Origin of the sequence: Burkholderia sp. Bp8998 (genome assembly GCF_003854235.1) — a bacterium.
Taxonomy (GTDB): domain Bacteria; phylum Pseudomonadota; class Gammaproteobacteria; order Burkholderiales; family Burkholderiaceae; genus Burkholderia.
Genome location: NZ_QTQF01000007.1, coordinates 1 through 56,799 on the forward strand (window position 1 = coordinate 1; position 56,799 = coordinate 56,799).

The following is a 56,799-nucleotide window of genomic DNA, read 5'->3' on the forward strand; positions in this document are numbered from 1 at the left end:
GCCAAGCGCGATGCGAAGCGCGGGCTGGCGTCGCTGTGCATCGGCGGCGGGATGGGTGTCGCGCTCGCGGTCGAACGTCCGTAACCGGTCGTCCGTCACTGCCAAACCAATCCGGGCGCCGGCCGATTGCGGCTTCGGCCGACGTCACGTGAAGTCAGAGGGGCCTCTGGCGGCTCTCGAAACCAAAAAAATGGAGTGAGATTTATGTCTCAGCGAATTGCGTACGTAACGGGCGGGATGGGCGGCATCGGCACCAGCATTTGCCAGCGTCTGTCGAAGGACGGCTTCAAGGTGGTCGCGGGTTGCGGCCCGAACTCGCCGCGCCGGGTGAAATGGATCGAGGACCAGAAGGCGCTCGGCTACGATTTCATCGCGTCGGAAGGCAACGTCGGCGACTGGGACTCGACCAAGGCAGCGTTCGACAAGGTCAAGGCCGAAGTGGGCGAGATCGACGTGCTGGTCAACAACGCGGGCATCACGCGCGACGTCGTGTTCCGCAAGATGACGCATGAAGACTGGACGGCCGTGATCGACACCAACCTGACGAGCCTGTTCAACGTGACGAAGCAGGTGATCGACGGGATGGTCGAACGCGGCTGGGGCCGGATCATCAACATTTCGTCGGTGAACGGCCAGAAGGGCCAATTCGGCCAGACGAACTACTCGACCGCGAAGGCCGGCATCCACGGTTTCACGATGTCGCTCGCGCAGGAAGTCGCCACGAAGGGCGTGACGGTCAACACCGTGTCGCCCGGCTACATCGGCACCGACATGGTGAAGGCGATCCGTCCGGACGTGCTCGAGAAGATCGTCGCGACGATCCCGGTGCGCCGTCTCGGCGGGCCGGAGGAGATCGGCTCGATCGTCGCGTGGCTCGCGTCGAACGATTCCGGCTTCGCGACGGGCGCCGATTTCTCGCTGAACGGCGGCCTGCACATGGGCTGAACGTCCGGGCTGCGCGGGCCGGCCCGGTCGCGCAGCCTGGCGTTTCCGAAGGCCCCCGCCTCCCGGATCCGGGAGGCGGGGATTTGTCACTTGCGCTACGCTGCACTCAAAGGCGTTACATGACTACTACAAAGAAAACGGCCGAGCGGCTCATCAAGAAGTACCCGAACCGCCGGCTCTACGATACCGAGACGAGCACGTACATCACGCTGACCGACGTCAAGCAGCTCGTGCTGGAACAGGAGGACTTCAAGGTCGTCGATGCGAAATCCAACGAAGACCTGACGCGCAGCATCCTGCTGCAGATCATCCTCGAGGAAGAGAGCGGCGGCGTGCCGATGTTCTCGTCGTCGATGCTGTCGCAGATCATCCGTTTCTACGGTCATGCGATGCAGGGCATGATGGGCACGTACCTGGAAAAGAACATCCAGGCGTTCATCGACATCCAGAACAAGCTCGCGGATCAATCGAAGAACCTCTACGAAGGCAACGCGATGAATCCGGAAGTCTGGTCGCAGTTCATGAACATGCAGGCGCCGATGATGCAAGGAATGATGACGAGCTACATCGAGCAGTCGAAGAACATGTTCGTGCAGATGCAGGAGCAGATGCAGAGCCAGGCGAAGTCGATGTTCAGCACGTTCCCGTTCAAGCAACCCGGCACGCCGGAGCCGGAAAAGAAGTAACGCCGGCGCGTGCGCGGCAGGCCGGCCGCGGCGGCGCCCGCCGCCGGACGGTCGGCGCCGCGACGTGCGGGGGCGGGCGGTCGCCGTTGCGTCACGCCGCGCAACGACGCGTCGTCGTAAAGCCGACGCGGTTCGCCGGCCTTGCTCAAGTGCTCAAGGTGCCGGATCGAAATCCTGATGATCGTCCGCCGGAGGAAGGTCGAGCACGAGCTTCACCGCGCAATAGTTCGCCTTCAGCGAAAACACGCGGCCGATCACGAGAAACGTCTGCCGCGAATTCTCGAGCTCGACGAAGTCGCCGGGTTGCGGCACGTGCGCGCCCTGGTCATAGGAAAAGCTGGTGCTGGTCTGCTCGCCGATGGTTTCGGCCGCGTGCTCGGTGAATTCGATCGTGATGTGGGTGGTCATGCGAACCCCGTTGGGAAAGTGAAGAGAGCGGATGCTGCGATTTTCGCATAGCGGCGGGGTGGGGCCGGCGCGATTGTTGGGCGTTGGCCGGGGTGATCGGGGCCGTCGGTTCATCACTGTCGGCGCGAAAGGGTTGGATCAACCGCCCGTGGCGGCTCGATGCGCCCGTGCGCACAGCATATTGGGGGAGCCATCCGCGGCACGTCGGCCGCCGGTTTTGCCTCGCTGACCCATAAATAGCTGTAAACTCACGCTTTTGCCGCCACGCCCCCACATTCCAGATGTCCCAGTCCCCCAAAGTAGGCTTCGTATCCCTCGGGTGCCCGAAGGCCCTCGTCGATTCCGAACAAATCATCACCCAGTTGCGCGCCGAAGGTTATGAAATCTCCGGCACCTACGACGGTGCCGACCTCGTCGTCGTCAACACCTGCGGCTTCATCGACGAAGCCGTGCAGGAAAGCCTCGACGCGATCGGCGAAGCGCTGACCGAGAACGGCAAGGTGATCGTCACCGGCTGCCTCGGCGCGAAGTCGAGCGCGAGCGGCTCGAACCTCATCGAGGAAGTCCACCCGAAGGTGCTCGCCGTCACCGGCCCGCACGCGGTGGGCGAAGTGATGCAGGCCGTGCATTCGCACCTGCCGAAGCCGCACGACCCGTTCACCGATCTCGTGCCGGCCGCGGGCATCAAGCTCACGCCGCGCCACTACGCGTACCTGAAGATCTCCGAAGGCTGCAACCACCGCTGCACGTTCTGCATCATCCCGTCGATGCGCGGCGATCTCGTGTCGCGTCCGGTCGCTGAAGTGATGCTCGAGGCGGAGAACCTGTTCAAGTCGGGCGTGAAGGAACTGCTCGTGATCTCGCAGGACACGAGCGCGTACGGCGTCGACGTGAAGTACCGCACGGGCTTCTGGAACGGCAAGCCGATCAAGACGCGCATGACCGACCTGGTCGCCGCGCTCGGCGAACTCGCCGCGCAGTACGGCGCATGGGTGCGCCTGCACTACGTGTATCCGTATCCGAGCGTCGACGAAGTCATTCCGCTGATGGCCGAAGGCCCGTTCAAGGGGCATGTGCTGCCGTATCTCGACGTGCCGTTCCAGCACGCGCATCCGGAAGTGCTGAAGCGCATGAAGCGCCCGGCCAACGCCGAGAAGGTGCTCGAGCGCGTGCAGAAGTGGCGCGAGATCTGCCCGGACCTGACGATCCGCAGCACGTTCATCGCCGGCTTCCCCGGCGAGACGGAAGAGCAGTTCGAGACGCTGCTCGACTTCATCCGCGAGGCGGAACTCGATCGCGTCGGCTGCTTTGCGTATTCGCCGGTCGAAGGCGCGACCGCGAACGACCTGGACGGCGCGCTGCCGGACGACGTTCGCGAGGAACGCCGTGCGCGCTTCATGGAAGTCGCCGAGGAAGTGTCGGCGCAGCGCATCCAGCGCAAGGTCGGCAAGACCCTCAAGGTGCTGATCGACGAAGTCAGCGACGAAGGCGGTATCGGCCGCACGGCGGCGGATGCGCCGGAGATCGACGGCGTCGTCTATGTCGAGCCGGCGACGAAGGCGTCGAAGCGCTACAAGGTCGGCGATTTCGTATCGGTGAAGATCACGGGCGCGGACGGCCACGACCTGTGGGGCGAGGTCTAAGCGATGACCGCCGCATTTCCACAGATCCTCGCGCTCGGCGAGGCGATGATCGAATTCAACCAGTCGCAGCCGGGCCGTCCGGAATTCCTGCAGGGCTTCGGCGGCGACACGTCGAACTTCTGCATCGCCGCGGCGCGCCAGGGTGCGTCGACGGGCTTCGTGTCGGCGATCGGCGACGATCCGTTCGGCCGCTTGCTGGCCGACATGTGGGCGGCGGAGCACGTCGATACGACGTACGTGCGGATCGACCGCGCGGCGCCGACCGGCGTGTATTTCGTCACGCACGGCGCTGACGGCCACCAGTTCGACTATCTGCGCGCGGGTTCCGCGGCGAGCCGCTACGCGGTGGCCGACCTGCCGCTCGATGCGCTGGCCGCGGCGAAGGCCGTGCACCTGTCGGGCATCAGCCTCGCGATCAGCACCAGCGCGTGCGACGCCGCGTTCGCGGCGATCGACCACGCGCGCAGCAACGGCGCGCAGGTCAGCTTCGACACGAACCTGCGCCTGAAGCTGTGGCCGCTGCCGCGCGCCCGCGCGGTGATGCGCGAAGCGCTGCGCCAGACGGATATCTGCCTGCCGAGCTGGGATGACGTCACGGCGCTCACGGGCGCGAACGATCGCGACGCGATCGTCGATGCGATGCTCGAACACGGGCCGCAGGTCGTCGCGCTGAAGCTCGGCAAGGAAGGCGCGTACGTTGCAACCCCGAACGAACGGCGCGTGGTGCCGGGCTTCGCGGTCGAGGCCGTCGACGCGACGGGTGCGGGCGACTGCTTTGGCGGTGCGTTCGTGGCGCGGATCGTCGCGGGCGACGATCCATTCGCGGCAGCGCGCTATGCGAACGCGGCGGCGGCGCTGTCGACGACGGGCTACGGCGCGGTCGCGCCGATTCCGCACCGCGAGGCGGTGGAACGCCTGATGCAGGGCTGACACGGATCGCGCACGCCGGTCACGCGACGTACCCATTCACACACCCGGATGATGGGCGACATGAACGGGAGCGAGTGGCATGCGTACCGCATGGGTGCTTTCGCACTGGTGGTCGCTGTGGACCCGTGACGATCTGCAATGGCGACGAGCAGCCTGTCACCGCGATTTTCGAGCGAATCTGAAGCAAGGAGCAACACAAGGTGGGTCGATATTCGGAATGGCAACGGGCGCTGGTGATTGCCGGCGTGCTGGCGGCGGGCCTCGCGATGCCGGGCGTGGTCGCGGCCCAGGCCGCGGCGCCGGGCACGCAGCAGGATGAAGCGGTGCCCGCCCGGCCGCTGCGGCCGAACCCGGAATTCGCCCGCCTGCCGCGCTACGAGGGCATGCTCGGCGATCGGCCGATCGTCGTGCATCTCGGGCCGAAGACGGACGAGGAGGGCGTGCATGGCGAATACCAGTTCACGGACACGGGCGAGGTGGTCCTGCTCGCTGGCGATCGCGACGGCGACACGCTCGAAATCGAGGAGTCGAACGACGGCACGAACATCACGGGCGTGTGGATCGGCCGCTTCGACGCGACGGGCGACCTGAAGGCCGACCGGATGAACTCGGATGAATCGGATCCGCAGCCCGTCGCGCTGCGTCTGGTGCCAGGCAAGCGCGCGGCGCTGCAGGTACGCGACGGCCGCGCACAGGAAATCGAGACGGTCGGCGGCATCGTCAATCTTCGCACCGACGACTAAGGATGCGCTGGCTCGGTGCATGCGGCGCGCATTGTACCGGGCCAACCGCGCCGATTTTGGCTAATCTAGCCACATATTCCGCAACCGAACCGCCTTTTTCCCGGCCTCCTGCCCTATGACTGCATCCACTCCGAAGCGCGCACTCCAGACCCGCATCGTTCAACCCGACGACGTCATTCCGGAGGGCTTCCGTTCGTTCGTACCGCCGGTCGCGCGTGCATCGACGGTCGTGTTCCCCGATCTCGCGACGATGCGCGCGCTGGTGTGGCACAACGACAACCAGTGGCGCTACGGTCTGCATGCGACCCCGACGTCGCTCGCGCTCGCGCAGCGGCTCGCCGAGATCGAGGGCGGCACGCACGCGCTGCTGCAGCCGTCGGGCCTCTCGGCGATCACGAACGTCTATTTCGGGCTCGTGAAGGCGGGCGACGACGTGCTGATCCCGCACAACATCTACGGGCCGAACGCCGATTTCGGCAACTGGCTCGCGAAGGATTTCGGCATCACCGCGCGCTTCTACGATCCGCTCGTCGGCGCCGGCATCGCCGAGCTGATCCAGCCGAATACGCGGCTGATCTGGATCGAGGCGCCGGGTTCGGTGACGATGGAAGTGCCCGACGTGCGCGCGATCACGACGGTCGCGCAGGCGCGCGGCATCGTCACCGCGATCGACAATACGTATTCGGCCGGGCTCGCGTTCAAGCCGTTCGAGCATGGCGTCGACATCTCGGTGCAGGCGCTGACCAAGTATCAGTCGGGCGGCAGCGACGTGCTGATGGGGGCGACGATCACCGCGAATGCCGAACTGCACGCACAACTGAAGCTCGCGCGGATGCGCTGCGGGATCGGTGTGTCGGTCGACGATTGCTCGCTCGTGCTGCGCAGCCTGTCGAGCATGCAGGTGCGCTTCGATGCGCACAGCAAGAGCGCGCTCGCGCTCGCGCAATGGCTGAAGGCGCGGCCGGAGATCGCTGCCGTGCTGCATCCGCAGCTGCCGGACTGCCCGGGGCACGCGTCGTTCATGCGCGACTTCACCGGCGCGGGCGGGCTGTTCTCGGTGGTGTTCGACGAACGCTACGGTGCGGAGCGGATCGATCGTTTCGTCGAGGCGCTCGAGCTGTTCGCGATCGGCTGGAGCTGGGGCGGCGCGTGCAGCCTGGCGATGCCTTACGACGTGGCGTCGATGCGGGCGGACTGGCCGCATCGCGGCACGCTGGTGCGCTTCTACGTCGGTCTCGAAGACGAAGCCGACCTGCGCGCGGACATCGAGCGTGCGATGCAGGCCACGCTCGGCTGATCACCGCACCCGAGCAAAAAACGAAACGCCGGCGCGATGCAACATCGCGCCGGCGTTTTTCATGGGCGGCATGCGCCGATCAGAATAGCCGCAGCAGCCCGTCGAGGCCGACGTGGTCGAATGCGACGGTGGCCGCATCGCGCACGACGGGCTTCGCGTGGAACGCGACCGACAGCCCGGCCTCGGCCATCATCTTCAGGTCGTTCGACCCATCGCCCATCGCGATCGCGCGGTTCGGCTCGACGCCGAGCGATGCGCAGGTATCGCGCAGCATGCGCGCCTTCACGTCCGCGTTGACGATCTCGCCGAGCACCTTGCCGGTCAGCTTGCCGTCGACGATCTCGAGCGTGTTCGCGTGCGCATAGTCGAGGCCGAGGCGCGCCTTCAGGCGCTCGGTGAAGAACGTGAAGCCGCCCGACACGAGCAGCGTCTTCAGGCCCGCTGCCTTCACGCCGGCGAGCATCGTCTCCGCGCCCGGCGACAGCTGCAGCCGTTCCTCGTACACGCGCTCGAGCGCCTGCGCGTCGAGCCCCGCGAGCAGCGCGACGCGGCGCGTGAGGCTTTCGTTGAAGTCGCGAATCTCGCCGCGCATCGATGCTTCGGTGATCTCCGCGACCTGCGTCTTCAGCCCGCAGAAATCGGCGATCTCGTCGATGCATTCGATGGTGATCAGCGTCGAATCCATGTCCATTACGACGAGCCCGAACTCGCCGAGCGTACGGCCGGCTTCGACGAAGCCGAAGTCGAGCGCATGGGTGCCGCAGTACGCGTCGATGTCGAGACGCTGCGCGGGGTTCGCGTTTTCGATGCGCAGCGCGTGATCGTCGGTCTGCACGATGCGGGTGCCGCGCGACAGCGCGAGCAGCGGTTTGTGATGCGCGTCCGACAACGGCGCGAGACTCTGGATGACGAGGTTGTGGGTCATGACGGAATGTTTGGAAGCGAATGAAACGCGTGCACGGCCGGCGTGCGGCCGCCTGCGAACGCGGGCCCCGTCCGGCGTCGGGCCGCTGCGTCGCGAACGCGTCATTGTAGCCGGTTGGTATCCGGTCGCGACCGGATCGCCGCGGACACCCGGCCGGCGCCGCTCACGGGATCGCGTTCATCGCCCGTCCTCGCGATCCCAGTACGGCGGATCGCCGAAGTGTTCGGCCAGGAACGCGATGAACGCGAGCGTCTTCAGCGGCACGTGCGCGCGGCTCGGATAGACGGCCCAGATCGCGACGTCGTTCGCGAACGGGTAGTCGTCGAGCACGGTGACGAGCGCGCCGCTCGCGAGCAGCGGGCCGACGTCCCAGGTCGACTTGATCGCGATGCCGAAGCCGTCGACGAGCGCTTCGCGGATCGCCTCGCCGTTGCTCGCGACGAGCCGGCCGCCAACCCGCACGGTGAGCGGGCCTTGCGGCGTGACGAACGACCAGTCGCGCTGGTCGCCAAGGATCACGCATTCGTGTTGCGCGAGGTCGGCCGGATGGCGCGGCGTGCCGCGCTCGGCGAGATACGCGGGCGAGCAGCACAGCACGCGCCGGTTCGCGGCGAGCTTGCGCGCGACCAGCGTTGAATCCTTCAGCGCGCCGAGGCGGATCGCGACGTCGTAGCCGTCGTCGACAAGGTCGACGATTTCGTCGGACAGCCGCAGGTCGAGCGACACGGACGGGTAGCGGCGCAGGAACGCCGGAATCACGGGGGCGACGTGCTGGCGGCCGAACGACGACGACATCGACACCTTCAGCCGCCCGTACGGCTCGCTGCGGCCGTGGCCGACCGATGCGCGCGCGGCGTCGGCGGCCGACAGCAGCGCCTCGGCGCGGGCCATGAAGACTTCGCCGTCCTGCGTCAGGCTGATGCGGCGCGTGGTGCGATGCAGCAATCGCGCACCGAGCTGGCGCTCCAGCTGCGCGATGCGTGCGCTTGCGACCGCGGCCGACACGCCGAACTCGCGCCCGGCCGCGCTCACGTTCGCGAGCAGCGCGGCGCGCACGAACAGGCCGACGTCGAGCAGGTCGAGCGGCTTATCGGGAGCCGGAATGGGATCGGACGTCATTGTTCTGAAATTCCTGAAAATGTTTCAGGAAATATAGCGGTTTTCTCGAAGGATCGGGCCGCCTACGATGGCATGCATGGGGCTGCGCCGCGGCCCGCCCGATTTCCCTGAAGGAGCTTCGTGATGAAAGCCGTTGGACTGACCCGTTACCTGCCGATCGACGACCCGCAGGCGCTCGTCGACGTGGAACTGCCGCAACCGGTGCCCGGTCCGCGCGACCTGCTCGTGAAGGTCGAGGCGATTTCCGTGAACCCGGTCGACACCAAGGTGCGTGCGCCGAAGCCGCGGGTCGAGGAGACGCCGCGCGTGCTTGGCTGGGATGCGGCCGGCACGGTCGTCGCGGTTGGTGCCGAAGTCACGCTGTTCCGGCCCGGCGACGAGGTGTTCTACGCGGGCAGCATCACGCGCCCCGGCGCGAACAGCGAATTCCATGCGGTCGACGAGCGGATCGCCGCGCGCAAGCCGCGCACGCTCGATTTCGCGTCGTCGGCCGCGTTGCCGCTCACCGCGCTGACCGCGTGGGAGGCGCTGTTCGATCGGCTGCGTGTATCGCCGCAGGGCGCGGACGCGGGCAAGTCGGTGCTGATCATCGGCGGCGCGGGCGGGGTGGGTTCGGTCGCGATCCAGCTGGCGAAGACGCTCGCCAGGCTGCATGTGATCGCGACCGCGTCGCGGCCGGCGTCGACCGACTGGGTGCGCTCGCTCGGCGCGGACGACGTGGTCGATCATTTCGGCGACCTGCCCGCACAGCTGCGTGACATCGGCCATCCGAACGTCGATTACGTGCTGATCTTCAACGACACGGACCGTCATTTCCCTGCCGCGGCGGACGTCATCAGGCCGCAAGGCGGCATTTGCACGATCGTCGAGAACGAAAAGCCGGTTCCGGTCGAGCTGCTGAAGGCGAAGAGCGCCGCGTTTCACTGGGAATTCATGTTCACGCGCGCGATGTTCGAGACGCCGGACATGATCGAGCAGCACAAGATCCTGAGCGAGGTGGCCCGGCTCGTCGACGGCGGCACGCTGCGCACGACGCTCGGCGAACACCTCGGCACGATCAACGCTGCAAACGTGCGGCGCGCGCACCAGCTGCTCGAGGCCGGGCGCGCGATCGGCAAGCTGGTGCTGAGCGGCTTCTGAGTGCCCCCAAACCTGTCGCTTCGCGCCAGGCCCCCCGAGGGGGTGTCCGTCGAGGGGATTTCCTCCGGGGCGGAAAACCTGGGGCGGCCTGGCGTTTTCTCGAGTGCCGGCATCGCGCTTATGGGAGACCGCGTCGCGAACGCAAGCGGGGTAACACCCGATGCGTTTGCGGCGCATTGCATGCCGCTTGGCGGTAGACTGGCAACGCATCATGCATCGAAAACCGCGCGGCACGCGCGTGCCGCCGCATTACAAGGAGGTCAGCATGAGCCAACGCAGCTTGTCAGTCGCCGCATCGTGGTCTGCCGTGTTCGCGGCGGCGTGCGTCAGCGCGAGCGTATTCGCGGCGCCGCCGGTCAAGGGCAGCCTGAAGGGCGGCGGGACAGGGCAGCTCGAATACACCGTCAAGGTCGATTCGAAGACCTTCGGCAATACGCAGGAGACCCGCAAGATCCGCTCGGGCGAAACGGACGACTTCAACTGGAAGTCGGTGCCGCCGGGCGGCGCGGTCGCGATGCCGGACGGTTGCCCGAACGCCGACAACCTGCCGCGCGACGCGAACGGTGCGATGGTGCGCCAGACCCAGGTGCGGCTCGCGCCGTCGGTCGACGCGAAGGGGACCGCGAACGTGCAGATGAGCTTCCAGGCGGCCGCGCCGAAAGGCACGCGCAACGTGAGCGCGGGCGGCAAGCCGCTGCAGTGCCCGGACGTCGTGTCGGTGAGCCAGGTCAAGTGGGTGTCGATTTCGACCAATGGCGGGTCGAAGTCCGTCACGATGAGCGATGGCACCAAGGTGACGGTGTCGATCAAGCACTGAGCGATGCGCGCGGGCGGGCGACGCGTCCGGTGCGCGCGCAACCAACCCCGGTGTGTTCCGGCCGATCCGGGCAGGGCCGCGCGTGACGGTTTCGTGGCGCGCGGCTTCGGGTTTTTTCCGTTGTTTGATGTTCGACCGCGTCACGTCCGGCGCGCGCCGACGGGGCGGCCATTCACCCGGCGGCTTGCGTGACGTCATGCAGATGTCGCGCTATCCTCCCGGCATCCGCCATCTTCCCTGAACGACATCCCGATGAAACTTCGCCCGCGCGTGCTGCTGTCGGCCGCTGCGTTCGCCGCCGCCCATGCGCAGGCGGCCGACGATTGCAGCTTCGTGAAAAAAGTCGAGCTGTCGTCGCGACGGCAGACCGTCGTCGTGTCGAGCGGCGCGCTCGAACCGTGTTCGACCGGCAGCTACGCGGTGCGTGTGTATTCGACCGCACATGCCGCGCCAGGATTCGATACGGACGATTACGTGACCGGCGTGTTGCACGCGCGTGACGGTACCGTCGCCGACGCATTTGCGGCCGACCTCGGCGCGCGTGCGCCCCAGGCGCTCGTCGTCACGATGCGCTCGGCCGGCAGCGGCGGTTACGTCGGTGCGCAGGCCTACGTGACGACACCGCGCGCGGTGCGGCTCGTCGCGTCGGTCGACGGGCTGGCCCCCGACGCCGACGTCACGGCCGCGTTGCGCCAGGCCCTCGGCAAACGCCGCGCCGCCCGCTGACCGCACGCGACGCGGCTGCCGCCCGCGTCGCGACGTCGCGCGTCAATGCGCACGTTCCTCGAGCCGCGATGCAAGAAAGCGGTGATCGGCGGAGAACAACCGGCGATACGTCATCAGCACCGCGCCGACAGTGCCGAGCGCGGACGCCGCGGCGATCAGGAACATGATCACGATCTGGTAGCGCACGGCCTGCAGCGGCGACTGGCCGGCCAGCACCTGGCCCGTCATCATCCCGGGCAGGCTCACGACGCCGACGACGGCCATCTGGTTGAGCGTCGGCAGCATGCCCGCGCGCACGGCCTGGCGTGCGGCGTCCTGCGCGGCTTCCCAGCGTGTCGCGCCGAGCGCGAGCGCGGTCTCGACGCGGTCGCGCCGTGCGGTCAGCTCCTCCATCATCCGTTCGACGCCGAGCGACACGCCCGTGAGCGTATTGCCGAGGATCATCCCGAGGATCGGGATCGCATATTGCGGCGCGTACCACGGATGAATGCGGATCACGACGAACAGCCCGATCGCCGCGACGAACCAGCTGCTGAACCAGATCGACGCGATGCTGTCGATGCGCTGTCCGCGATACGCATGCTTGCCGCGCGCGGCGCCGGCAAGACCTGCGATCAGCGTCATCAACGCGGTGAGCGGCAGCACGACGGTCCAGTGCGGATGACCGAACACCCAGCCGAGCACGTAGCCGATCGCGAGCAGCTGCACGACGGTGCGCACGGCGGCGAGCGCGAGCTTGCGCCCGAGGCCGAGCGACAGCGCGGCCGAAATCGCGCCGTTGACCGCGACGAGCGCGGCGGCGATGCCGACGTCGACGAGGCTCAGGTCCTGCAGTGCGGGGCTCATCGTGCCGCCTCCGTCGTGCTCGCGGCGTGCAGCACGCCGGCCTGCATCACGAGCCGCATCGTGCCGATCCGTGCGGCCTGCGCCGGATCGTGCGAGATCCACATGTATGCGCGCGCATCGGGTGCCGCGTCGAACCATGTGCCGACGAGCGCTTCGATCGCGCGCGTCGAGTCCGGGTCGAGCGCGGACGTCGGCTCGTCGAGCAGCAGCACGTCGGGGTCGAGCTGCAGCACGCGCAGCAGCGCGGCGATCTGCGCTTCGCCGCCCGACAGTTCGCTCGCACGCTTGTCGAGAAAATCGGCGCCGCGACCGGCGCGCGCCGCGAGTGCTTCGGCGCGTGCACGGTCGAACGTCGCGTCGCGATAGATCGCGAGCGAGTACGGGTAGCGCAACTGCGCCTCGACGGTGCCGTCCATCTGCGCGGGCCGCTGACGCACGTAGGCGATACTGCGCCGGTAGCGCGGAATCGCGCCGCGCCTGATCCGCTTGCCGCGCCACAGGATGTGACCGCCGTCGAGCGGATCGAGCAACGCGAGCGCGCGCAGCAGCACGCTCTTTCCGGAGCCCGACGGTCCCGTGACAGCAATTCGCGATCCCGCGGCGAGGCTGAAGTCGGTCGGCACCAACAATGTCTTGCCGCTGCTGGCGTCGCGGCGCGTGATGTGCTGCGCTTCGATGAGACCGTTTGGGGCTGTCATGTCACAAATGAAAAAAAGCGTTAATGGCGCCAAAGCGTGGCCGCCGCGTGCGTCATAATACCGATTGAAAAGCCGCCGGTGTCGTGCTTTGTTCACTCACGCAAGTGGCCCGACATGGCGTGCAAACTCCGCATAACAACAACGGAACCGCCATGACGCTAGCCCGAGCCATCGGCAAATCGGCTGCATGGATCGTCGGCATCGTCGCACTGATCGTCGCGGCCGCCGGCATCTTTATCTTCACGTTCGACTGGAACCGCGCGAAGCCGTGGGTCAACGAACAGGTGAGTGCCGCACTCGGTCGCCCGTTCGCGATCAACGGCGATCTCAAGGTCGGCTGGCGCCGCCCCGACGGCGAGACCGGCTGGCGTGCATGGGTGCCCTGGCCGAGCTTCTCGGCCACGCAACTCGAGATCGGCAATCCCGACTGGGCGAAGGGGCCCAGGTTCGTCACGCTCGATGCCGCGCATTTCGATCTCGCGGTCCTGCCGCTCCTCGCGCACGAGATCGTCATTCCGTCGATCGATGTCGTCAATCCCGCGGTCGACCTCGAGCGGCTCGCCGACGGCCGCAATACGTGGACCTTCCAGTTCAAGCAATCGGCGCAGCCATCGCAATGGAAGGTGCGACTCGACAGCTTCGGGTTCGCGAAGGGCATCGTCACGTATCGCGATGCGATCACGAAGGCCGATCTCACGGTCGCGATCGATACGCTCGGCCAGCCGATTCCGCTCGGCGATGTGCTGAAGGAACAGGAACAGACGTCGCGTGCGGCGTCGGCGCAGCGCGTCGGCAAGCGCGGCGCCGCGCAACTGAGCGCGAAGGCGAGTGCCGAGGCCGCATCGGGCGCGTCGGCGGCGCAGGAGGCGAGCGGGGCGTCTGCCGTCGCGGGGTCGGGTGCGTCCACCGTCGCTCCGGCTACTTCGGTTTCCTCTGCATCGGCGGCCGTGCCGGCATCCGGTGCGCGCGGTGCATCCGGTGTCGCCGCGCCCGCGAAGCCGTCCGGCCCGACCTATGCGTTCGGGCTCAAGGTCGACGGCCGCTACAAGAACGTGCCGATCAGCGGCACCGGCAAGGTGGGCGGCGTGCTGGCGATCGAGAAGACGACGCAACCGTTCCCGCTGCAGGCCGACGTGAAGGCCGGCGACACGCGGCTCGCGATCGTCGGTACGCTGACCGACCCGATGCATCTCGCGGCGCTCGACCTGCGGCTGTGGCTGCAGGGCACGTCGATGTCGCACCTTTACCAGATTACCGGCATCACGCTGCCCGACACGCCGCCGTATGCGACCGAGGGGCACCTGATCGGCAACTTCAAGCCGCACGCGAGCACATTCCGCTACGAGAACTTCAATGGCCGCGTCGGCGGCAGCGATCTCGGCGGCACGCTCACGTGGGCGCAGCGCGAGCCGCGGCCGAAGCTGTCGGGCGAGCTCGTGTCGAACCTGCTGCAGTTCTCCGACCTCGCGCCGGTGATCGGCGCGGATACGGCCGCGAGCAAGGCCAAGCGCGGCGACACGACACGCCAGCCGCCGGACCGCGTGCTGCCGGTCGAGACGTTCCGTACCGAGCGCTGGAGCGCGATCGACACGGACGTGAAGTTCACCGGCCGCAAGCTGATCAAGAGCCCGCAACTGCCGATTTCCAACCTGTACACGCACATCGTGATGCAGGACGGTGTGCTGTCGCTCGAACCGCTGCAGTTCGGCGTCGCGGGCGGCACGCTCGCGACGACCGCGCATCTGGACGGCAGCCGCACGCCGCTCAAGGGCCGCTTCACGCTGGCCGCGCGTCACCTGAAGCTCAAGCAGCTGTTCCCGACGCAGAAGGTGATGCAGTCGGCGCTCGGCGAGATCAACGGCGACGCGTCGCTGTCGGCGACCGGCAACTCGCCGGCCGCGCTCGCGGCGACGTCGACCGGCGAAGTGAGGGCGCTCGTCACGGACGGCCGCATCAGCCGCCTGCTGATGGAGGCGGCGGGGCTGAACGTCGCGAACGTCGTCTACGAGAAGCTGTTCGGCAATCGCGACGTGAACATCAATTGCGCGGCGATCGATTTCGTCGCGACCAACGGCATGCTCGACCCGAAGGTGTTCGCGCTCGATACGGACGACGCGCTGATCAACGTCGACGGCCCGATCAGCCTGCGCGACGAATCGCTTGACCTGAAGATCCATCCGCACACGAAGGGGTTCCGGATCTTCTCGCTGCGCTCGCCGCTGTACGCGAAGGGCACGTTCAAGAATCCGAAGGTCGGCGTGGATGCGGGCGCGCTCGCGCTGCGCGCCGGCGCGATGGTCGGGCTGGGCCTGATCAACCCGTTCGCGGCGCTGATTCCGCTGATCGCGCCGAGCAACAACCGCGACGTACCGTGCTCGGAGCTGTTCGGGCAGATGAAGGAGAAGGTGGCACAGAAGGCAGCGGCGAAGGCCGGCAAGTGACGGTGTCCGGAGGCGGGCGCCGGCGCCGCGTGCAGCGGCCCGGCTGGCGGGGCCGGAACAGTGCGGTCGGCAGTTTCTCCGACACCTGCTAAAATTCACGGTTTTCCGTCGATTTCTCTCTTACGGGACCTGCCGTGCTTTCTACTGCCAACATCACGATGCAATTCGGGCCGAAGCCCTTGTTCGAGAATATCTCGGTCAAATTCGGCGAGGGTAACCGCTATGGTCTGATCGGCGCGAACGGCTGCGGCAAGTCGACCTTCATGAAGATCCTCGGCGGCGACCTCGAGCCGAGCGCCGGCAACGTCGCGCTGGAGCCGAACGTGCGCCTGGGCAAGCTGCGCCAGGACCAGTTCGCGTACGAAGACGTGCGCGTGCTCGACGTCGTGATGATGGGCCACACCGAGATGTGGGCCGCGATGACCGAGCGTGACGCGATCTACGCGAACCCGGAAGCCACCGACGACGACTACATGCACGCGGCCGAGCTCGAAGGCAAGTTCGCCGAATACGGCGGCTACGACGCCGAGGCGCGCGCGGGCGCGCTGCTGCTCGGCATCGGCATCGAGGAGAAGTTCCACAACGGCACGATGGCCGACGTCGCGCCGGGCTGGAAGCTGCGCGTGCTGCTCGCGCAGGCGCTGTTCTCGAAGCCGGACGTGCTGCTGCTCGACGAACCGACCAACAACCTCGACATCAACTCGATCCGTTGGCTCGAGCACACGCTCAACGAGTACAACTCGACGATGATCATCATCTCGCACGATCGTCACTTCCTGAACTCGGTGTGCACGCACATGGCCGACATGGACTTCGGCACGCTGAAGGTCTGGCCGGGCAACTACGACGACTACATGCTCGCATCGGCACAGGCGCGCGAGCGCCAGGCCGCGGCGAACGCGCGCGCGAAGGAGCGCGTGGCCGAGCTGCAGGACTTCGTGCGCCGCTTCTCGGCGAACAAGTCGAAGGCCCGCCAGGCAACGAGCCGCGCGAAGCAGATCGACAAGATCAAGATCGAGGAATTCAAGCCGTCGTCGCGCCAGAACCCGTTCATCCGCTTCGAGTTCGAGAAGAAGCTGCACAACGTCGCGGTGGTGGCGGAAGAGATCACGAAGAAGTACGAACGCACGATCTTCCAGAATTTCAACCTGTCGGTGCAGCCGGGCGAGCGCATCGCGATCATCGGCGAGAACGGCGCGGGCAAGACGACGCTGCTGCGTTCGCTGCTCGGCGCGCTGGAACTCGAGCACGGCACGGTGAAGTGGTCCGAGAACGCGAATGTCGGCTACATGCCGCAGGACACGTACGAGGAGTTCCCGAACGACATCACGCTGATGGACTGGATCGACCAGTACCGCAAGGACGGCGACGACGAAACGATGGTGCGCGGCACGCTGGGCCGCCTGCTGTTCTCGTCGGACGACATCAAGAAGTCGGTGAAGGTGCTGTCGGGCGGCGAGAAGGGCCGCATGATCTGGGGCAAGCTGATGCTCGGCCGCCACAACGTGCTGCTGATGGACGAGCCGACCAACCACATGGACATGGAGTCGATCGAGTCGCTGCAGATCGCGCTCGAGCAGTTCGAAGGCACGCTGATCTTCGTGTCGCACGACCGCGAATTCGTGAGCGGGCTGGCGAACCGGATCATCGAAGTGCGGACGGATGGCACGTTGTTCGACTTTGGTGGCAATTACGAGGAGTTCCTGACGAGTCAGGGGCAGGAGTAATTGCCCGGGCGGTCATGCCCGACCTGATGTAACGGAAGCCCGCCAGGTGGAAGCCTGGCGGGCTTTTTCACGTCCGGCCCGACGCGCCGTTGAAGGGGAAATGTCAGGTCGGGCGTCGCATCCGCGCTGACGATTCGACGCGGCGGCGCCGTTCTCGGCCGGCAGCCGCCGCGGACCTTACGTGAGTACCGCCACCTCGCGCGCCGCCCGGCGCGTCAATCCGCGAGCCGCTTGTCGGCGAGCGCCTTGCAGCAGTCTTCGTACACCCATTGCACGAGTTTCGCCCGGTAGTCGAGATCGTCGGTATCGACGATTTCCTCGACCGCGTCGCGCGCCCACGACGCATCGACAAAGTCGGCGTGCCGCTTCGCGATGTCCTGCGCCAGCGCGGCCAGCTTTGCGATCGCGAGCCAGTCGGACTGCCGGTGATGGCGGTCGAGCCAGCGGTGCGCGGCCTGCACCTGGAACGATGCGTCCGGCCAGGATTCGTTCAGGTAAAACGCGCCGAGATTGCCGCAGGTGAGCCAGCACAGCAGCTCCAGGCGATCTTGCGAGCCGAGGATATGGGGTGCGTCGGTCATGGCAGCGCTCACGAAGGCATCGATTCCGGGTGGCGCGGCATGCAGCGGCCGGCGCCCATACTAAAAACATAGCACGATGCGGGCCACGTGGTGCGACGGCGTGGCGCGGATGCCGCAGCCGCGTGCAGCAGGCGTCGGGCGTCCGTTCGCCGGCGTCCGTGCGGACCGTTCGGCGGCGCGCGGTCTCGTCCGGCGTCATCGCCGCGCCACACTCGTTAGAATGGCCGTTTTCCGGGAGACAGGAAACGATGAAAATCTACGACCAGTTCTACATCGACGGCGCATGGCGCAAACCGGCCGGAACGGGCACGATCGACGTGATCGACTCGGGCACGGAGGCCGTGATCGGCCGGATTCCCGAGGGTGTGGCGCCGGACGCGCAGGCCGCGATCCGCGCGGCGCGCGCGGCGTTCGACGCATGGGCCGCGACGCCGGCCGCGACGCGCGCGGCCTACCTGCGCAAGATCGTCGAGCGCCTGCAGGCGCGCAGCGAGGAACTCGCGCAGTCGATCACCGGCGAAGTCGGGATGCCGATCAAGCTGTCGCGCGCGATCCAGGTCGGCGGCCCGATCTACAACTGGAAGGCGTACGCGAAGCTCGCCGAATCGTTCGAATTCGAGGCGACGGTCGGCAACTCGCTGGTGGTGCGCGAGCCGGTCGGCGTCGTCGCGGCGATCACGCCGTGGAACTACCCGCTCAACCAGGTCACGCTGAAGGTCGCCCCGGCGCTCGCGGCAGGCTGCACGGTCGTCCTGAAGCCGTCCGAAGTCGCGCCGCTCAACGCATTCATGCTCGCCGAGGCGATTCACGAAGCGGGCCTGCCGCCGGGGGTGTTCAATCTCGTGTGCGGTTATGGCCAGGTCGTCGGCGAGGTGCTGGCGACCGATCCGGACGTCGACATGGTGTCGTTCACGGGTTCCACGCGTGCCGGCAAGCGCGTGGCCGAACTCGCGGCCGCGGGCGTGAAGCGCGTCGCGCTCGAACTGGGCGGCAAGTCGGCGTCGGTGATCCTCGACGATGCCGATTTCGCGACGGCGGTGAAGGGCACGGTCAACGCGTGCTACCTGAACGCGGGCCAGACGTGCTCCGCGCATACGCGGATGCTGGTGCCGGAAGCTCGCTACGACGAAGCGCGCGAGATCGCGAAGGCGGCGGCCGAATCGTACGTCGCGGGCGACCCGCGGCAGGAGGCGACGCGTCTCGGCGCGCTTGCGTCGGCCGCGCAGCAGCAGCGCGTGCAGGCATACATCCAGCGCGGGATCGACGAAGGCGCGGAACTCGTGACGGGCGGCACGGGCCTGCCGGAAGGGCTCGCGAAGGGCTTCTTCGTGAAGCCGACGGTGTTTGGCCGCGTCGATCCAAAATCGACGATCGCGCAGGAAGAGATCTTCGGGCCGGTGCTGTCGATCATCACGTATCGCGACGAGGACGAAGCCGTGCGGATCGCGAACGATTCGCCGTACGGGCTCGGCGGCGCGGTGTGGGCGGGCAGCGACGAACACGCGATGCGCGTCGCGCGCCGGATCCGCACGGGGCAGGTCGACATCAACGGCGGCACCTGGAACGGCGCCGCGCCGTTCGGCGGCTACAAGCAGTCGGGGCACGGCCGCGAGAACGGCGTGTACGGGCTCGAAGAGTATCTCGAATACAAGTCGATGCAGCTCAAGCCGGCGACTCCGGCCTGAGCGTTTTACCCCGCATGACCCGAAACGGCACGCTCGCGTGCCGTTTTTTTATTGACGGCCGTCAAGGTGCGCGCCGGTGGATCGTCGATCATCGCGTTTCCGATTTCCGATGTTTCGACGAGGTTCAGATGACCGCACGCACTTCCTTCCCGCCGCTCACGATTCGCGGCCGCACCTTGCTGCCCGTGGTGCAGGGCGGCATGGGCGTGGGCATCTCCGCGCACCGCCTCGCGGGCAGCGTCGCGCGCGAAGGCGCGCTCGGCACGATCGCCAGCATCGACCTGCGTCACCATCACGCGGACCTGCTCGCGCGCTGTCGCGCGCATCCCGATCGCGCGACGCTCGAGGCCGCGAACCTCGAGGCGCTCGCGCGCGAGATTCGCCTCGCGAAGACCTACAGCGAAGGACGCGGGATGATCGCGGTCAACGTGATGAAGGCGGTGAGCGCGCATGCGGACTACGTGCGCGTCGCGTGCGACGAAGGCGCGGACGCGATCGTGATGGGCGCCGGCCTGCCGCTCGATCTGCCCGATCTCACGCAAGGCCACGACATCGCGCTGATCCCGATCCTGTCGGACAGCCGCGGGATCGCGCTGGTGCTGAAGAAGTGGATGAAGAAGCGGCGGCTGCCCGATGCGATCGTGATCGAGCATCCCGCGCATGCGGGCGGCCATCTCGGCGTCACGCAGATCGACGACATGCACGATGCGCGCTTCGATTTCGCGCGCGTGCTTGACGAAACGGCGCAGGTGATGGCGTCGCTCGGCCTTGCGCGCGATGCGATCCCGCTGATCGTCGCGGGCGGGATCAACAGTCACGACACGGTGCGTGCGGCGCTCGCGGCCGGCGCGAACGGCGTGCAGGTGGGAACGCCGTTCGCGGTGACGGAAGAGGGCGACGCACATCCGAATTTCAAGCGCGTGCTGGCCGATGCGCTGCCGGACGACATCGTCGAATTCGTCAGCGTGACGGGACTGCCGGCGCGCGCGGTGAAGACCCCCTGGCTCGATCGCTACCTGCGCAACGAAACGCGCATTCGCGACAAGCTCGGCGCGTTCAAGCAGCGCTGCCCGACCGCGCTCGAATGCCTCAGCGTCTGCGGGCTGCGCGACGGCATCGAAAAGTTCGGCCATTTCTGCATCGACACGCGGCTCGCGGCCGCATTGCGCGGCGATCTCGCGAATGGCCTGTTCTTCCGCGGCCGCGAAGCGCTGCCGTTCGGCCGCGCGATCCGCAGCGTACGCGATCTGCTCGACCTGCTGCTGACGGGCAGTGCGACCGAGCCTGCGGCAAACCGTCCCACGTTTACGCTGGCTTGACCAATATCAAGATGACGAAAAGACCCTACGGGGAGAATGGAAACCATTCTTTGGGGGTCCGTACCATGCATAAAACGATTCGAACTTGTGTCACCGCCGCCGCCGTCGCGGCCAGCGTCCTCGCGATGCCGTCGCTGTCGCACGCGGCATCGCCGGGGGACGGCATCAACCAGGGGGACGTACTGGTCCGGCTGCGCGCGATCAGCATCCAGCCGAACGAGCGCGCGAGCGACACGCTCGGCGCGATCAACACGGGCGTGAACAACGCGATCGTGCCGGAGCTCGACTTCACCTACATGATCCGCGACTACCTGGGCGTGGAACTGATCCTCGGCACGTCGCGGCACCAGATGACGTCGAGCCTCGGCAATCTCGGCGGCGTGGGCGTGCTGCCGCCGACGCTGCTGCTGCAGTATCACTTCAACCATGCGGGCAAGGTGCGTCCGTACGTCGGCGCCGGGTTGAACTACACGTACTTCTACAACAACGGGCTCAACGTCGGCGGCGAGGGCGTGTCGATCAACAAGAGCAGCTTCGGTCCGGCGCTGCAGTTCGGCGTCGACGTGCAGGTCACGAAGAAGGTGTTCATGAACGTCGACGTGAAGAAGATCTGGATGAGCACGGATGCGACGCTCGGCGACAAGGGCATCGGCACGCTGCATATCGATCCGCTGATCGTCGGCGTGGGCGTCGGGATGAAGTTCTAGACGTCCGAGGACAAGAACAGAGTTGGGGTTGGCGGCATGGCGGTCGGCATGCCGCTCTTTTTTTGCGCGGTGTGTGCGACGGGTTCGGGCGACGACTCGCAACGCGCGTCGGCCCGCTCGTAATAGCGCGTCGTGGTGGGTGACGTGGCCGGCAGCGCAAACGTCAGGCGACAGACCGTGCCGTTCGGCAACGCGACCCGCAGCGGCGTGGTCAGTTGCGAACCCGTGAGCAGCAACCTGCCTGCGCTTCCGGTGACGGTCACGAAACGGTCGTCGTCGTCGATGACGGTCGACAGCACCGGCAGCGCCGTGCCGTCCGCTTGCGCCACGCGCAGCAGTACGCGCCGCGTTTGCTCGACGGCAAATTCGACGCGGCCGACCGAGCCGCGGCCGGCTTCGACGGTCTGCATGCCATTCTTCAGGTCGAGATTGCGCGGCAGGCTTTTCGTGTTGATCCGGATGAACGTTTGCGCGTATGCAGGCAGCGACGCGATGACGGCGCGGCCATGCCGATCGGTCCAGACCGGCCCGGACGGCGTCGCGAGCTCGATGCCGGCGTGATCACCGACGCTGGCGAGTGCGAACGTATCGCGGATCGGGTAAGGCGATAGCATGGCGACGCCGTCGAGCAGCGCGACCGCGCCGCGCAGATTGACTCCGAGCGTGGACCGGCTCGCGCCGTAGACGCCCGCGTTCAGGATCGTGTGCACATGGTTCAGCGTGGCGCCGACCGTTGCGCGGATCGACGGCGACCGGATCGCGGTGTCGTAGTCGGCCGCGACGCTGTAGTTGCCGGTGCGGCCAAATGTGTCGGAATAGCGGGCGCCCGAGCGTACCGAGTCGCCGGTGACGTTTGCAAAGCTGCTGACGCTGCGCGTGCCGATCGGCACGGTCGCGCTCACATACACCTGGGTGCCGCCGGCGCCGCGGGCGCTGAATGTCCGGTTCACGTTCAGTGCAACCGAGCTCCGCCCGAACGGGCGAGTCCACGTGCCGGCGATGCGCTGCATCGCGGGACCGTCGAACACGGCGACCCGCGTGTAGTCGAGCGCCAGCCTGCCGAGCGCGCGATCGCGCCAGCCGAGTGCGGCCGTGAACTGGGTGTGCGAAGGCGGTGTGAACGGCTCCGCCGACCGGACCGCATCGGTCAGTTCCCGGTATCCGGACGTGCGCCGGACCCACGATGCATTGGCGCTCAGCGCCGTGTCGCGGCTGCTCGCCAGCGCGACACGGGCCTGCGTGCCGTGGCGACCGGCGGTGCGGCTGACGTCGAGACCGACCGCGGCCGCGACGCCGGCAAGCGGCGCGAATTCGAGACTCGCGGCGCCCGACTGCAACGGCGACGACACGAGGATGCCGGCATTGAGCCGGGCACGTTGCCTGATCCGCCAGCTGCGCGTGGCGGTCGCGAGCCATGGCGCTTTCGCGTATCCGTCGTTCTGCAGACGGCCGACCGCGATCGCCAGCCCGTGGGCGGCGGCGAGCCCTGCGCCGGGCAGCGACGAACCCGGCACGATGAAATGCTGCGCGCCGCCCGTGGCCTCGATGACGGTCACATCGAGATCCGCGGTGCCGCTGACGAGCGGCAGATCGCTCAGCACGAACGGGCCGGGCGGCAATTGCGACGAATGGATCAGCACGCCGAGCTGGCGCACCTCGACGCGCGCTTGCGTGCGTGCGATGCCGGTCACGCGTGCGGCCGAACCAGGTGCGGCGCCCAGCGCTTCGTCGGGGAATGTCTGCATACCGAACATTCGTCCGACCGAGAACAGCGTCGAGCGCGGGATGATCTGCCCGGCCTGCAGCGTCGTACCGCGCGATGCGAACGTGCGCTGCGCGTAGGCGGCCTGATGATCGATACTGGCATGGCCGTCCGTGGCCGTGGCGATCTGGCTGCTGCGCACGATCCAGTCCGCCGCGTTGAAACCGGCTTCGGTCGTGGCTTGCCAGTATTGCGACGTGCCGGCCGGATTGCGCGTCACCATCGCGAGCAGGTCGTAGTTGACGAGCGCGCCGAGGCCGCCGCGCTCGAACGTGTCGGGCGTGCGCCGGACCGTATCGAGCGCGTCGGGCGGCACGATGAGGTCGATGGCGCCGTCGGCCGGGCGCAGCGTAACGATCGCTTGCGGATAGGCGCGCTGGTAGTCGTAGCATGGCGCTACGCCGCCGCCGCCGCCGCCGCCGCCGCCGCCGCCACCGCCACCGCCACCGCCACCGCCACCGCCACCGCCGCCGGCGGGCTGTGCGGTCGTTTCGCGGAGTGCGTCCGGCACGACGAGGCCGGCCGCACGCAGCAGGCCAGGCGTCGCGCACAGGTTGCCGTCGCTGTCGAACCGTGCGTCGGCGCGGCCGGCGCGCCTGCCGTTGACCGTCAACCGAACGGAAGCCATGCCGGGCATGAAGCGCGGCGCGCGCGCGAAATAGCGGCTCGCCGTGACGTCGATCCCGTGCTCGCGCAGCACGCCGGCATCGAATTCGAGCGTGTCGGGCGTCGCGCCGGCCGGGCCGGTGGCGGCAGCGCATGCCGTGCAGCCTGCGGCGACGTACAGCCCGAACGCAAGCAGACCGCCCCGGCCATGGATCGCACCTGACATGGCAAATCCGGAAACGAAGGCGCGGTGCTTACCGGTGCGTGACCGCATCGGCCGCGCCGGGGACGAGGGCGGCGTCGAAGTGGTCAACCGAGTAACCGTAGATGGTGGCGGGGAAGATGCGCACGCGTTCGGGCGTCGCGGCGCCACGGTCTAGCGCGATCCGGCGGACCTGTCCCGCCAGCACGTAAGGCGCCGGCAGCGACACGATCTGCTGCGTCGGTAGCAACTGGACTTTCTGTTCGAGACGCACTACATAGCGGCTGTCGTTGCGCACGACGAGTTCGCCGTTTTCGATCGACCACTTCAGCAATTCCCACGCCTTGTCGTTGCGTGCGAGGTCGAGCGGCTGGATCAGCACCGGCAGGTTCTGGCGAATGATCGTCTGGATCTCGTTCTTGGCCGCGCGCTTCGGTGGAATGCCGGAGAACGACACGCGGGCGAGGCGCTGCGTGACGAGCGGTTCGTTTCCGGCGAGTACGAACCGGACGAGTTGCACCGCGCCGCCTTCGACACGCGCGATCGGCGGTGTCACGATGACGAGCTCGGCCTGGTCTTCGGGAATCGGCTCGATGGTCGTATGCAGGAGTGTCGGATGGTTGTCCGTGTTCTTGACCGAGACGGTTCCTTCGCCGTCGGCTTCGTCGACGATCACCACCGACGTTTCGGGCACGACGCCCATTGCGTAGACAGCGTTCGAACCGATCAGACAACCGAGGAGCGGGGCAAGCAGTGACGCCCGCAGGCAGTGGCGCGCAGGGAGTTTCATGGCGGTGGATGGCTAGGCGTGGCGCCAGCGTGTAGCGCGCCGCCGCTTCGGCGAAGCGGCGGCGCAGCCGACGCCGGTCAGGCGATCGACACGATCGAGGGAATGAGACGTACCGGAATTACAGGTACACGAGCGATACGGTGGCGAGGCCGTCGAGATTGATTTCCTGGCTCAGGTCGAGGTTCGACGTCTTGTCGATCGCGGCCTGCACGTCGAGCGTGCCGGTGAAGACCTTCGCCGCGACCGGGACAGTCTGGCCTTTCTTCGCCCACGACTCGTAGGCGCCGGTATTGGTCGCGACCCCGTTGGACGTCGTCCAGGTGGCACCGCTGGTGTTCGAATAAATCGAATCGACCGCTGCGCCATCCGCCTGGAACGTGTTCGTTCTGAATCGGAATGCAAAGGCGCCGATATTCTTGCCGCTCGCCGAGCCGAGGCCGAATTGCGTGGAGGCCGGACTGGCCGAGCCGAAGAAATTGATATTGCCGGTAAATGCGCGGGTGCCGGCGCGATTATCCTGCGCGCTCAGTGCGACGCGGGCGGCGGCGTCACAGGTGATCGTGATCGAATCCGACAGTACCGGGAGCAGCGTGGGCGCGATCGGGTTGAGTTCGGCCACGCCGATCAATCCGTAATCGAACGTGCCGCCGCCGGCGAGCGTCGGCGTGCAGGCGCCCGGCTTGATCTTGCCGGTGACCTTGACGTCGAACGATTCGGCGAACGCCGACGCGCTGCCCAGCGCCAGCAGGCCTGCGATCACGAGGTGCGACGTTTTGTTCGTCATCTTAACGAATTTCATCTGAAGGGGTTCCTGGTAACTGACCGGAATTCCGAAGTTGATTCGGTGACCCGGTTTTTTTGATTAAAGGAAGTGAAGTCGCTCGCCATAATTTCCAGGGAGCGGATGGAATTTATCAATTCGATTTACGAATTGAAATCGTACTTGTACAGATTTTCTTGGCTATTTTTTCGAAAATGATGATGTTTAATCGAGAAAATAATCCGGTTTATCGATCGATGATGGTGTTTTGATCGTTACGAATGTCAGATGCAATATTTTTCAGCTTCGATAGAGATCGAGCGCTATGGATTCGCACTGAGCGGACGATGTCGAAGATCGGGGGCGATCCCGGCATGTCGACCAGCAATGGACGATCGTGAAGGGAGGGCGCGCGGCGTCGCTGCGGTCAAGGCGTTCGCCGGCAGCGGGAGGTCGGAACGGAAATGGAGTGCGTCGCGTCGATTGCGACGAGGTGTGCGCGATGGCACGCGATGGAGGAGGCTGGCGGGGCGGGGGCGGGTTCGGCCCGTCGGCGGCCGGCCCGTGAGCGGGGCCGGGCAAGCGGCGCCCGGTCGGGCGAAACGCGCCGGCATGCGCCGACGCGGGACGGCTTACAGCTTGTCGTACTGGAAACGCATCGCGGTGCCGTCGCGCGTGATGCGCTCCCAGACCACGCGTTTCTCGTCGTCGCTCAGGAATACCCAGTTCGACACTTCGGCGGCCGTTCGGCCGCAGCCCTTGCAGACTTCGTCGAAGAGGGTCGAGCACACGCCGATGCAGGGGCTGTCAGGCAGGTCGTGGAGATTGGAGGCCATCGGGAAGGTTCGCGCGTTGAATCGTCAGGGCGTCATTTTAATGCATCGGGATGACGCGGCCGGGCAGCGATGCGGGCGGCGCGCCGGCCGCCCGTCCGGACGGATTCGCCGCCGCTCTCTTTTCCTGATGGACAGACGCCGATTACCCGATAGAATTCCCCCGGAACGCCCCGCTGCGCGGGCCGCTCGAGCGGCCGGCGGCAGGAATCTGTTCCGTTTGCGCGACACGGGCATGATTTTTTTGTGACGGCGCGCGAATGGTGGTAGCGTTCGAGGTTTTCGAGGGGCGGCGTGACAGAATGCGCCGCCATGACGAGGCAGACGGCAGCCGGACAAGCGGTCCGGCCGGAGGGAGAACGGGATGAAAGCAAACGTAGTGGGCCGGTTCGCAGCGCTCGCGCTGTGCGTGGGTGCATCGGCGGCGGCGGCAAAGGATACGCAGCTCAATGTCTATAACTGGTCGGACTACATTGCGAAGGACACGATCCCGAACTTCGAGAAGCAGACGGGCGTCAAGGTTCGCTACGACAACTACGACAGCGACGACACGCTGCAGGCGAAGCTGCTGACGGGCAGCTCGGGCTACGACATCGTCGTGCCGACCAGCAACTACGCGGGCAAGCAGATCGCGGCCGGCATCTTTACACCGCTCGACAAGTCGAAGCTGCCGAACCTCAAGTACCTCGATCCGCAGCTGATGGCGCTCGTCGCCGGCGCGGACCCGGGCAACAAGTACGCGGTGCCCTGGGCGTACGGCACGACCGGTCTCGCGTACAACCTGACGAAGGCGCAGCAGGCGCTCGGCAAGGTCCCGCTCGACAACTGGGACATCCTGTTCAAGCCGGAAAACCTCTCGAAGCTGAAGACCTGTGGCGTGTCGGTGCTCGACGCGCCGGACCAGATGTTCGCGGCGGCGCTGCACTACATCGGCAAGGATCCGATGAGCACGAACCCGGCCGACTACAAGGCCGCGATGGAGGTGCTGAAGAAGATCCGCCCGTACATCACGCAGTTCAACTCGTCGGGCTACATCAACGACCTGGTCGGCGGTGACATCTGCTTCGCGTTCGGCTGGTCGGGCGACGTCGTGATCGCCAAGCATCGCGCGATCGAGGCGAAGAAGCCGTACAAGGTCGCGTACTACATTCCGAAGGGCGGCGCGCCGGTGTGGTTCGACGTGATGGCGATCCCGAAGGACGCGAAGAACAAGGATGCCGCGCTGCAGTGGATCAACTACATCGAGGATCCGAAGGTGCACGCGGCCATCACGAACGCCGTGTACTACCCGAGCGCGAACGCCGAGGCCCGCAAGTACGTGCGGCCGGACGTCGCGAACGACCCGGCCGTGTACCCGCCGGCCGACGTCGTGAAGACGCTGTTCCTGCTCAAGCCGCTGCCGCCTGAAATCCAGCGCCTGCAGACGCGTCTGTGGACCGAGCTGAAATCGGGCCGCTGACGCGAGCCGCAGTGAGCCAGCAGTCATGAAGCCCCTGGTGCCCCCGGGGGCTTTGTTCGTCAAACGCAGGAGAGAAGCAGCACATCATGAATAGCCAGTCGGGTGCGCCGGTCGTGGGCGCGCCGTCCTTCGTCCCTTCGTCCGGTGCCGATACGCGCGCCGAGAATTTTGTCCAGATCGTCGACGTTGTCAAGAAATTCGGCGAGACCGAAGTGGTGCGCAACGTGAACCTGACGGTGCGCCAGGGCGAGCTGTTCGCGCTGCTCGGCAGCTCGGGGTCCGGCAAGTCGACGCTGCTGCGGATGCTCGCGGGCCTCGAGACGGTCACGTCGGGCAAGATCCTGATCGACGGCGAGGACCTCGCGCAGATGCCGCCGTACAAGCGGCCCGTGAACATGATGTTCCAGTCGTATGCGCTGTTCCCGCACATGTCGGTCGAGTCGAACGTCGCATACGGCCTGAAGCAGGAAGGCACGCCGAAGGCGGAGCTGAAGGAGCGCGTGGCCGCGGCGCTCGAGCTCGTGCAGATGAGCAAGTACGCGAAGCGCAAGCCGCACCAGCTGTCGGGCGGCCAGCAGCAGCGCGTCGCGCTCGCGCGTTCGCTCGTCAAGCGCCCGAAGGTGCTGCTGCTCGACGAGCCGATGTCGGCGCTCGACAAGCAGATCCGCCAGCGCACGCAGATCGAGCTCGTCAACATCCTGAACAAGGTGGGCGTCACCTGCATCATGGTCACGCACGACCAGGAAGAGGCGATGACGATGGCGAACCGGCTCGCCGTGATGAGCGAAGGGCAGATCGTGCAGATCGGCTCGCCGAACGAAGTCTACGAATATCCGAACAGCCGCTTCTCGGCCGAGTTCATCGGCTCGACCAACCTGTTCGAAGGCGTCACCGTCGAGGACGAACCCGACCACGTGTACATCGAATCGCCGGAGCTGCCGAGCCGGCTGTACGTGAGCCACGGGATCACGGGCCCGCTCGGGATGCCGGTCACGGTGTCGGTGCGCCCCGAGCGGATCGCGCTCACGCGCAAGCCGCCCGAAGGTGCGTTCAACTGGGCGCGCGGCAAGATCACCAATATCGCGTACATGGGCGGCTATTCGCTGTATCACGTGAAGCTCGACGCGGGCAAGACGGTGATCGCGAACGTGTCGAGCCTCGCGATTTCCGAGCTCGACACGCCGGCGCTCGGCGACGAGATCTACGTGCGCTGGAGCGCGACCGCAGGCGTGGTGCTGACGTCATGAGCACGCTCAAGTCCCTGCTCGCACGGCCCGTGCGACGCTTCAACCTGACCGGCGGCTCGGCGGTCGTCGCGGGGCCGTACACGTGGCTCGTGCTGTTCTTCCTCGTGCCGTTCGTGCTGGTCGTGAAGATCAGCTTCGCGGAGCTGCAGCTAGGCATCCCGCCGTATACGGAGCTCGCGTCGTACGCGGACGGCGTGGTGCACATCGCGCTGAACCTGTCGCACTACGCGTTCCTGCTCACCGACAGCCTGTATTTCGCGACCTACGTGAACTCGGTGCTGGTCGCGGCGATCACGACGCTGCTGTGTCTGCTGATCGGCTATCCGATGGCGTACTACATCGCGCGTTCGAACCCGGCGACCCGCAACCTGCTGATGATGGGCGTGATGCTGCCGTTCTGGACGTCGTTCCTGATCCGCGTATATGCGTGGATCGGGATCCTGAAGAACAACGGGCTCCTGAACAACTTCCTGATGTGGATCGGCCTGACCCATACGCCAATCGAGCTGTACCGCACCAACTACGCGGTGTACATCGGGATGGTGTATTCGTACCTGCCGTTCCTCGTGATGCCGCTGTACGCGCACCTCGTGAAGATGGACCTGCGCCTGCTCGAGGCCGCGTACGACCTCGGCGCGAAGCCGTGGAAGGCGTTCGTGCAGATCACGCTGCCGCTGTCGAAGAACGGGATCATCGCGGGCTGCCTGCTGGTGTTCATTCCGGCGGTCGGCGAGTACGTGATTCCGGAACTGCTCGGCGGCGCGAACACGCTGATGATCGGCCGCGTGATGTGGAATGAGTTCTTCAACAACGCGGACTGGCCGATGGCGTCGGCCGTGACCTGCGCGATGGTGCTGCTGCTGCTCGTGCCGATGGCGATGTTCCAGCACTTCCAGGCGAAGGAGCAGGAGGGCCGCCGCCGATGAAGCCGAATCGTTACCTGCAGTTCGCGGCGCTGTTCGCCGGCTTCGCGTTCCTGTACATCCCGATCATCAGCCTGATCGTCTATTCGTTCAACGAGTCGAAGCTCGTCACCGTCTGGTCGGGCTTCTCGTTGCGCTGGTATTCGGCGCTCGTGGAGGACGACGAGCTGCTGACGGCCGCGTGGCTGTCGCTGAAGATCGGCGTGCTGACCGCGTTCGCGTCGGTGTTCATCGGCACGTGGGCCGGCTTCGTGCTCGCGCGGATGGGGCGCTTTCGCGGCTTCGCGCTGTTCAGCGGGATGATCAACGCGCCGCTCGTGATCCCCGAGGTGATCCAGGGGATCTCGCTGCTGCTGCTGTTCATCGAGCTCGCGAAGTGGATCGGCTGGCCGGCCGAGCGCGGCATCTTCACGATCTGGCTGGGCCACGTGATGCTATGCATCTCGTATGTCGCGATCATCGTGCAGTCGCGCGTGCGCGAACTGAACCCGTCGCTGGAGGAAGCCGCGCTCGATCTGGGCGCGACGCCGCTGAAGGTGTTCTTCACGATCACGCTGCCGCTGATCTCGCAGGCGCTGGTCGCGGGCTGGCTGCTGTCGTTCACGCTGTCGATCGACGACCTCGTGCTGTCGGCATTCCTGTCGGGCCCCGGCTCGACGACGCTGCCGCTCGTCGTGTTCTCGCGCGTGCGCCTCGGCCTGAACCCGGAGATGAACGCGCTCGCGACGCTGTTCATCGTCGCGGTGACGGCAGGCGTCGTGATCGCGAACTTCGTGATGCTGCGCCAGGAGCGCAAGCGGATGGCCGCGTTCGCCGCCTGACGTCCTCACGCACAGGTTGCCGACGCAACGAACAACGCCCGGTGCCGACGACGAGTCGGGCCGGGCGTTTTGCTTGGCGTGTGCGCTGCGGCGGCTTACGCGCTGAATGCCGCCTTCGCGAGCAGCCCGAGCGCCACGCAGACGAGCACCGCAGCGAACCCGGCCTGCACGTGCCGTGCGGACAGATGCCGCGATGCGCCGCGGCCGGCTGCCATCCCGATTGCCGTCGCGACCGTAAACCACAGCATCATGTCGAGCGGCGCGCGCGTGCCCGACACGAGCGTCGCGAACACGCCGCCGGTGCCGACGAGTGCGATCACCATCAGCGACGTCGCGACCACGCCGTGCATCGACACGTTCGTGAACTTGCGCAGCATCGGCACGATCACGAAGCCGCCGCCGACACCGAGCAAGCCCGTCATCAGCCCCGTGACCGCGCCGGTCGACGCGAGCGCGAGCCCGACTGGCCAGGACCACACGAGGCGGCCCGTATCGGGATTCACGCGGCCGACGCACAGCGGCGACTCGTCCGCGGCGCCGGGCGCGTGGCGCAGCGCCTGCCGCAGCAGGCGGCCCGCGACGACGAGCATCGTCAGCGCGAACAACGCCAGCAGCACGCGTTGCGGCAACACGTGCGCGAGCTTCACGCCGAGCGTCGTGAGCGGCACGCCGGCCACGGCCATCAGCAGCGCCGCGCGATAGCGGACGAGCCCGCGGCGAAACCCTTCGAGCGCACCGAGCGCGGCGCTGCCCGCCACCGCGACGAGGGCGACGGGCGTGGCCTGCTGCATCGGCCAGCCCATCCCGACGACGAGCGCGGGCACCGCGAGAATGCCGCCGCCCGCGCCGGTGAGGCCGAGCACGGCGCCGACGAAGCCGCCGAGTACGAGGGAAATCAGCATGGTGTCATCGGGTTCCGGTCAACGTGCGATCGCGGGCTTCGCGAGCCATTCGCGGCCCTTGAGCATCGCCTTCCAGTAGAGCGGCGGCAGCACGCGCTCCTTGAGCAGCCACGCGAGCCGCGACGGACGCCTGCCGTCGATCAGCCACGCGGGGAAGGTCGGCGCGACCTTGCCGCCATACAGGAATTCGGCGAGCACGATCTTGCCGCGCTCGACGGTGAGCGGGCACGACCCGTAGCCGTCGTACGCGGCGTCGCCGTGCGCGAGGCCCAGCGACGCGAGCACGTTGTGCGCGACGACGGGCGCCTGCTTGCGGGCCGCGGCGGCGGTTTTCGCGTTGGTCGTGTTGGTGACGTCGCCAAGCGCGAAGATGTCCGCGAACTGCCTGTGCCGCAGCGTCGCCGGATCGACGTCGATCCAGCCGGCCGCGTCGGCGAGCGGGCTCGCACGCACGAAATCGGGCGCCTTCTGCGGCGGCACGACGTGGATCAAGTCGAATGCACGCTCGACGGTTTCCGTGCCGCCGTCGGGCAGCGTGCGTCTGAACGTCGCGCGCCGCGCCGGCCCGTCGATGGCGACGAGGTTGTGGCCGAACGACAGCGCGATGTCGTAGCTTTTCACGTACTCCATCAGCGCGGGCACGTAGTCGGCGACCCCGAACAGCGCGCCGCCCGCATTCAGGAACTCGACGTTCGCGGCGCCGAGGCGGCCCGCGCGCCGCCAGTGATCGCACGACAGGTACATCGCCTTTTGCGGCGCGCCCGCGCACTTGATCGGCATCGGCGGCTGCGTGAACAGCGCATTGCCGCCACGGAACGCCTGCACCTGTTCCCATGTGTACGGCGCGAGATCGTAGCGATAGTTCGACGTGACGCCGTTGCGGCCGAGCGTTTCCGCGAGGCCGTCGATCGCGTGCCAGTCGAGCTTGAGCCCCGGGCACACGACCAGCTTGCGGTAGCCGATGCGCCGGCAGCCGTCGAGCACCACCGTGTGTGCGTCGGGCTCGAAGCCGGCAACGGCTGCCTGGATCCATTTCACGCCGCGCGGCAGCAGGTCGGCCATCCGGCGCGCGGTCGTCTCGGGCCGGAACACGCCCGCGCCGACCATCGTCCAGCCCGGCTGGTAGTAGTGCGTATCGGCCGGGTCGATCACCGCGATATCGAGCGATGCATCGCGTGCGAGCAGGCTCGACGCGACCGCGACGCCGGCCGCGCCCGCGCCGACGATCACGATGTCGTGCCACGCGTCGACGGCCGGCGCGGCCTGGCGGCCGCCTGGCGCGAGGCCGCGCGTGAGACGCGGCGCGAGCGCGCCGAGGTCGTAGCCGGCCGTGGCGGCGATCGCGACGATGTCGCCGACGGGACGCCTGCCTGCCTGCGACAGCGCCCACAGCGTCGCCGAACGTGTGCCGCTGCGGCAATACGCGAGTACCGGGCCGGCGAGCGACGCGACGAGCGTGCCGAACTGCGAGGCCTGGTCGTCGGTGACCTTGCCGGTATCGACCGGCAGGTAATGCACGGCAATGCCGAGCGGCGCGGCGGCGGCGCGGATCTCGGCGACGGTCGGCTGGTCGGCGCCTTCGCCGTCGGGGCGGTTGCAGACGATCGCGCGGATGCCGGCCGCGTGCAGCGCGGGCAGGTCGGCCGCGGCGATCTGGGGCGAGACCGACAGCAGGTCGGTCAGCGTGCGGATAGTCATGTCGGGGGTTCTCCGGTCGGGGCGGCGGCTCAGATCGCGTCGAGCGGGATCTTCAGGTAGCGCACGCCGTTGTTTTCGGGCTCGGGCAGGTGGCCGGCGCGCATGTTGACCTGGACGGAAGGAAGCATCAGCACGGGCATGTCGAGGGTCGCGTCGCGCGTGGTGCGCATCGCGACGAAATCGTCCTCGGTCACGCCGTCCTTCACGTGCACGTTCGCGCGGCGCTGCTCGGCCACCGTCGTCACGAATTGCACGTCGCGGCCGCCCGGCTGGTAGTCGTGGCACAGGTACAGGCGCGTGTCCGGCGGCAGCGCGAGCACGCGCGCGATCGAGCGGTACAGCGAGCGTGCGTCGCCGCCCGGGAAGTCGCAGCGGGCGGTGCCGTAGTCGGGCATGAACAGCGTGTCGCCGACGAACGCCGCGCGCTGCGTCGCGTCGTCGACGCAGTACGTCAGGCACGCGGGCGTGTGGCCCGGCGTATGCAGCGCGCGGATCGTCAGCGTGCCGAGCGCAAGCGTGTCGCCGTCGTCGAGCAGGCGGTCGAACTGGCTGCCGTCCTGCGCGAAGCCGGGGCCGGCGTTGAACAGCGTGCCGAACACGTGCTGCACGCGACGCACGTGCGAGCCGATTGCGATCTGTCCGCCGACGTGCGCCTTCAGGTACGGCGCGGCCGACAGATGGTCGGCGTGCACGTGTGTTTCCAGCAGCCAGTGGACGGTCGCGCCGAGTTCGGCGACGCGCGCGATCAGCCGGTCGGCGCTGGCGGTGTGCGTGCGGCCGGATTTCGGGTCGTAGTCGAGCACGCTGTCGATCAGCGCGCATGCGCGGCTCTCGGTATCGAGCAACAGGTAGCTGACGGTGTGGGTCGCCGGGTCGAAAAAGCCTTCGACCGACAGCAGGGGGGCATGGCTCACGGGATGTCCTCGATCGGGTTCTGCATCTGCAATCGCACATCCCATGATCAAGAAGCATGCCAATTCGCGTCGCGATGCCGGGCGACGTGGCAGGTACTTGATTCGGTTCGGATTTTCGGCGAGAGCGCGGTGCGTCGGGGGCATCGCTGACGAGCCGTCGTCAATGCTGACTGCCATGTCTGGCAGTGCTGTGGCAGAATTGGCAGTCAGCCTGGCAGTCCATCCGGCCATCCGTTCCCGAGTCTCCCCATGAATCCGCACGACACCATTCCGGTCGTTCCCGCGCCGTCGCGCGACGTCATGCCCGACGTGCGTGCGCTCGTCGCGTATCTCGAACAGGATCCGCAGCCGATGATCGTCGTCGATCCCGACTACCGCATCCTCGCGGCGAACGATGCGTATCGACGCCAGTTCGGTGTGGCGGGGGTCGAGCACGTGGGCCGGCACTGCTTCCAGGTCTCGCATCACTACGACGTGCCATGCGACCAGGCGGGCGAGCATTGCCCGATGAAGCAGGCGCTCGAGTCGCGCAGCCTGAACCGCGTGCTGCACATTCACCATACGCCGCGCGGCCCCGAGCACGTCGACGTGGAGTTGCGGCCGATCTTCGATGCGCGCGGCGACGTGATCGCATACGTCGAGCGGCTGACGACCGTGCGCAGCGCGTCGGCGCAGCCGAGCGCGGAAGGGCTCGTCGGCGGCGCCGACGCGTTCAATGCGGCGCTCGGCGCGTTGCAGCGCGTCGCGCCGTCGATGCTGCCGGTGCTGCTGCTCGGCGAATCGGGCACCGGCAAGGAGCTGTTCGCGCGCGCGCTGCACGAGGCGAGCGAGCGTGCGATGGGGCCGTTCGTGGTGGTCGACTGTTCGGGCATCGCCGAGACGCTGTTCGAGAGCGAACTGTTCGGCTACGAGAAGGGCGCGTTTACCGGCGCGAACCAGCGCAAGCCGGGCCTCGTCGAGACCGCGCAGGGCGGCACCCTGTTTCTCGACGAAATCGGCGACGTGCCGCTGCCGATGCAGGTGAAGCTGCTGCGGCTGATCGAGTCGGGGACGTTCCGGCGCGTCGGCGGCGTCGAGGCGCTGCGCGCGGATTTCCGGCTCGTCGCGGCGACCCACAAGCCGCTGCGCGAGATGATCGACGACGGCCGGTTCCGCCAGGATCTGTACTACCGGATCAACGCGTTCCCGATTCCGCTGCCCGCGCTGCGCGAGCGGCGCGGCGACGTCGCGCTGCTGGCCGAATCGATCCTGCGGCGGATCGCGAATGCGCGTGCCGGTGCGGGCGACGCGAGCGCGCGGCCGTTCGCGGCCCGGCCGTTCGTGCTGACCGAGCGCGCGCGCGCGTGCCTCGACGCGTATGCGTGGCCGGGGAACATCCGCGAACTGCGCAACGTGCTCGAACGCGCGTGTCTGTTCGCGGACGACGGCACGATTCGCGTCGAGCATCTGCCGGCCGAGCTGGTCGCGGCCGCGGCGACGCCACCGGCGCGTGCGGCGGACGCGCGCGGCATGTCGGACGCGGCGCTCGTGCGGATTGCCGGCACGTTCGACGGCACGCGCAAGCAGCTGGCCGAGCACTTGGGGATGAGCGAGCGCACGCTGTACCGGCGGATGAAGGCGCTCGGGCTCGGGGTGCGCGGCGGGTGAGCGGAGGTGTCGAACACGCAGCGCTACGCCGACGCGCGACCGGATACGGGCCGGCCCGGTGGTACGTCCGGGCGGCGCGTGCAACCGCCGCGCATCGCCTGGACGTCACGCAATCAACGCGCCGGCGCAAGCCGTGCCATCGCCTCGCGGATGAAGCCGAGCAGCGTATCGTCGGTCCATGAGTCCTTCGTCAGCGCGGGTTCGTTCAACAACGCATGCCGGAATTTCGCGTGCGTGGCCGGATCGTTGCCCGCATAGCTGCGGAACAGCTCGAGCCAGCGTTGCGCGAGCGCGCGGCCTTCCGGCGAATCGGGTTTCACGCCCGTATCGATCGCATTGCGCACGTCGCCCATCAGCTGCGGCCATTCCATCGCGCGTTCGCCGTAGTGCGCCCGCATGAAGCGGATCTCGTCCGGTGCGAGATACTTTTCGAAGATCCGCATCTTCGATTCGGAACTCGCGCGCAGCACGTAGTCGCGCAGTGCGGTCGAGATGCCGATCTTCGACTGCATCGCCGGTTCGTGTTCGTGCATCAGGTTCAGCTTCGCGAGCAGACGCGGGTCGTTGTTCGTGTCGCGCACGAGCAGCGCCATCCAGCGGCCGGCGAGCGCGCGCACGCGTTCGTCCTCGGGCGGCACGCCCGCGTCGTGCAGCGCACGCACGTCGGCGACGAGCGCGATCCATTCCGCGTCGCCGTTCTGGCTCTTGCGGTACATCGGCATGTTCGCGAGTTCTTCCTCGGAAAAATATTTGTCGTACACGGTCATCAACTCCAGTGTGGTGAGCCAATCGGCCAGTTCCGGCTCGGCGCCCGCGGCGAGCTGCGCGTGCAGGTTCACGAGCCGCTCGCGCAGCTGCGCGGTCTGCGCGAGCTGATGGTCGAGCAGCGCGATCTGTTTCGCGACGAGCTCGACGAGCGGGGTGCCGGGCCGGTTCAGGTAGTCGCCGATTTCGGCGAGCGACAGTCCGAAGCGACGCAGGGCCTGGATCTGGTGGAGCCGGGCGATGTCGTCGCGGTCGTACAGCCGGTAGCCGTTGTCGGCACGCGCCGACGGTGTCAGCAGGCCGATCGCGTGATAGTGATGAAGCGTGCGGACCGTCAGCCCGCTGCGTTTCGCCAGTTCTCCCACTTTCAGCTGCATTCGTTCCTCCGTTCGGTGCGCACACTGGAGTCTGGAACGTTACGCTACGTGAGGGTCAAGCGGAAGATCGCGGATCGGCGCGCGGAGGTGGTCCCGCGCGCCGTGTACTCCACGCATGGGGCGCGTTATTGCGGTGACGGCGGCGCGTCGGGCGTGGCCGCGCGGGCCTGGGCGGCGGGGGCGTCTTGATCCGCGTTGCCGGTGTGGCCGGCCGTGTCGGCTTTCGCTGCGTTCGCTGCCTTCGCGGCGTTGCTGGCCGGGTCGACCGGCGGCGTACCCATCGCCTGATAGAGCCGCGCGGTATCCGCGAAGCGTGCGCCGGTCGCGCGGATCTCGTCGAGCCGTGCGTTGCGGTACTGCAGCTCGCTCGCGCGCGCGGCCGACGGCGGCAGCGCGCCGAGCCGCACGCGAGCCGCCGCGTCGTCGTAGGCGCCGCGCGCGGACAGCGCCGCGCGGGACGACGCATCGAGCGCTTCCGCGTCGTGCTCGAGCGCGGCGAGCGAATCGGCGACGTTCTGGAACGCGCTCAGCACGGCCTGCTTGTACTGGTCGACCGCGGCCTCGTAGGTCGCCTTCGCCGCACGGCGCTGCGCGAGCAGCGCGCCGCCGTGGAACAGCGGCTGGCTCAGCGACGCACCGACGTTCCAGATCGCGCCGGCGCCCGACAGCATCGTCGGCCAGCTGAACCCGCCTTTGCCCATCGCCGCCGACAGCGACAGCTGCGGGAACAGCTGCGCGGTCGCGACGCCGACTTCGGCGGCGGCCGCCTTCAGCCCCGCGTCGGCGGCCTGGATGTCGGGGCGGCTTTGCAGCAGCTCCGACGGCACGATCACCGGCACCTGCGCGGGCAGGTGCAGGTCGGCGAGCGTCAGGTCGGCGGGCGGCCGGTCGGGCGTGCGGCCGACCAGCACGGCCAGCGCATGGCGCGCCGCGTCGCGCTGCTGGCGCAGCGCGGGCAGGCTCGCGGCGAAGGTGTCGGCGCTTTGCCGCGCGTTCAGCGCATCGCTGCGCGATGCCGAGCCGAGCGCGTAGCGGCGCTCGGCGTCGTGTGCCTGGTCGTTCGCGAGCGCGACGAGCCGTTCGGTGGTGTCGATCTGCGCGTTGAGCACCGACACGGTGATCGACGCGATGACGATGTTCGCGGCGAGTGCGCGGCGCGCCGATTCGAGCTGGAACGCGCTGACGTCGACGCGTTTCGCGAGCGCGCGGTTCGCGAAGCGCGACACGCCGAACAGGTCGACCGTATAACTCGCCTGCAGTTGCCCGACGAACGTGTCGTACAGCAGCGTCGGCGCGCCGAGCGCGGGGATCGGCACGCCGAGCGCACGCTGGCGCGAGGCCTGGCCGCCCGCGTCGATCGACGGCAGCATCGAGCTGCCGATCTGCCCGCGCAGCTGCTCGCGCGCGGCATCGAGCGAATGCGATGCGGCACTGAGCGTCGGGCTGTTGTGCAGCCCTTCGTCGACCAGCGCATTCAGCGCGTCGGAGCGGTACTGCTTCCACCAGTCGGGCACCGGCTGCGCGCCGACCTCGAAGTGCTGCGCGACGCCTTGCGCAAGGACGGTCTGCTGCACCTGCGGCGCGGCGCCGTAATGCGCGGGCGACGGCATCGCGGGCGGCTCTCCGCTCGGCGCGAACCACGCGCAGCCGGCGAGGGGGCCGGCGAGGCTCGCGGCCGCGAGCCCGCGTACGGCTTGGGTTTTCAGGTTCAACGACAGTTTCATGATCAGGCTCCCGACGGCGCGCCGTCGTGTGGCTCGCGCGGGTCGCGTTCGTCGCGCTTCACGCGGAACCACGCGGCGTACAACGCGGGCAGATAGAACAGCGTCAGCACGGTCGCGCTCGTGATCCCGCCCATCAGCGCGGTCGCCATCGGTCCGAAGAAGTTCGAGCGCAACAGCGGGATCAGCGCGAGCACGGCGGCCGCGGCCGTCAGCGTGATCGGACGGAAGCGCCGCACGGTCGCGCCGACGATCGCGTCGAAGCGTCCGTGGCCGGCCGCGATGTCCTGCTCGATCTGGTCGACCAGGATCACCGAGTTGCGCATGATGATCCCGAACATCGCGATCACACCGAGCATCGCGACGAAGCCGAACGGCTGGCCGAACAGCAGCAGCGTGCCGACCACGCCGATCAGCCCGAGCGGGGCCGTGAGCACGACCATCAGCACGCGCGAGAAGCTCTGCAGCTGGATCATCAGCAGCGTGAACACGGCGATCGCCATCAGCGGCATCTGCGCGTTGATCGACGCCTGCGCCTTCGCGCTTTCCTCGACCGACCCGCCGATGTTGATCTGGTAGCCGACCGGCAGTTGTGCGCGCAACGCATTCAGCTTGCCGTCGATCGCATGCGTGACGTCGATGCCCTGGGCGCCGGCGCGCACGTCGGACTGCACGGTGATGGTCGGCTGGCGATCGCGCTCCCACACCACACCGTATTCGAGCGTCGGCGTGAAGCGGCCGAGCGAACCGAGCGGCACGGGGCCGTTCGCGGTCGGCATCGCGAGGCCCGCGAGCTTCGCGGGATCGACGCGATCGGGACGCGGCGCGCGCAGGTCGACCGCGATCAGCTTGTCGCGTTCGCGGTATTGCGTGACGGTCGTGCCGGACAGCGTCATCGCGAGGAAGCTCGACACGTCCTGCGACGTGACGTTCAGCTCGCGCGCCTTCTTCTGGTCGAGTTCGAAGCGCACCGAGCGCTCGGCCGGCTCGTCCCAGTCGAACTGCACATTCACCGTGCGCGCGTCGCCGCGCATCGTCGCCGCGACTTTCTCTGCGATCGAGCGTACCGTCGCGATGTCGTCGCCGCTCACGCGGAACTGCACGGGGTAGCCGACGGGCGGCCCGTTCTCGAGCCGCGACAGGCGCCAGCGCACGGCCGGGAACCGGTCGCGCAGCGTGGTTTCGAGCCAGGCCGCGAGCTTCTCGCGATCCTCGACCGATTTCGCGGTGACGACGAACTGCGCGAAGTTCGGCAACTGCAGCTGCTGGTCGAGCGGCAGGTAGAAGCGCGGCGCGCCGCTGCCGACGAAGCTCACCGAATGATCGATCTCGGGCCGCTTGTCGAGCACCTTCTCGAGGCGTTCGGTCTCGCGCAGCGTCGCCGCGAACGACGCGCCTTCGGGCAGCCGCAGGTCGACCAGCAGTTCGGGGCGGTCGGAGCTCGGGAAGAACTGCTGCGGCACGAGCGAGAAGCCCATCAGCGCGACGACGAAGAGGGCGCCGGTGATCAGCAGCACGACGAAGCGCCGCTCGATGCACCAGTCGATCCACCCGCGCAGCCGCGTGTAGAAGCGCGTGTCATAGATGTCGTGCTCGTGATCGTCCGGCAGGTGTGCTTCGTGCGCGTGCTTCTTGCGTTCGGGGAGCAGGTGATAGCCGAGCAGCGGGATCAGCACGACGGCCGCGAACCACGACGCGATCAGCGCGATCGCCGACACCTCGAAGATCGAGCGTGTGTACTCGCCGGTGCTCGATTTCGCGAGCGCGATCGGCAGGAAGCCCGACACCGTGACGAGCGTGCCCGTCAGCATCGGGAACGCGGTGCTCGTGTACGCGAACGCGGCGGCGCGCGCGCGGCTGTAGCCCTGCTCGAGCTTCACGGCCATCATCTCGACCGCGATGATCGCGTCGTCGACGAGCAGTCCGAGCGCGAGCACGAGCGTCCCGAGCGACACCTTGTGCAGCCCGATGTCGAACAGGTACATGAACAGCGCCGTGACCGCGAGTACGACCGGAATCGAGATCACGACGACCATCCCGGTGCGCAGCCCGAGCGACACCAGGCTCACGACCAGCACGATCGCGACGGCTTCGGCGACGGCCTCGAGGAAGTCGTCGACCGAATGCGACACCGCATGCGGCATGCTCGACACCAGCGTCAGCTTGAGGCCGGCCGGCAACTGCGCCTGCAGATTTTTCGATTCGGCGTCGAGCGCCTTGCCGAGCCGGATCACGTCGCCGCCCGGCTGCATCGTCACGCCAACGCCGAGCACCGCATGACCGTTCGCGCCTGGACCGGCCGTGCGCATCTGCGTGACGGTCGGATCGTCGTAGCCGCGCTTCACGGTGGCGAGGTCGCCGAGCCGGAACGTGCGGCCGTTGATGCGGATCAGCGTGTCGGCGATCGCGGCGACGTTGCTGAACTGGCCGCTCGGCCGCACGAACACGCGATCGTCGGCGGTGGTCAGCACGCCGGCCGACGAGATGTCGTTCTGCGCGTTGATCGCCTGCCCGAGCTGCTGCGGCGAGATGCCGAGGCGCGTGAGCTGCGCGTTGTTCACTTCGATGAAGATCCGCTGGTCGGGATCGCCGAAGTAGTCGACCTTGCCGACGCCCGGCACGCGCAGCAGCACGGTGCGCAGCTGGTCCGCATAGTCGTGGAGTTGCGCGGGCGTGAAGCCGTCGCCTTCGAGCGTCCAGATGTTGGTGTAGACGTCGCCGAACTCGTCGTTGAAGAACGGTCCCTGCACGCCGGGCGGCAACGTATAGCCGATGTCGCCGATCTTCTTGCGGATCTGATACCAGGTCTCGGGCACGTCCTTCACGGGTGCCGAGTCCTTCATCGTGAAGAAAAGCAGCGATTCGCCGGGCCGCGAATAGCTGCGCAGGAAGTCGATGGCCGGCGTTTCCTGCAGCTTGCGGCCGATCCGGTCGGTCACCTGTTCCTGCACCTGCCGCGCGCTCGCGCCGGGCCAGAACGTGCGGATCACCATCACGCGGAACGTGAACGGCGGGTCTTCGGATTGCGCGAGCCGCGTGTACGCGAGGATGCCCGCGAGCGTCGCGAGCGCGATCAGGTAGACGACCAGCGCCTGGTGGCGCAGCGCCCATGCCGACAGGTTGAACCGGCCTTCTTCGCGGGGGCCGCTCATGACGCGAAGTCCTCCGGATGCAGCGGCGCGACCGGCCGCACCTTCTCGCCCGCGCTGACCGTATGCACGCCTTGCAGCACGATGCGCTCGCCCGGCTGCAGCCCGTGCGACACGGTAACGGTGCGCTCGTTGAAGCGGGCGACGTCGACGCGGCGCAGTTCGAGCGTGTCGTCCTTCGTACGTACGACCCACAGGGCCGGATGCGGGCCGTCGTGGAACAGCGCGGTCGCGGGCAGCGTGATGCTCGGCGCGTTGCCGGCAACCGGCGCGCCGTCGAACGCGACGTTCGCGGTCATCCCGAGGCGCACGGCCGGATCGGGTGCGGCGAGCGTGAGCTTCACGCGATAGGTGCGGCTTTGCGGATCGGCGGACGGTGCGATTTCGCGCACCTTCGCGGCGAACTGGCGGCCCGGCAGCGACGGCAGCGTGACGCTCGCCGTGTGACCGGGCGCAAGCGATGCGAGCGCGGCCTCGGGCACGTCGCTGACGACATCGACGTCGCCCGACCACGCGAGCTGGTAGACGGCCTGGCCGGCCGATACGTTCTGGCCGGTGTCGGCCTGTTCGGCGGTGATGGTGCCCGCGTGATCGGCGACGAGCGTCGCATAGCGGAGCTGGTTCTTCGCGAGCGCGAGCTGCTGTTGCGCCTGGTCGCGCTGCGCGAGGGCCGACGTGTAGCTGTTCTCGGTCTGTTCGAGCTGTGCGGTCGCGATCAGGTTCTCGCGCGCCTGCGCACGATCGCGGTCGAGCTGCTGCTTCGCGAACGCGAGGCTGTGCGACGCGGCATCGAGCTGCGCCTGCGCGCTCGCCGCGTTCTTCTCGACGTCGGACGGATCGAGCAGCGCGACGACCTGGCCGGCCTTGACGGTATCGCCGAGCCGCACCTTGCGCTCGACGATCTTGCCCGCGATGCGGAACGACAGTGGCGTCGCATAACGTGGCTGGATCTCGCCGGGCAGCGTAGCTGCGGCCGCGGCACCGTCGGCGTGCGCGGGCAGCGCGACGACCGGGCGCGGCGCGGGCGGCGCGGCTTCCTTCGGGTGACAGGCGGCGAGGACGAGCGCGGTGCCGATCAGCAGCACGGCGCGGGAACCGGAGCGATTCACGAAACCCCCAGATGAGGTGAGAGCGGAACGAAGCCGGCAAGCGCGGTGGGCGCTTGCCCCGAGTGGCGCCGGCCGCGGCGCGCACGAACAGAGCCGAACGAGGTCGTTCGGAAACTGTGGCGGATTCTAATACACACCTGTATCTGAATGCAAAGATGAATCTGAAAGCCGGATGGTGCTAGACTGCGCGCCATGAAACCACAGCGCTTAACTCGCGAGCAAAGCAGGGACCAGACGCGCGAACGTCTGCTGAATGCCGCACACCGGATTTTTCTGAAGAAAGGCTATGTCGCCGCGAGCGTCGAGGACATCGCGGCGGCGGCGGGCTACACGCGCGGCGCGTTCTACTCGAATTTCCGCAGCAAGTCGGAGCTGCTGCTCGAGCTGCTCGAGCGCGACCATGATTCGGTGCAGGCCGATTTCGAGGCGATCTTCGAGGAAGGCGGGCCGCGCGAGCAGATGGAGTCGATGGCGCTCGCGTACTTCCGGACACTGTTTCGCGACGACGAGTATTCGCTGCTGTGGGGCGAGGCGAAGCTGCAGGCCGCGCGCGACGCGAAGTTTCGCGTGCGCTTCAACCAGTTCCTGCACGGCAAGCGGCTGCAGATGGCCGAATTCATCCAGCGCTTCGCCGAGCGCGCGGGCACGCCGCTGCTGTTGCCGGCCGAGACGCTCGCGTTCGGGCTGATGTGCCTGTGCGACGGCGTGCAGTCGTACTACACGGCCGATCCGCAGCACGTGTCGGCCGACGTGGCCGAATCGGTGCTCGCGGGGTTCTTCGCACGGGTCGTGCTGGGGCGCGCGCCGGACTGAACGATCCGGCGCGCGGAGCGGCGGTCGAGGATGCGGCGCCAGCCGCACCGGGCGCCGCGCCCCGGGTAGGTCACCGCTCGCCGGTCATCCGCCGGTACGCGTCGAGCAACGACGTCTTGTAGACGACGCCCGCGAGCGTCGGCTCGGCTTCGCTTTCGATCACCGGCAGCCGTTCGCCCTGGAACGCCATGAAGCGTTCGAGCGCGGTCGCGAGCGGCATGTCCGGCGTGAGCAGCGGAAACGGCGTATGCACGTAATGCGCGGCCGTCCTGTCGGTCGTGTCGCGCTTGTCGAGCAGGTCGGACGTGATGTCCTTCAAGGCCACCGCGCCGCGGAAGCGCCCCGCGTCGTCGGTCACGTACAGATACTTCACCGGATACTCGAGAAACACGCGCGTCATGTCGGCGACGCTCGCGGTGAGCGGCACGACCGTCTGCGCGGGCTGGATCAGCTCGCGCATCTGGGTGGTGCGCAGCCGCAGCCGTTCTTGTGCGTCCTGATGATGGTGCAGCGTGATCTCGTACATCGACGTCGTGCCGGTCGCGCGCGCGACGAAATACGCGAACACGCACGACACCAGCAGCGGCAGCACGACCTGGTAGCTCAGCGTCATCTCGAAGATCATCAGGATCGCCATCAGCGGCGCCTGCGTCGCGCCGGCCATGAACGCACCCATCCCGACCATCGCATACGCGAAGTACGCGGACGTGTGGCCGGGCCACAGCGCGTTCATCGCGAGCCCGAACAGCGAGCCGAACACGGCGCCGACGAACAGCGTCGGCGTGAACACGCCGCCGACCGCGCCGGAGCCTGCGGTCGCGGCGGTCGCGATCACCTTGAACACCAGCACCGCGATGAGCGCCTGCCAGGTCCACGGCGCATGCAGGATCTGGTTCACGACGCTGTAGCCGTTGCCCCACACGTCGGGAATCCACACCGAGATCACGCCGACCACGAGGCCGCCGAGCGCGAGCCGCACCGGCAGCGGCGCGGGCAGCCGCTTGAACTGGTTCTTCGATGCGTCGAGCAGGTGCAGGAACTGCGGCGCGAGCACGCCGCACAGCGCGCCGAGCACGACGAACAGCAATACCTCGGGGCCCGTGACGGCCGGGAACACCGGCATCTCGTACGGCGGCCGGTAGCCGGCGAATTCACGCATCACGATGTTCGCGACGACGGACGCGACGACCATTGGCCCGAAGCTCTCCATCGCGATCGTGCCGAGCACGATTTCGGACACGAAGAACGCGCCGGCGATCGGCGCGTTGTACGCGGACGTGATGCCGGCCGCCGCGCCGCACGCGACGAGCAGGCGCAGGCGCGGCGGGTCGAAGTGTACGAAGCGGCCGACCAGCGACGCGGCCAGCGCCGCGAGCTGCACCATCGGGCCTTCGCGGCCGATCGAGCCGCCGCTGCCGATCGTCAGCAGCGACGACACGCTGCGCCACAGGCTCTGCCGTACCGGTACGACGCCGTCGCCGAGCGCGACCGCTTCCATGTAGTCGGTCTTGCCGGACTTCCTGTCGCCGCGCGTCGCGAGCAACAGCACGCAGCCGGCCAGGAAGCCGCCCGCGGCCGGCATCCAGAAGCGCACGTACCACGGCAGGCTTTTCGCCATCTGCACGAAGCTGCCGCTGTGTCCGGAGATCAGGTGCTGCATCAGGTCGATGCCTTCGCGGAACGCCATGGTGGCGAAGGCGCCGCCGACGCCGACGACGGCCGACCAGATCAGCATCGTATGGGCGTCCGACAGGCGGAACAGCGTCTGGGCGCGAGTGCGCAGCTTCAGCAGGAACGAGAGCACGGCTGAAAGAGGGTGATGGAGAGGACGAAGGAAAACGACGCGAAGCATAGCACTGCGCCGCGCCCGCGGGACCTTCCCGTCGGGCGCGGCGCGTGTCGCGGCGTGGATGCGCGGCTCAGCCAAGCCAGTGCTGCACGGCCCAGGTGATCCCGTAGCCGCCGGCGATCAGCCAGACGTACAGGATCAGGCCGGTGGTCAGGGCGCGCGGGCCGGCCTCGCGGATCTGCGACACTCGGGTTTCGATGCCGAGCGCGGTCATCGCCATCGTCAGCGCGAAGGTGTCGAGCACGTTCAGCGTGTGCGTGACGTCGGCGGGCAGCACGTTCAGCGAATTGACGATCACGAAGCCGAGGAAGCCGAGCGCGAACCACGGCACCGCCACCTTGCGCTTGCCCTGCGCGCCGCCGGCGGTCGCATCGGCCGAGCGTGCGGAGCGGGCGAGCCACCAGCCGAGCGTGAGCAGCACCGGCACCAGCAGCATCACGCGGGTCATCTTCACGATGGTCGCGACGTGCGTGACCTGCGGGCTGATGTCGCTCGCCGCGCCGACCACCTGCGCGACCTCGTGGATCGTGCCGCCGAAGAACAGGCCGAGACCGGCCGGATCGAGATCGAGCAGGCCGGCGTGATACGCGAGCGGGTAGAGGAACATCGACAGCGTGCCGAACAGCACCACGCTGCCCACGGCCATCGCGCTCTGGTGCGGCTTCGACTGCAGCGTCGACTCGAACGCGAGCACGGCGGCCGCGCCGCAGATCGCGCTGCCGGCGGCGGTCAGGAGCGCCGCGTCGCGATCGAGCTTCATCACCTTCATGCCGACCCAGGTGCCGATCACGAGCGTGCTGACGACGACCAGCACCGACACCGTCAGGCCCGGCAGGCCGACCTGCGCGATTTCCTGCAGGCTCACGCGCAGGCCGAAGAACGCGACCGCGATGCGCAGCAGCTTGCGCGCGGAAAAGTTGACACCGGCCGCCCAGCTCGCGGGCATGCCGTCGCGCAGCGCGTTGCCGTACAGCGCGCCCGCGACGATGCCGACGATCAGTGGCGACAGGCCGAGCCCGGCGATCGCCGGCAGTTGCGACAGGCTGGTGACGGCGGCGGCGAACAGCGCGACGAACAGCACGCCGTTCAACTGGCCGCGCATCGACGGCGCGGCGTGGCTGAGATGGGGAGTCGGGGCAGTGGACATGGGGCACCGTGATCAAACGGGTTGCGATGGCTTAATCCTAATTTGGTTATATCGATATGAAAAATTGTGATTTGTGACGTAAACTATCCGGAAAGCCGATAATTCGTCCCCATGACCCCGGATCAACTGATAACGTTCGCGGCCGTCGCCGAACATCTGAACATCAGCCGCGCTGCCGTGGCGCTGCATCTGTCGCAGCCGGCCGTGTCGGGCCAGCTGCGCCTGCTGCAGGACGAGTTCGGCGAGCCGCTGTACCAGCGCGACGGCCGCGGCATCCGCCTGACGCCGGTCGGCGAGCAGCTCGCGCAGTACGCGAAGGCGCAGCGCGACACGTTCGCGCAGGCGCGCGCGTTTCGCGATGCGGTGCGCGGGCTCGACGCCGGCACGCTGCGGATCGGCGCGAGCACGACGCCGGCCAGCTACCTGCTGCCGTACCTGATCGCGGCGTTCCAGCCGCGCGTGCCGCGGGTGGCGATCCATACGATGAGCGGCAACACGGCCGACGTGGTTGGCGCGCTGGCGTCGCTCGACATCGCGATGATCGAGGGGCCGCCCGGCGAGGCGCTGCCGCCCGGCACCGCCGTGCATCCGTGGCACGAGGACGAGATCGTCGCGGTCGTGCCGGCCGGACATCCGCTTGCCGCACCCGAGCACGAAGCCGGCGTCACGCTCGACGCGCTCGCCGCGCATCCGCTCGTGCTGCGCGAGGAGGGCTCCGCCGTGCGGCAGCTCGTCGAACGCGCGTTCGCGCATGGCAGCGCGCCGATGCGCGTCGCGTTCGAGATCGCGGGCGTCGAGGCCGTGAAGGAGGCCGTGCGCGCGGGGATGGGCGTCGGCTTCGTGTCCGCGATGTCGCTGCGTCACGAGGATGCGGCGCTCGTGCCGCGCTCGCTGGCCCCCGCGCCGCTCACGCGCCATTTCTCGATCCTGGTGCCGCACGGCGCCGCGCCGTCGCGCGTGGCCGCCCAGTTCCTCGAGATGAGCCTCGCGCACGACGCCGGATAGGCGGCCGAAGCCGGTCCGGGCGCGCCGGATGCGCGTGCGCAGGCACACGTTCGCACGGTGGCCGGCCCTAGGGATTTCCTCTATGGCGCGCACCAGGAGCGAAGCGCACCATCCGTCTCAAGCAAATGGAACCGGTTCCATTCCGGGGAAAAAGGGCAGAAATGACAGACATCGTGATCGTGGCGAGCGCATTCGGGATGGACCGCGTGCGTCAGGAGGGCCACCGTGCATTCATCGCGACCGCGGCGGCATCCGGCGCGACCGGCTTCGAGGTGCGGCGCGAGCTGTTCGCATCGGACGACGACGCGACGCCCGGCGCGCTGGCCGCGCTCGGCACCGCACTCGCCGCGCACGGGTTGTGGTCGGTCTATTCGACGCCGGCCACGTTGTACACGGAAACCGGCGCGCTCGATGCCGATGCGCTGCGCGACACGCTCGTGGAAGCCGACGCGCTCGGCGCACGCCTCGTCAAGTTCCAGCTCGGCGGCTTCGCCGGCGACGCGCATGCCGCCGAGATCGTCGCGCTGTCGCGCGGCGCGCGGACCCGCGTGGTGGTCGAGAACGGCCAGCTACCGGTGGGCGGCGCGCTCGCGCAGTTCCGCGGGCTGTTCGATGCGCTGACCGCGGCGGGCGTGCCGGGCGCGCTCGGCATGACGTTCGACATCGGCAACTGGCAGTGGCCGGGCGAAGCGCCGCTCGCGTGCGCCGAGGCGCTCGCGCCGCACGTGGAATACATTCATTGCAAGGCAGTTGCCGGCGAGGGCGCGCGCCGTTTCGCGGTGGCGCCGGCGCCGGGCGATCCGCACGTCACGGGCGTGCTCGCGGCCTTGCCGCTCGCGGCGCCGCGCGGTATCGAGTTTCCGTTCGATGCGGCCGACCTGGCGGGCGATGCCGGCCGGCGCGTCGCGTGGCTCGCCGCCGTGTGACGCCGGAAGGATAGGAGGATTCACTCATGAAAGCAGCACTCGATGTCGTGACCTACGGCGAAGCGATGGCGATGTTCGTCGCCGCCGAGCCCGGCCATCTCGCGCATGCGCAACAATTCACGAAGCGGATCGCGGGCGCGGACCTGAACGTCGCGATCGGCCTGTCGCGGCTCGGCTTCCGGGTCGGCTGGATGAGCCGGGTGGGCCGCGATTCGTTCGGCGGCTACGTGCTCGACACGCTCGCGCGCGAAGGCATCGACGCGTCGTGCGTGACCGTCGATCCGCGCTATCCGACCGGCTTCCAGCTGAAGTCGCGCAACGACGACGGCAGCGACCCGACCGTCGAGTACTTCCGCAAGGGCTCGGCCGCGAGCCACCTGTCGTGCGACGACTACGTGGCCGACTACGTGCTCGGCGCACGGCACCTGCATTTGACGGGCGTCGCGCCGGCGCTCTCCGCGACGTCGTGCGAACTCGCGTTCCAGCTGGCACGCGAGATGCGCGCGGCCGGCAAGACGATTTCGTTCGATCCGAACCTGCGCCCGACGCTGTGGCCGTCCGCCGACGTGATGGCGAAGACGCTGAACGCGCTCGCGACGCTTGCGGACTGGGTGCTGCCGGGCCTCGCCGAAGGGCGGCAGCTCACCGGGCACGACACGCCGGCCGACATCGCGGGCTTCTACCTGGCACGAGGTGCGCGCGGCGTGGTGATCAAGCTGGGCGCCGAGGGCGCGTACTTCCGCACGGCCGAAGGCCGCGAGGGCACGGTCGCCGGCGAGCGCGTCGCGAACGTGGTCGACACGGTCGGTGCCGGCGACGGCTTCGCGGTCGGCGTGGTGAGCGCGCTGCTGGAAGGCCGGTCCGTCGAGCAGGCGGTCGTGCGCGGCAATCGCATCGGGGCGCTCGCGATCCAGGTGATCGGCGATTCGGAAGGCTTGCCGACCCGTGCAGCGCTCGATCGGCTCGAAAACGTCAGCAATCGCGCCGATCGCCTGGAGGAAACCGTCACCGCGCAATGAGAGGCCGGACACGGCACAATCCGCGGACCCATTTCGTGCTTCGCGCACGGTTTTGCATGAGGCCGGACGGCGCAACGATTCGTCGATGCCGGTCTACCAAGGAGACACTCTGATGGCAGCCAATCTCGCAGCACGACGCTGGTGGACGATCATGCCGATCGTCTTCATCACCTACAGCCTTGCCTACCTCGACCGCGCGAACTACGGGTTCGCGGCCGCGGCCGGCATCAACCAGGATCTCGGGATCAGCAAGGGCCTGTCGTCGCTGATCGGCGCGCTGTTCTTCCTCGGCTACTTCTTCTTCCAGATTCCCGGCGCGATCTATGCGGAGCGCCGCAGCGTCAAGAAGCTCGTGTTCGTCAGCCTCGTGCTGTGGGGCGCATGCGCGGCGCTCACGGGCGTCGTCACCAACATCCCGTCGCTGATGGCGATCCGCTTCGTGCTCGGCGTGGTCGAGGCGGCCGTGATGCCGGCGATGCTGATCTACATCAGCAACTGGTTCACGAAGAACGAGCGTTCGCGCGCGAACACGTTCCTGATCCTCGGCAACCCGGTCACCGTGCTGTGGATGTCGATCGTGTCGGGCTATCTCGTGCACGAATTCGGCTGGCGCCACATGTTCATCGCCGAAGGCGTGCCGGCCGTGATCTGGGCCGTGTGCTGGTGGTTCCTCGTGCAGGACAAGCCGGCCGATTCGCCGTGGCTCACCGCGCAGGAAAAGCGCGACCTCGATGCCGCGCTCGTGGCCGAACAGGCGACGATCAAGCCCGTGCGCAACTACGGCGAGGCGTTCCGTTCGCCGGCGGTGATCAAGCTGTGCGCGCAGTACTTCTGCTGGAGCATCGGCGTGTACGGCTTCGTGCTGTGGCTGCCGTCGATCGTCAAGAACGGCTCCGAGCTCGGGATGGTGGCGACCGGCTGGCTGTCGGCGCTGCCGTACCTCGCGGCGACGATCGCGATGCTGGCCGCGTCGTGGGCGTCCGACAAGGTCGGCTCGCGCCGCGGCTTCGTGTGGCCGTTCCTGCTGGTCGGCGCGGCCGCGTTCGCCGCGTCGTATGCGCTCGGCTCGTCGCATTTCTGGATCTCGTACGCGCTGCTGGTCGTCGCGGGCGCCGCGATGTATGCGCCGTACGGCCCGTTCTTCGCGATCGTGCCGGAGCTGCTGCCGAAGAGCGTCGCCGGCGGGGCGATGGCGCTGATCAACAGCATGGGCGCGCTCGGCTCGTTCGTCGGCTCGTATTTCGTCGGCTACCTGAACGGTGCGACCGGGTCGCCCGTCGCATCGTATGCGTTCATGAGCGCCGCGCTCGTCGCGGCGGTGGTCCTCACGCTGTCCGTCAAACCCCAGGCGCGCGATGCGCACCCGCTCGCGACGCCGCTGCAAGGAAAATGAAAACGATGAAGCCTCGTATCGTCGCGTACAAGCCGCTGCCCGATGACGTTCTCGCGTACCTGCGCGAGCAGGCGGACGTCGTGCAGGCCGACGGCGCCGACGCGCTCGCCGACGCCCTCGGCGACGCGGACGGCGCGATCGGCGCGAGCCTGAAGGTCACGCCGCGGATGCTCGATCGCGCGCCGCGGCTGAAGGCCTGGTCGACGATCTCGGTCGGCTACGACAACTTCGACGTCGCGGATCTCACGCGGCGCGGGATCGTGCTCGCGCATACCCCCGACGTGCTGACCGAATCGACCGCCGACACCGTGTTCTCGCTGATCCTCGCGTCCGCGCGGCGCGTGGTCGAACTGGCGGAGTGGGTGAAGGCCGGCCACTGGCATCGCAGCATCGGTCCCGATCTGTACGGCACCGACGTGCAGGGCAAGACGCTCGGCATCGTCGGGCTCGGGCGGATCGGCGGCGCGGTCGCGCGCCGCGCGGCGCTCGGCTTCCGGATGCAGGTGCTGTACACGAACCGTTCCGCGCACGCCGAAGCCGAGACGCAGTACGGCGCGCGGCGCGTGACGCTCGACGAACTGCTCGCGCAGTCGGACTTCGTGTGCGTGCAGGTGCCGCTGTCGCCGGAAACGCATCACCTGATCGGTGCGGCCGAATTCGCGAAGATGAAGCGCGGCGCGATCCTGATCAACGCGTCGCGCGGGCCGGTGGTCGACGAGGCCGCGCTGATCGACGCGCTGTGCGCGGGCACGATCCGCGGCGCGGGGCTCGACGTGTTCGAAAAGGAGCCGTTGCCGGCGGATTCGCCGCTGCTGCGGATGAGCAACGTCGTCGCGCTGCCGCATATCGGCTCGGCGACGCACGAGACGCGCCATGCGATGGCGCGCTGCGCCGCGGAAAACCTGGTCGGCGCGCTGGCCGGCACGCTGCGCACGAACCTCGTCAATCCCGACGCGCTCGCACGCGCCTGAGCGGCGGCGGTCAGCCGGCGGGGCCGGCGGCGTTAGAGGCGACGGTCTTGGTGCGGGAGGGCAGGCTGCGTTATGATCGCCCGCTTGTCGCATCGACGCCCCGGCCACGCGGCCGGCGGCGTCCGGCGACGGACATCCGTGCCAGGTCCGGTGCGGCCGATCGCCGTACGTTTCAGGTGACCGGAGCGGGTGCGAACGCGCCGGCTTCGGCCGACCGCGAAGCAAGGGGGGCGGCGGCGTCCGCCGGGTGGCTTTCGTATCCAACAACAAAGGTCCGTTCGCACACGAAGCGGCGCGGATCGTACGTCGCGAGGCACGACTTGAGCGATTCGCAACCTTCCACGCAGCGTCCGGCGACGATCAGTGACGTCGCACGCGAAGCCGGCACGGGCAAGACCAGCGTTTCGCGCTATCTGAACGGCGAGACGCACGTGCTGTCCGCCGATCTGCGCCAGCGGATCGAGACGGCGATCGCGCGCCTCAACTACCGGCCGAACCAGATGGCGCGCGGGCTGAAGCGCGGCCGCAACCGGCTGCTCGGCATGCTCGCGGCCGACCTGACCAATCCGTATACCGTCGAAGTGCTGCAGGGCGTCGAGGCCGCGTGCCACGCGCTCGGCTACATGCCGCTCATCTGTCACGCGGCCAACGAGGTCGAGATGGAGCGGCGCTTCCTGCAGCTGCTCACGACCTACCGGGTCGAAGGGCTGATCGTCAATGCGCTCGGCGCCGAGGAAGACGTGCTGCGCCCGCTGCGCGGCGGCGGCATCCCGGCCGTGCTCGTCGACCGCACGGTCGAGGGTTTCGAGGCCGACCTGATCGGGCTCGACAATACCGATGCGATCGAGACGGCGCTCGCGCACCTGATCGCGCACGGCTTCGATGCGATCCATTTCGTCGTGCAGCCGTTCGAGCACGTCAGCTCGCGGCGCCTGCGCGAGGCCGCGTTCCGCGCGGCGCTCGGTGCGCGCGGGCTGCCGGTGCCGCCGACGGTCGTGCTCGACCTGAACGAGCCCGCCGTGGCCGCGGCGGCGCTCGCCGACCTCGACGCGCGCATCGACGACGCGACGCGGCGTGGCGTGCGTGCCGCGCTGTTCGCCGCGAACGCGCCGGTCGCGCTCGCGATCGCGCGCCACCTGCGCGCGCGTTTCGGCGCCGCGTGGCAGGAAAGGGCCGCGCTGCTGTCGATCGACGATCCGGAGTGGGCCGAACTGATCGGCATCACGACGATTCGCCAGCCGACCTACGAGATCGGCTACAAGGCCGTCGAATTCGTGCACGAGCGCATCGATGGCGCGGCCGGCGACGTGCGCGTCGCGTTGCTGCCGGGCGAGCTGATCGCGCGCGCGTCGACCGCAAGCTGAGTATCATTCGGGGCACGCAGCGCGTCAGGTGCGCTGCCCCGAACAAGGAAATTCATGACTGTCGCCCCCGTCACGCTGGCGGTGCTGATCGCCGCCACGCTGATCATCGCGCTACTGCCGTTCGTTCTCTTCCGTACCCTGCGCAAGCCGCTTGCGCTCGACCGCCGCGACGCGATCGTCGGCGTCGCCGTCTTCACGCTGTTCGCGATGATCGTCGAACGCGCGTTCCATGGCCTCGTGCTGAGCCAGACGCCCGCCGGCGGCTGGCTCACGCAGCCGCTCGCGTTCGTCGCATACAGCGCGCTCGCGACCGCCGTGTTCGAGGAAGCCGGCCGCTATCTCGGGATGCGCTTCCTGAACCGCCGCTACGGCGCGTCCAACGGCGACGGGCGCGGCATCGGCTACGGGATCGGTCATGCCGGTGCCGAGGCCTGGTTCGTCGGCGTGCTCGTGTGGGGCCAGTGGTCGTATCTCGCGTGGCTCGCGAGCCGCGGGCAGCTCGAGACGCAGCTCGCGGATCTGCCGGGCGATACCGTCGTGCGGCTGCATGTGATGCTGGCGACGCTGTCGGCACAGTCGATCCTGCTATTGCTGATCGAGCGCTGCGCGGCGTTCGCGGTGCAGCTCGCGCTGTCGGTGCTGGTCTGGCGCGGCGTGCGTGCCGGCCGCGCGGGCGTGCTGCCGCTCGCGATCGTGCTGCATGCGCTGGCGGCCGCGCCGGCGCTGCTGTACCAGGTGCGCGTGCTGCCGGCCGGATCGCTCGAGGCCGGGTATTTCGTGCTGGCAGCGATCCTGGTCGCCGTGCTGGTGAAGACGTGCCGGTCGCCGCGCGCGGCGGCCTGACGGGAGGACGGAATGGACGACTATCTGATCGAATGTCAGAGCGCCGAATTCGATGCGCTCGCACGCGTGATCTGCGATCTCTTTCCGGAGCAGACGCGCTTTGCCGAAAGCAGCGACGAACGCGGACGGTTCCTGTCCGTGCAATGGCTCGCGATGCGTTTCGGCTCGACGCCGAAGCGGATGACGCTCGACATCCGCATCGTGCCGGCCGCGCTGGCGCGTTATCTGGCGCTCAGGCCGATGCAGCGCGCCCGCAGCCACGCGGTGCTGCATGCGTACACGGAAGCGATGCTCGGCTCGCTCGAGGAGCGGCATGCGGCCGGTGAGGCCGTCGAGCGCGCCGCGGAGCTCGAACTCGACGAAGACTTTGCCTGACCGTTGACGTGAGCGCGCGCCGGCGCGATGCCGGCATATAGCGTGTTACGCGTTACGCGTCGCGGTAGACCTGCGCGAACCGCTGCGCCTGCACGACGCCGTAGTCGCCGGGCGCATACTGCATCACCCAGTCGCCGGCAATGCCGCGCAGCGTGTCACCGTTTTCCGAGCGGGCGATCGTGAACGGCTCGTCCATCCGGCGGGCGAGCACGACGGCCGGCCGGTTCCGGTAGGCGCCCGGCGTGCCGTGCGCGAGCGCCGGATCGGCAGGCAGGTACTTCGCGTCGAAGCGCGCGCGCGAGACGACCCAGCGGTCGCCGGTCGAGCCGGTGATCAGCGCGTCGCCCGCGACATAGCGGTTCGGGCCTTCGAGGCTCATCAGTTCGCCGTCGGCATCCGCGAAGGCGACCGTGACGGTCTCGTCCTTGACGACGTGACGGGCTTGCGGGTCGGTACGCAGATCGATGTGCTTGAGTTCGAGCATGGTGGGGAAGTGCGGGAATTGCTGGAAGAGCCGGGAGCTTATCCCGAATCCGGCGCGCCGTGTGACGTGCCGGATTCCCGCGGGATGCGCGACGCCGTTCGGCCAGGGTGGGCCGCGCGGCGCCGGCGAGGCGGGCGTCAGGGTTGTGCGGGCGCGCTGGCGGCCGGTGCTGCGGCTGCCTTGCCTTCCTTGCTCTTGGCCTTGCCCGCGCCGCGGTGTTCGCCGCCGTGGTGCAGCCAGCTGCGGAACGTCGTGTCGGCCAGCGCCTTCTGGTCGGCCGGGAAGCTCGCGTAGAGCGGCGCGAATGCGTCGGCGAGCTTCTTCGCGCCGTCCGCGTTCGCCTGCGCGAGTTCCGCGTACTGCTTCATGTCGTCGACCGCCGATACGTTATGGCTTTCCATCCGCGTGCGATAGAGGCGGCCCATCGTGTCGCCGTTCTCGCGCATCGTGTCGGCGAACGTCTTCCATTGCGGCTCCTGCGCCGACGTGATCTTCAGTTGATCGTGCAGGTACTTGATGCGTTGCTCGATGCGCGCTTCATGGCGCGCCGCGCGCTGTTCGGCGCTCGGGGCCGACGCGGCCGTTGCCGTCGCCGGAGCGGGCGTCTGCGGTTGCGGCTGGGTCTGCGCGAATGCGCTTGCCGCAACGACGAGCGTAGCGAGGGTGAGCGAGATTTTCTTCATGGTTGGCTCTCCGGGGTGGTGTCGTGCGAGCGGGCGCGGCGGCCAGTGCCGCGAGCGCGCATCTCGCGTCGCACGTTATTAGTAGCACGTTGGATGCGACGCGGCAGCGAAAGCGACACTTGCTTACATCCGATACGAATCGAAATTGAAAGGGACATAGCGTGCGAGTGTCGATGGCGTTGGATCGGCATGCGGGGCATCGCACGCGGACGACGAGGGTGGCGCGAACGCGTGCACTCGTGATGGCGGGCGATGCCGTTTGGGCGTACCGGCGTTCGGCGCTATCATCGCGTCACGTTCCATTTTGCCGGCGCGCTGCACGCCGGCCCAGCCTCATGCGTCCACCTCGCCTCGACCAACTCGACGATCTCGACCGGCAACTCGTCGCGCTGCTGCAAGCGGATGCGCGCGCAAGCGTCGCCGATCTCGCGCGACAGCTCGACGTTGCCCGCACGACGGTCGTCGCGCGCATCGCGCGGCTCGAGCGCACCAACGTGATCGCCGGGTATAGCGTGCGGCTCGGCCAGGACGTGCTCGATGCGAGCATTTACGCGTACGTCGGCATCATCCTCACGCCGAAGTTCGGCAAGGACGTGCTGCGCAAGCTCGACCGGATGCCCGAGGTGCAGCTGCTGTGCGCGGTGAGCGGCGAATACGACTACGTCGCGTGGCTGCGTGCCGATTCGCCGGAGCGGCTCAACGACCTGCTCGACCAGATCGGTACGCTCGAAGGCGTCGAGCGCACGACGACGTCGATCATTCTGTCGCGCAAGATCGATCGCGGCACGATCGGCGGATGACGCGTCGCATGCGGCGTCGCGTGTGACGCCGCGGCGCGATTCGTCGCGCAGGTTTTTCC

50 protein-coding genes are annotated in these 56,799 nt (G+C 67.9%); 29 read left to right on the forward strand and 21 right to left on the reverse strand.

The window, feature by feature from the left end; genetic code table 11:
* Window positions 1-204 precede the first annotated feature (204 nt).
* Together DIE06_RS09895 and phaR are read left to right on the forward strand one after the other, a co-directional pair.
* On the forward strand, window positions 205-945 hold the full coding sequence (locus DIE06_RS09895) for a 3-ketoacyl-ACP reductase (RefSeq protein WP_105788882.1): 741 nt from the start codon (window positions 205-207) through the stop codon (window positions 943-945).
* A gap of 119 nt (window positions 946-1,064) precedes the next feature.
* The gene (gene phaR / locus DIE06_RS09900; RefSeq protein WP_124661259.1) at window positions 1,065-1,631 is read left to right on the forward strand and encodes a polyhydroxyalkanoate synthesis repressor PhaR; all 567 of its coding nucleotides are present in this window, start codon (window positions 1,065-1,067) and stop codon (window positions 1,629-1,631) included.
* A 153-nt stretch (window positions 1,632-1,784) separates the two neighbouring features.
* Here the strand turns inward: phaR and DIE06_RS09905 are convergent, their stop codons facing one another.
* Window positions 1,785-2,039, reverse strand: coding sequence for a hypothetical protein (locus DIE06_RS09905; protein ID WP_124661260.1), 255 nt, complete (start codon window positions 2,037-2,039; stop codon window positions 1,785-1,787).
* A gap of 281 nt (window positions 2,040-2,320) precedes the next feature.
* Here DIE06_RS09905 and rimO point away from each other — a divergent pair, with 281 nt between their 5' ends.
* From rimO to DIE06_RS09925, 4 genes are all read left to right on the forward strand, one after another.
* Window positions 2,321-3,682 carry a 30S ribosomal protein S12 methylthiotransferase RimO gene (rimO, locus tag DIE06_RS09910; protein WP_124661261.1) on the forward strand — a complete coding sequence of 454 codons (1,362 nt, stop codon included), beginning with the start codon at window positions 2,321-2,323 and terminating at the stop codon, window positions 3,680-3,682.
* Window positions 3,683-3,685: 3 nt separating this feature from the next.
* A complete protein-coding gene (locus tag DIE06_RS09915; protein WP_124661262.1) occupies window positions 3,686-4,612 on the forward strand; it encodes a sugar kinase in 927 nt (308 codons plus the stop codon).
* A gap of 200 nt (window positions 4,613-4,812) precedes the next feature.
* Window positions 4,813-5,355 carry a hypothetical protein gene (locus DIE06_RS09920; RefSeq protein ID WP_124661263.1) on the forward strand — a complete coding sequence of 181 codons (543 nt, stop codon included), beginning with the start codon at window positions 4,813-4,815 and terminating at the stop codon, window positions 5,353-5,355.
* A 115-nt stretch (window positions 5,356-5,470) separates the two neighbouring features.
* Entirely contained in the window at window positions 5,471-6,652 is a 1,182-nt protein-coding gene (locus tag DIE06_RS09925) for a cystathionine beta-lyase (RefSeq protein ID WP_124661264.1), read from the forward strand.
* A gap of 79 nt (window positions 6,653-6,731) precedes the next feature.
* Here the strand turns inward: DIE06_RS09925 and serB are convergent, their stop codons facing one another.
* The gene (serB, locus tag DIE06_RS09930) at window positions 6,732-7,577 is read right to left on the reverse strand and encodes a phosphoserine phosphatase SerB (protein ID WP_124661265.1); all 846 of its coding nucleotides are present in this window, start codon (window positions 7,575-7,577) and stop codon (window positions 6,732-6,734) included.
* Between the two features lie 177 nt (window positions 7,578-7,754).
* A complete protein-coding gene (locus DIE06_RS09935; protein WP_124661266.1) occupies window positions 7,755-8,696 on the reverse strand; it encodes a LysR family transcriptional regulator in 942 nt (313 codons plus the stop codon).
* Between the two features lie 123 nt (window positions 8,697-8,819).
* Between DIE06_RS09935 and DIE06_RS09940 the strand changes: the two genes are divergently transcribed.
* The 3 genes from DIE06_RS09940 (at window position 8,820) to DIE06_RS09950 (ending at window position 11,379) form a co-directional block, all read left to right on the forward strand.
* Window positions 8,820-9,836, forward strand: a complete 1,017-nt coding sequence (locus tag DIE06_RS09940; protein ID WP_124661267.1) for a zinc-binding alcohol dehydrogenase family protein — start codon at window positions 8,820-8,822, stop codon at window positions 9,834-9,836.
* A 265-nt stretch (window positions 9,837-10,101) separates the two neighbouring features.
* Entirely contained in the window at window positions 10,102-10,653 is a 552-nt protein-coding gene (locus tag DIE06_RS09945) for a DUF6013 family protein (protein WP_124661268.1), read from the forward strand.
* Window positions 10,654-10,905: 252 nt separating this feature from the next.
* A complete protein-coding gene (locus DIE06_RS09950) occupies window positions 10,906-11,379 on the forward strand; it encodes a PliI family lysozyme inhibitor of I-type lysozyme (protein WP_124661269.1) in 474 nt (157 codons plus the stop codon).
* A gap of 42 nt (window positions 11,380-11,421) precedes the next feature.
* Here the strand turns inward: DIE06_RS09950 and DIE06_RS09955 are convergent, their stop codons facing one another.
* The gene (locus tag DIE06_RS09955; protein WP_124661270.1) at window positions 11,422-12,225 is read right to left on the reverse strand and encodes an ABC transporter permease; all 804 of its coding nucleotides are present in this window, start codon (window positions 12,223-12,225) and stop codon (window positions 11,422-11,424) included.
* Window positions 12,222-12,923, reverse strand: coding sequence for an ATP-binding cassette domain-containing protein (locus DIE06_RS09960; RefSeq protein ID WP_124661271.1), 702 nt, complete (start codon window positions 12,921-12,923; stop codon window positions 12,222-12,224). Before DIE06_RS09960 ends, DIE06_RS09955 begins: the two co-directional genes overlap by 4 nt.
* A gap of 152 nt (window positions 12,924-13,075) precedes the next feature.
* Between DIE06_RS09960 and DIE06_RS09965 the strand changes: the two genes are divergently transcribed.
* Window positions 13,076-15,364: an AsmA family protein gene (locus DIE06_RS09965; RefSeq protein WP_124661272.1), complete on the forward strand. Its 2,289-nt coding sequence runs from the start codon at window positions 13,076-13,078 to the stop codon at window positions 15,362-15,364.
* A 134-nt stretch (window positions 15,365-15,498) separates the two neighbouring features.
* On the forward strand, window positions 15,499-17,091 hold the full coding sequence (locus tag DIE06_RS09970; RefSeq protein WP_124661273.1) for an ABC-F family ATPase: 1,593 nt from the start codon (window positions 15,499-15,501) through the stop codon (window positions 17,089-17,091).
* 215 nt (window positions 17,092-17,306) lie between these two features.
* Here the strand turns inward: DIE06_RS09970 and DIE06_RS09975 are convergent, their stop codons facing one another.
* Window positions 17,307-17,672 carry a hypothetical protein gene (locus tag DIE06_RS09975; protein ID WP_059467440.1) on the reverse strand — a complete coding sequence of 122 codons (366 nt, stop codon included), beginning with the start codon at window positions 17,670-17,672 and terminating at the stop codon, window positions 17,307-17,309.
* Window positions 17,673-17,920: 248 nt separating this feature from the next.
* Between DIE06_RS09975 and DIE06_RS09980 the strand changes: the two genes are divergently transcribed.
* From DIE06_RS09980 to DIE06_RS09990, 3 genes are all read left to right on the forward strand, one after another.
* Window positions 17,921-19,357 (forward strand): aldehyde dehydrogenase family protein, encoded by a 1,437-nt coding sequence (locus tag DIE06_RS09980; protein WP_124661274.1) that lies wholly within the window; start codon window positions 17,921-17,923, stop codon window positions 19,355-19,357.
* A 128-nt stretch (window positions 19,358-19,485) separates the two neighbouring features.
* The gene (locus DIE06_RS09985; protein WP_124661275.1) at window positions 19,486-20,676 is read left to right on the forward strand and encodes a nitronate monooxygenase family protein; all 1,191 of its coding nucleotides are present in this window, start codon (window positions 19,486-19,488) and stop codon (window positions 20,674-20,676) included.
* 65 nt (window positions 20,677-20,741) lie between these two features.
* Complete coding sequence (locus DIE06_RS09990; RefSeq protein ID WP_124661276.1) at window positions 20,742-21,383, forward strand: OmpW family protein; 642 nt, start codon at window positions 20,742-20,744, stop codon at window positions 21,381-21,383.
* Here the strand turns inward: DIE06_RS09990 and DIE06_RS09995 are convergent.
* The 4 genes from DIE06_RS09995 to DIE06_RS10010 all read right to left on the reverse strand — a co-directional run bounded on the left by DIE06_RS09995 (window position 21,380) and on the right by DIE06_RS10010 (window position 26,339).
* Window positions 21,380-23,977 (reverse strand): fimbria/pilus outer membrane usher protein, encoded by a 2,598-nt coding sequence (locus tag DIE06_RS09995; protein WP_185733379.1) that lies wholly within the window; start codon window positions 23,975-23,977, stop codon window positions 21,380-21,382. The two genes, DIE06_RS09990 and DIE06_RS09995, sit on opposite strands and share 4 nt — an antisense overlap.
* A gap of 28 nt (window positions 23,978-24,005) precedes the next feature.
* Window positions 24,006-24,743: a fimbria/pilus chaperone family protein gene (locus DIE06_RS10000; RefSeq protein WP_124661278.1), complete on the reverse strand. Its 738-nt coding sequence runs from the start codon at window positions 24,741-24,743 to the stop codon at window positions 24,006-24,008.
* A gap of 118 nt (window positions 24,744-24,861) precedes the next feature.
* The gene (locus DIE06_RS10005) at window positions 24,862-25,542 is read right to left on the reverse strand and encodes a DUF1120 domain-containing protein (protein ID WP_124661279.1); all 681 of its coding nucleotides are present in this window, start codon (window positions 25,540-25,542) and stop codon (window positions 24,862-24,864) included.
* Between the two features lie 593 nt (window positions 25,543-26,135).
* Complete coding sequence (locus DIE06_RS10010; protein WP_124661280.1) at window positions 26,136-26,339, reverse strand: DUF1289 domain-containing protein; 204 nt, start codon at window positions 26,337-26,339, stop codon at window positions 26,136-26,138.
* Window positions 26,340-26,700: 361 nt separating this feature from the next.
* On the opposite strand from DIE06_RS10010, the gene DIE06_RS10015 reads away from it, so the two are divergent.
* The 4 genes from DIE06_RS10015 to DIE06_RS10030 all read left to right on the forward strand — a co-directional run bounded on the left by DIE06_RS10015 (window position 26,701) and on the right by DIE06_RS10030 (window position 30,786).
* Window positions 26,701-27,795, forward strand: coding sequence for a polyamine ABC transporter substrate-binding protein (locus DIE06_RS10015; RefSeq protein ID WP_124661281.1), 1,095 nt, complete (start codon window positions 26,701-26,703; stop codon window positions 27,793-27,795).
* Window positions 27,796-27,881: 86 nt separating this feature from the next.
* Entirely contained in the window at window positions 27,882-29,042 is a 1,161-nt protein-coding gene (locus DIE06_RS10020; RefSeq protein ID WP_124661282.1) for an ABC transporter ATP-binding protein, read from the forward strand.
* The gene (locus DIE06_RS10025) at window positions 29,039-29,968 is read left to right on the forward strand and encodes an ABC transporter permease subunit (RefSeq protein ID WP_124661283.1); all 930 of its coding nucleotides are present in this window, start codon (window positions 29,039-29,041) and stop codon (window positions 29,966-29,968) included. The genes DIE06_RS10020 and DIE06_RS10025 overlap by 4 nt, the downstream gene beginning before the upstream one ends.
* Complete coding sequence (locus DIE06_RS10030) at window positions 29,965-30,786, forward strand: ABC transporter permease subunit (protein WP_124661284.1); 822 nt, start codon at window positions 29,965-29,967, stop codon at window positions 30,784-30,786. The genes DIE06_RS10025 and DIE06_RS10030 overlap by 4 nt, the downstream gene beginning before the upstream one ends.
* A gap of 95 nt (window positions 30,787-30,881) precedes the next feature.
* Here the strand turns inward: DIE06_RS10030 and DIE06_RS10035 are convergent, their stop codons facing one another.
* Genes DIE06_RS10035 through DIE06_RS10045 form a run of 3 tightly spaced genes read right to left on the reverse strand, consistent with a single transcriptional unit; the run spans window position 30,882 to window position 34,345 of the window.
* Window positions 30,882-31,688, reverse strand: coding sequence for a sulfite exporter TauE/SafE family protein (locus DIE06_RS10035; RefSeq protein WP_124661285.1), 807 nt, complete (start codon window positions 31,686-31,688; stop codon window positions 30,882-30,884).
* 18 nt (window positions 31,689-31,706) lie between these two features.
* Complete coding sequence (locus DIE06_RS10040) at window positions 31,707-33,386, reverse strand: bifunctional protein tyrosine phosphatase family protein/NAD(P)/FAD-dependent oxidoreductase (RefSeq protein WP_124661286.1); 1,680 nt, start codon at window positions 33,384-33,386, stop codon at window positions 31,707-31,709.
* 29 nt (window positions 33,387-33,415) lie between these two features.
* Complete coding sequence (locus tag DIE06_RS10045) at window positions 33,416-34,345, reverse strand: MBL fold metallo-hydrolase (RefSeq protein WP_409364495.1); 930 nt, start codon at window positions 34,343-34,345, stop codon at window positions 33,416-33,418.
* 204 nt (window positions 34,346-34,549) lie between these two features.
* Here DIE06_RS10045 and DIE06_RS10050 point away from each other — a divergent pair, with 204 nt between their 5' ends.
* Window positions 34,550-35,947, forward strand: a complete 1,398-nt coding sequence (locus DIE06_RS10050; protein WP_124661288.1) for a sigma-54-dependent Fis family transcriptional regulator — start codon at window positions 34,550-34,552, stop codon at window positions 35,945-35,947.
* Window positions 35,948-36,060: 113 nt separating this feature from the next.
* Here DIE06_RS10050 and DIE06_RS10055 read toward each other — a convergent pair whose 3' ends face one another.
* From DIE06_RS10055 to DIE06_RS10070, 4 genes are all read right to left on the reverse strand, one after another.
* Complete coding sequence (locus tag DIE06_RS10055) at window positions 36,061-37,089, reverse strand: MerR family transcriptional regulator (RefSeq protein WP_124661289.1); 1,029 nt, start codon at window positions 37,087-37,089, stop codon at window positions 36,061-36,063.
* A 125-nt stretch (window positions 37,090-37,214) separates the two neighbouring features.
* Window positions 37,215-38,813 carry an efflux transporter outer membrane subunit gene (locus DIE06_RS10060; protein WP_124661290.1) on the reverse strand — a complete coding sequence of 533 codons (1,599 nt, stop codon included), beginning with the start codon at window positions 38,811-38,813 and terminating at the stop codon, window positions 37,215-37,217.
* Between the two features lie 2 nt (window positions 38,814-38,815).
* Window positions 38,816-41,962 (reverse strand): efflux RND transporter permease subunit, encoded by a 3,147-nt coding sequence (locus DIE06_RS10065; RefSeq protein WP_124661291.1) that lies wholly within the window; start codon window positions 41,960-41,962, stop codon window positions 38,816-38,818.
* Window positions 41,959-43,068: an efflux RND transporter periplasmic adaptor subunit gene (locus DIE06_RS10070; RefSeq protein WP_124661292.1), complete on the reverse strand. Its 1,110-nt coding sequence runs from the start codon at window positions 43,066-43,068 to the stop codon at window positions 41,959-41,961. Before DIE06_RS10070 ends, DIE06_RS10065 begins: the two co-directional genes overlap by 4 nt.
* A 192-nt stretch (window positions 43,069-43,260) precedes the next feature.
* On the opposite strand from DIE06_RS10070, the gene DIE06_RS10075 reads away from it, so the two are divergent.
* Complete coding sequence (locus DIE06_RS10075; protein ID WP_124661293.1) at window positions 43,261-43,881, forward strand: TetR/AcrR family transcriptional regulator; 621 nt, start codon at window positions 43,261-43,263, stop codon at window positions 43,879-43,881.
* A gap of 70 nt (window positions 43,882-43,951) precedes the next feature.
* Here the strand turns inward: DIE06_RS10075 and DIE06_RS10080 are convergent, their stop codons facing one another.
* Window positions 43,952-45,685, reverse strand: coding sequence for a ClcB-like voltage-gated chloride channel protein (locus DIE06_RS10080; protein WP_221624047.1), 1,734 nt, complete (start codon window positions 45,683-45,685; stop codon window positions 43,952-43,954).
* A 115-nt stretch (window positions 45,686-45,800) separates the two neighbouring features.
* Window positions 45,801-46,877 carry a YeiH family protein gene (locus DIE06_RS10085; protein ID WP_124661295.1) on the reverse strand — a complete coding sequence of 359 codons (1,077 nt, stop codon included), beginning with the start codon at window positions 46,875-46,877 and terminating at the stop codon, window positions 45,801-45,803.
* A 111-nt stretch (window positions 46,878-46,988) separates the two neighbouring features.
* On the opposite strand from DIE06_RS10085, the gene DIE06_RS10090 reads away from it, so the two are divergent.
* The 8 genes from DIE06_RS10090 (at window position 46,989) to DIE06_RS10125 (ending at window position 54,773) form a co-directional block, all read left to right on the forward strand.
* Window positions 46,989-47,882: a LysR family transcriptional regulator gene (locus tag DIE06_RS10090; RefSeq protein WP_124661296.1), complete on the forward strand. Its 894-nt coding sequence runs from the start codon at window positions 46,989-46,991 to the stop codon at window positions 47,880-47,882.
* Window positions 47,883-48,043: 161 nt separating this feature from the next.
* Complete coding sequence (locus tag DIE06_RS10095; protein WP_124661297.1) at window positions 48,044-48,808, forward strand: TIM barrel protein; 765 nt, start codon at window positions 48,044-48,046, stop codon at window positions 48,806-48,808.
* Window positions 48,809-48,834: 26 nt separating this feature from the next.
* Window positions 48,835-49,827, forward strand: coding sequence for a sugar kinase (locus DIE06_RS10100; RefSeq protein WP_124661298.1), 993 nt, complete (start codon window positions 48,835-48,837; stop codon window positions 49,825-49,827).
* A gap of 112 nt (window positions 49,828-49,939) precedes the next feature.
* On the forward strand, window positions 49,940-51,220 hold the full coding sequence (locus DIE06_RS10105) for an MFS transporter (protein ID WP_124661299.1): 1,281 nt from the start codon (window positions 49,940-49,942) through the stop codon (window positions 51,218-51,220).
* 5 nt (window positions 51,221-51,225) lie between these two features.
* Window positions 51,226-52,191 carry an NAD(P)-dependent oxidoreductase gene (locus tag DIE06_RS10110; RefSeq protein WP_124661300.1) on the forward strand — a complete coding sequence of 322 codons (966 nt, stop codon included), beginning with the start codon at window positions 51,226-51,228 and terminating at the stop codon, window positions 52,189-52,191.
* Window positions 52,192-52,511: 320 nt separating this feature from the next.
* A complete protein-coding gene (locus DIE06_RS10115) occupies window positions 52,512-53,555 on the forward strand; it encodes a LacI family DNA-binding transcriptional regulator (protein WP_124661301.1) in 1,044 nt (347 codons plus the stop codon).
* A gap of 54 nt (window positions 53,556-53,609) precedes the next feature.
* Entirely contained in the window at window positions 53,610-54,398 is a 789-nt protein-coding gene (locus tag DIE06_RS10120) for a YhfC family intramembrane metalloprotease (protein WP_124661302.1), read from the forward strand.
* A gap of 12 nt (window positions 54,399-54,410) precedes the next feature.
* Complete coding sequence (locus DIE06_RS10125) at window positions 54,411-54,773, forward strand: DUF3022 domain-containing protein (RefSeq protein ID WP_124610815.1); 363 nt, start codon at window positions 54,411-54,413, stop codon at window positions 54,771-54,773.
* A 52-nt stretch (window positions 54,774-54,825) separates the two neighbouring features.
* On the opposite strand, the gene DIE06_RS10130 is transcribed toward DIE06_RS10125, so the two are convergent.
* Together DIE06_RS10130 and DIE06_RS10135 are read right to left on the reverse strand one after the other, a co-directional pair.
* Window positions 54,826-55,257, reverse strand: coding sequence for a PGDYG domain-containing protein (locus tag DIE06_RS10130; protein WP_124661303.1), 432 nt, complete (start codon window positions 55,255-55,257; stop codon window positions 54,826-54,828).
* A 137-nt stretch (window positions 55,258-55,394) separates the two neighbouring features.
* Window positions 55,395-55,940 (reverse strand): Spy/CpxP family protein refolding chaperone, encoded by a 546-nt coding sequence (locus tag DIE06_RS10135; RefSeq protein ID WP_124661304.1) that lies wholly within the window; start codon window positions 55,938-55,940, stop codon window positions 55,395-55,397.
* A gap of 335 nt (window positions 55,941-56,275) precedes the next feature.
* On the opposite strand from DIE06_RS10135, the gene DIE06_RS10140 reads away from it, so the two are divergent.
* On the forward strand, window positions 56,276-56,740 hold the full coding sequence (locus DIE06_RS10140) for an Lrp/AsnC family transcriptional regulator (RefSeq protein WP_006481526.1): 465 nt from the start codon (window positions 56,276-56,278) through the stop codon (window positions 56,738-56,740).
* Window positions 56,741-56,799: the final 59 nt, after the last annotated feature.

Bases quoted from the DNA above. Each gene is read 5' to 3' on its own strand.
- DIE06_RS10050 (WP_124661288.1), top strand. From the start codon at position 34,550: ATGAATCCGCACGACACCATTCCGGTCGTTCCCGCGCCGTCGCGCGAC.
- DIE06_RS10120 (WP_124661302.1), top strand. From the start codon at position 53,610: ATGACTGTCGCCCCCGTCACGCTGGCGGTGCTGATCGCCGCCACGCTG.
- DIE06_RS10125 (WP_124610815.1), top strand. From the start codon at position 54,411: ATGGACGACTATCTGATCGAATGTCAGAGCGCCGAATTCGATGCGCTC.
- DIE06_RS10040 (WP_124661286.1), bottom strand. From the start codon at position 33,386: ATGACTATCCGCACGCTGACCGACCTGCTGTCGGTCTCGCCCCAGATC.
- DIE06_RS09985 (WP_124661275.1), top strand. From the start codon at position 19,486: ATGACCGCACGCACTTCCTTCCCGCCGCTCACGATTCGCGGCCGCACC.
- DIE06_RS09955 (WP_124661270.1), bottom strand. From the start codon at position 12,225: ATGAGCCCCGCACTGCAGGACCTGAGCCTCGTCGACGTCGGCATCGCC.
- DIE06_RS09895 (WP_105788882.1), top strand. From the start codon at position 205: ATGTCTCAGCGAATTGCGTACGTAACGGGCGGGATGGGCGGCATCGGC.
- DIE06_RS09940 (WP_124661267.1), top strand. From the start codon at position 8,820: ATGAAAGCCGTTGGACTGACCCGTTACCTGCCGATCGACGACCCGCAG.
- DIE06_RS10055 (WP_124661289.1), bottom strand. From the start codon at position 37,089: ATGCAGCTGAAAGTGGGAGAACTGGCGAAACGCAGCGGGCTGACGGTC.
- DIE06_RS09915 (WP_124661262.1), top strand. From the start codon at position 3,686: ATGACCGCCGCATTTCCACAGATCCTCGCGCTCGGCGAGGCGATGATC.
- DIE06_RS09975 (WP_059467440.1), bottom strand. From the start codon at position 17,672: ATGACCGACGCACCCCATATCCTCGGCTCGCAAGATCGCCTGGAGCTG.
- DIE06_RS09925 (WP_124661264.1), top strand. From the start codon at position 5,471: ATGACTGCATCCACTCCGAAGCGCGCACTCCAGACCCGCATCGTTCAA.
- DIE06_RS10030 (WP_124661284.1), top strand. From the start codon at position 29,965: ATGAAGCCGAATCGTTACCTGCAGTTCGCGGCGCTGTTCGCCGGCTTC.
- phaR (WP_124661259.1), top strand. From the start codon at position 1,065: ATGACTACTACAAAGAAAACGGCCGAGCGGCTCATCAAGAAGTACCCG.
- DIE06_RS10005 (WP_124661279.1), bottom strand. From the start codon at position 25,542: ATGAAATTCGTTAAGATGACGAACAAAACGTCGCACCTCGTGATCGCA.
- DIE06_RS10075 (WP_124661293.1), top strand. From the start codon at position 43,261: ATGAAACCACAGCGCTTAACTCGCGAGCAAAGCAGGGACCAGACGCGC.
- DIE06_RS09960 (WP_124661271.1), bottom strand. From the start codon at position 12,923: ATGACAGCCCCAAACGGTCTCATCGAAGCGCAGCACATCACGCGCCGC.
- DIE06_RS10085 (WP_124661295.1), bottom strand. From the start codon at position 46,877: ATGTCCACTGCCCCGACTCCCCATCTCAGCCACGCCGCGCCGTCGATG.
- DIE06_RS09990 (WP_124661276.1), top strand. From the start codon at position 20,742: ATGCATAAAACGATTCGAACTTGTGTCACCGCCGCCGCCGTCGCGGCC.
- DIE06_RS10035 (WP_124661285.1), bottom strand. From the start codon at position 31,688: ATGCTGATTTCCCTCGTACTCGGCGGCTTCGTCGGCGCCGTGCTCGGC.
- DIE06_RS10110 (WP_124661300.1), top strand. From the start codon at position 51,226: ATGAAGCCTCGTATCGTCGCGTACAAGCCGCTGCCCGATGACGTTCTC.
- DIE06_RS10025 (WP_124661283.1), top strand. From the start codon at position 29,039: ATGAGCACGCTCAAGTCCCTGCTCGCACGGCCCGTGCGACGCTTCAAC.
- DIE06_RS10015 (WP_124661281.1), top strand. From the start codon at position 26,701: ATGAAAGCAAACGTAGTGGGCCGGTTCGCAGCGCTCGCGCTGTGCGTG.
- DIE06_RS10140 (WP_006481526.1), top strand. From the start codon at position 56,276: ATGCGTCCACCTCGCCTCGACCAACTCGACGATCTCGACCGGCAACTC.
- DIE06_RS10135 (WP_124661304.1), bottom strand. From the start codon at position 55,940: ATGAAGAAAATCTCGCTCACCCTCGCTACGCTCGTCGTTGCGGCAAGC.
- DIE06_RS10060 (WP_124661290.1), bottom strand. From the start codon at position 38,813: ATGAAACTGTCGTTGAACCTGAAAACCCAAGCCGTACGCGGGCTCGCG.
- DIE06_RS09980 (WP_124661274.1), top strand. From the start codon at position 17,921: ATGAAAATCTACGACCAGTTCTACATCGACGGCGCATGGCGCAAACCG.
- DIE06_RS10045 (WP_409364495.1), bottom strand. From the start codon at position 34,345: ATGGGATGTGCGATTGCAGATGCAGAACCCGATCGAGGACATCCCGTG.
- DIE06_RS10000 (WP_124661278.1), bottom strand. From the start codon at position 24,743: ATGAAACTCCCTGCGCGCCACTGCCTGCGGGCGTCACTGCTTGCCCCG.
- DIE06_RS09950 (WP_124661269.1), top strand. From the start codon at position 10,906: ATGAAACTTCGCCCGCGCGTGCTGCTGTCGGCCGCTGCGTTCGCCGCC.
- DIE06_RS10010 (WP_124661280.1), bottom strand. From the start codon at position 26,339: ATGGCCTCCAATCTCCACGACCTGCCTGACAGCCCCTGCATCGGCGTG.
- DIE06_RS10095 (WP_124661297.1), top strand. From the start codon at position 48,044: ATGACAGACATCGTGATCGTGGCGAGCGCATTCGGGATGGACCGCGTG.
- DIE06_RS09965 (WP_124661272.1), top strand. From the start codon at position 13,076: ATGACGCTAGCCCGAGCCATCGGCAAATCGGCTGCATGGATCGTCGGC.
- DIE06_RS10130 (WP_124661303.1), bottom strand. From the start codon at position 55,257: ATGCTCGAACTCAAGCACATCGATCTGCGTACCGACCCGCAAGCCCGT.
- DIE06_RS10105 (WP_124661299.1), top strand. From the start codon at position 49,940: ATGGCAGCCAATCTCGCAGCACGACGCTGGTGGACGATCATGCCGATC.
- DIE06_RS10020 (WP_124661282.1), top strand. From the start codon at position 27,882: ATGAATAGCCAGTCGGGTGCGCCGGTCGTGGGCGCGCCGTCCTTCGTC.
- DIE06_RS10065 (WP_124661291.1), bottom strand. From the start codon at position 41,962: ATGAGCGGCCCCCGCGAAGAAGGCCGGTTCAACCTGTCGGCATGGGCG.
- DIE06_RS09905 (WP_124661260.1), bottom strand. From the start codon at position 2,039: ATGACCACCCACATCACGATCGAATTCACCGAGCACGCGGCCGAAACC.
- serB (WP_124661265.1), bottom strand. From the start codon at position 7,577: ATGACCCACAACCTCGTCATCCAGAGTCTCGCGCCGTTGTCGGACGCG.
- DIE06_RS09935 (WP_124661266.1), bottom strand. From the start codon at position 8,696: ATGACGTCCGATCCCATTCCGGCTCCCGATAAGCCGCTCGACCTGCTC.
- DIE06_RS09995 (WP_185733379.1), bottom strand. From the start codon at position 23,977: ATGTCAGGTGCGATCCATGGCCGGGGCGGTCTGCTTGCGTTCGGGCTG.
- DIE06_RS10090 (WP_124661296.1), top strand. From the start codon at position 46,989: ATGACCCCGGATCAACTGATAACGTTCGCGGCCGTCGCCGAACATCTG.
- rimO (WP_124661261.1), top strand. From the start codon at position 2,321: ATGTCCCAGTCCCCCAAAGTAGGCTTCGTATCCCTCGGGTGCCCGAAG.
- DIE06_RS10100 (WP_124661298.1), top strand. From the start codon at position 48,835: ATGAAAGCAGCACTCGATGTCGTGACCTACGGCGAAGCGATGGCGATG.
- DIE06_RS09945 (WP_124661268.1), top strand. From the start codon at position 10,102: ATGAGCCAACGCAGCTTGTCAGTCGCCGCATCGTGGTCTGCCGTGTTC.